Raw genomic sequence first — 57,671 nt, forward strand, 5'->3', positions numbered from 1 at the left:
AGCAATGACTGGGCGACTTTCTCGCATATCTTTCTCCTTTTGCTTTATTTCAAATCCAGTTAATTCCTTTGGTAAATAATACAAAAAAGGAACCTGCTACAGCAAGGTTCCACGAAAAATGGGTAGTCTCCACCCTTTCACCGTCTAACCTTAGCTGCCTCTCTGGACTGCTTTAAAGGTTTTTTATTATTCTATTATTTAAAGCGGTACTTGTCAAGTAAAAACAAGTAACTGAACGAATCATTTGAAACTTAGCGACTCTGTGTTGTTTGAGTCGTCTGTGTTGTTTGATCTTGATTTCCTTGCTCAGCTTGTTTTTTCTTCTCTTCTTCCTGCTTCTTCTTTTCCTCTTCTTTGGCTTTGACTCTTTCGTCATCCAGAGCCTTATCCACTAGACTATAGCTATAGATACCGACCTCCATGTCAATACCACTTGGTACGGTTAATTGAGGTTTTATCTTGCTATAATATGGTAATTTTTTACCTAGTTCTGATAATGGTACCAGTATCTCATCTGTATCGTGCATTGTGATTTTGAGGAGGTCGCTGGTGACTTTACTTGGTGCTAATTCAATCTTATCAATGGAATCCTTAATTTCGGAGCTCACTTTTGATAGCTCTGAAATCAAAGTCTTGATTTGTTCTTTGTTCGTAAAAAGAACTGATATAAAAGTTTCAGGCAGATCACTTGGACTCACAGCGGTTGATTCAATTTCACCACTGGATAAAATTGGATAATAATTCTCTCCTGATACAGAATAGGCTACAATCCCAAATTCTTTAACTTCAATTGTAAATTTTGTAGGGAATTTGTATTGAATAGAAGCTGATTCAACCCAGTAATTGGATTTGATCAATTCAGCATGCTTATCTTTATTTAGAATCAAACTAATAGTATAGTCACTCTCACGAATTCCTGAAGCCTCTTTTATCTGTTCAGCATTCGTTTTAACTGTACCTGTTACCTCAATTTGTTTAAGGGTAGCAAAAGGAGTCAGAAGGTAGATTGATAAGAACAAGATCAAAAAGCTCGGAACTAAAATAGAAACTGCACGCCAAATATGAACAGACCGAATTGGAGGTTTAGAAGTTTTGGGCTTCTTTTCTTTCTTAACTTTAGATCTTTTTTCTTTATTCTTATCTTTACTACTTGAATCTATTGAAGATATCTTTTCTGTATCAGTCTGTTCCTCTTGTTTTTCTTGAACATCACTGGTATCAGAATCTTCTTCCTTTTCAGATTCCGTATCACTTTCTGGTTCAGAATCAACATCGGCTTCCTCATCCGAATCTGTATCAGCTGTATTTTCAGCACTTTTTGCTTCCTCTTCAGCCTTTTTTTGAAGATACTCTTGGTGTTGCTTTTGCCATTCTGATAATTCTTGATCGCTCTCCTCAGAAGAAGATGATGGCATTTTTTCTTCCTCTGCGCTTGCTTCAAGTTCTTTTTGTTTAGCCTCTTCTTCAGCTTTTTTTTGAAGATACTCTTGATTTCGTTTTTGCCACTCTGACAATTCCTTGTCAGGAGTTTGCTTTTTCTTTTTTTCCTTTGACATCAATTTTCCTTATGATAAATCTTTTTTAAGTAGCTCATAAAAATCCGCTACAGATTTTAATTCATGAGAATTCCTCATCGTGTTTTGATAGATTTCTTTGTTATTTAGAAGTAGAGTTACTTTTTCTTCCAAGCTTGATAAATTCAAGTCACTTTCTTGTAACTCTTCTGCATATCCTTTTTTCACAAAGTAAGCTGCATTTTCAATCTGGTCTCCACGACTGGCTTCGCGACCAAGTGGCACAATAACATGTAATTTAGCCATAGCTAACAGCTCAAAAAGTGTATTGGCACCACCACGAGTAATGACAACATCTGCCATATTCATGAGTGGTTGATAGAGTTTAGTGACATAATCAACTCGATAGAGATTTTTGCTCAGTTCATTCAAGCTAGAATCTCCAGTTAGGTTAATGACATTATAGCGACTAGTCAGCTCATTTTTATAGTCTGTAACCAACTGATTAAAGACACGCGCTCCAGCAGACCCACCCACAAATAGAAGAGTTGGTAGTTTGCTGTCGAAACAAGTCCGGATATCGACCATAATCTCTGGCTCTTCTATAATTGGTCCAGAAACCTTGGTCACTGCTCCTACATGTTCCACCTTAGTAAGACTAGCGGGTTGTTCAAAAGTAGAGTACATCTTAGTCGCAAACTTATAGGCTATTTTATTGGCCAAGCCCATTGATAAGTCTGACTCATGAATAAAGACAGGGACTCTAGATAAACGGGCTGCAATAACGGGGGGTACAGATACAAATCCTCCTTTTGAAAAGAGGGCATGGGGACGAATCATAAGCATGATAAAGAAAGATTGGACTATTCCCCAAGCAACTTTAAAAACATCCCACATATTCTGCCAAGAGAAATAGCGACGCAATTTCCCAGTAGCAATAGAATGGAAGGTCACATCAAGACCTGACTTGAGGATTTCTTGGTGTTCGATTCCATGTTTATCACCAATATAGTGGACTTCCCAGCCATCTTCGATGAACTTGGGCATCAATAATAGGTTGAGGGTAACGTGTCCTACCGTCCCCCCGCCTGTAAAGACTATTTTTTTCATATTATCCTTTTAACTCCGCAACTGTAGCAAGGAAAAGATCTCCACGAACTTCAAAATTGGAATACATATCCCAGCTTGCATTGGCTGGACTGAGAAGAACTACATCTCCTGCTTCTGCAAGTTCATAAGCCTTGCGGGTTGCATCTGCAATATCCGTCGCGTCGACATAAGCCACACCAGCCTTATCCGCTGCACGTTTGACACGCTCTGCAGACTGACCGAGGATGACCATTTTCTTAAGTCCAGTAATGTCTGGTACCAATTCGTCAAACTCATTACCACGGTCTAAACCACCCGCAATCAAGATAACCTTGCTATTATCAAATCCTGACAAGGCTTTTTGAGTTGCTAAGATATTGGTTGACTTACTATCGTTGTAGAATTTTACACCCTTAATTTCATCTACATATTGGAGACGGTGCTTGACGCCACCAAAAGTTGACAAGGTTTCCTTGATGATTTCATTATCAACGCCACGCAGTTTAGCAACGGCAATGGTTGCAAGAGCATTTTCCACATTGTGGCTACCTGGCACACCAATCTCATCAGCTACCATAACCTTTTCACCACGGAAATAGAGTTGACCATCTTCTAGGTAAGCTCCGTCAACCTTTTCAATAGTTGAAAAAGGTACAACTTTTGCTTGAGATTTTGTTGCCAACTCTTTGGCTAATTCTTGATTAAAATTTAAAACTAGGTAATCTGAATCCGTCATATTATTTTGGATATTCCACTTGGCTGCTACATAGTCCTCAAACGAACCGTGATAGTCAATATGAGATGGAATCAAATTGGTAATAACAGCAATCTCAGGATGAAAGGCTTGAATACCCATCAATTGGAAAGATGATAGCTCCATGACAAGGGTATCCTTATCTGTTGCCGTCTGAGCCACCTGACTAGCAGGAAAACCGATATTCCCAGAAAGAAGACCATTTAGTCCAGCTGCAGTTAGAACTTCACCAACCATAGTTGTCGTTGTTGTCTTACCATTTGAACCAGTAATTCCAACGATTGGTGCTTCTGAAACCAAATAAGCTAACTCAACTTCCGTTAAGACTGGAATACCTTTTTCTAGAGATTTTTCAATCATAGGATTACTATATGGTATCCCTGGGTTTTTCACCATGAGAGCAAAATCTTCATCCAACAATTCCAAAGGATGTCCACCAGTGACAACCTTGATGCCCTCTTCTAAAAGGCTCTGAGCTGCTGGATTTTCCTCAAAAGGTTTACCATCATTAACCGTTACGATGGCACCTAGCTTGTCTAAGAGACGAGCTGCAGATTCACCAGATTTAGCCAAACCTAGGACTAATACTTTCTTATTTTTAAATTGATCAATTCGTTTCATAGCTAGAACTCCATTTCTACTCTTACTATTTTACCATTTTTATGAAAATAAAAAAGCCACAAAGGGCTTTCTTATTTGTTTTTTTGTTATAAAAAACCTATTCTACCGACTTGAGGGCTTCTAGCATATCGACCTTTCGGAGATAGTGATTGACAAAAAAACCGAGTATGGTCAAGATGACACCAACAGCTAAAACTGGGATTAAGTACACTTCCCAACCGACCTGTGGTTGAAAACGGAAGGTTCCTGGTGCTATCATTTGAATTAAAAATTGATGGAGATAATAACCAGATATTAGGCCTAAAATCATTCCAACCAGTGACAGTATGATGGTCTCTCGATAGATATAAAGGGTCACTTCTTTATTGTGAAAACCAAGGACCTTTATGGTTGAGAGTTCACGAATTCTTTCAGCAACATTGATATTGGTCAAATTATAGAGGATCACAATAGCTAATAGCACTGATACCAGCACCAAAATTGCCATGGTTTGGTTAAGGGAACTGGCAAAACTTTCAAAGAGTTGGATAGTAGAAGCATTTTGAACGACACCATTGACAGCTGCCTGCTCCATAAATTCTCCTGCAACTCTTTCAGTATTGCCTTCACTTTTATCCTTGAGTTGGACAAGATAGGTATTCATCTTAGGAGTTTGACCATAAATTTTCTCATAGGTTGCTTGGTTCATATAAACAAAGTGCCCTACATAATGCTCGGTAATAGCTCCTACTTTAAAAGTTTTTCCATCGATTGTAAAGTTGTCTCCAACGGAAACTCCTGCCAACTGGGCTAATTTCTCTGTCAGAACAACTCCTCTAGATAAATCAAGTTTTTCCCCATTATTTTCTAAAAGTACAAATGGGGACAGGTCATCCTTATCTGTCGCCAAGATGGTCACTGTCTGAATTACAGCCTTGACGGAATACTTTTCCTCCACCTGCTTAGAGTATATCAAACGATAATTCTCTACGTCATCACTTTTCAATTTTTGTTCTAACTTGCTCTTATCAGAATCAGAGGCCCGAGTATTAACAGAAAGAACCATCTGATATTGTTGCAGGTCATTAAACTGCCTACTAGCTACTCCAACCACAGAAGATTGAATACCAAGCCCTGCAAAGAGGAGAGCCACTGAACCTGCAACCCCAAAAATTGTCATTAACATACGCTGCTTATAGCGAAAGATATTACGAGCCGTAACCTTTTGAGTAAAGCTCAAGCGTGACCAGATAAATGTGATGCGTTCTAAGAGAATTTTAGAACCCTTGACTGGAGGCTTAGGTAATAATAATTTCGCTGCTTCTTCATGCAACTCTCTACGAGATACAAGGTAGGCTGGTAGGACACTAGCTAGCAAGCTTAAGCCTATAGCCAAGCAACTATAGGTCCAGTAGAAATACTGCTGACTCTCACCAACAATCATTCGCTCAGTGATGATATGGGAGATTGTAGGTGCTAGGATATAATGGCCAATCAGAATTCCTAGAAGGGTTCCAAATGTTCCAGCTACTAGACCATATATCACAAACTTGGCGATAATATCTCTGCTACGGTAGCCTAGAGCTTTAAAGATACCAGCATTGGTTCTTTCCTCGTCTACAAAACGAGTCATGGTAGTAAAGGTCACCATGGCTGCAACAACATAGAGAACGACTGGAAAAATATTGCCAACTGCCCGAATGCTCATGGCTGAATTACTATACATGAGATAGCCTTGGCCGGTAGGAGAGCTTTTTCGATTGTATACATGATAGGTTGGCTCTGTCAGAGCATTCAACTCATCCTGACTGGTCTGCCATTTAGCCTTTTCCTCAGTAAAATCCTTTTCAGCTTGGCTTAGTTTTTCCTTTTCTTGTTTCAATTGTTCTTTGGCTTCTTCTATCTGACTAGATGCTTGACTTTTGTAGGGTTCTGGTAGTTGGCTTAACTGGGCCTCTTGACCTTTAAGCCTACTTTCGATTTCTTGTAAACGTTTCTTGCCAGCTGTTAAGTTACTCTCCGCCTCATCCAGTTTTTTCTTCCCGTCGTCTAGTTTTTCTTGAGATTCCTCTTTGATTTTCTTTAAACGGGCTTGACCATTATCAGCAACTAGTTCCTTTAGAGTCTCCTCTTCTTCCTCTAGCTTCTTTTCGTAATCACTGGAAAAAGGATTGATATCTGTCAAACTAGTAAAATGAAGGCGGGCAATCGTGTAAACAGAGCTCTTAAAGATATCTTTTGTTACAACTCCATAGGCTGATAAGTTCCCATTACCACTGGCTGAACTCCCCATATCCGTCTTTGAAAAAATATCTGGAGAGTGGATAAAGCCTGTAATGGTATAACTTTCCCGCTTCAACTGAGAATTGCTAGCATTCTTTTGGCTCAGATGAATGACTTGACCAATCTGATAGCGATCTTTCCAAAAGTCCGCCAAGGCCAATTCATCCTCTTGCTCAGGCAATCTACCTTGAGTCACCTCAAATTTTGAAATATTTTCGGTTTTAGAAAAAATCCGTATGGCTTCTTGACTACCTTCTAGAGTCAAATCCGTCATATAACCAAATTCGACATCTACTCCTGATAGAGTTTGCAATTCTTCCTGATCTGCCTGATCTAGACCATAATCTGCTATGACAGTAATATCAGCCAGATTGGCTTTTTGAATATAATCCCATGCTGTTCGCTCCATATTTGGACTGGCTACCTTGAGACCGACCAAAGCCAAGGAACCCAACATCATCAAGGTCAGTATAGAGAGAAAGCGTCCCTTTGAACCTTTGAAAGACTGGAGCAGATCTTTCCAATATGTCTTTCTTTTCATCTCAGTACTCCAAATCATCAATATCCTGTGGTTGAGGATTGATAACAACACTCTTGACACCAGCATCGTGCATCTGAATCACGCGATCAGCTATAGGAGCTAGGGAAGCATTATGCGTTACGATGATAACGGTGGCCCCTTTTTTACGTGACATATCTTGAAGAATCTTTAGAACCTGCTTACCAGTCTGGTAGTCCAAAGCTCCCGTTGGTTCATCACAGAGGAGAATTTTAGGATTTTTAGCCACCGCTCGAGCAATGGAGACCCGTTGTTGTTCACCACCTGACAGCTGGGCTGGAAAATTATTGAGACGGTGTCCTAAGCCAACATCCTTTAGAACCTGTTCTGGATTCAAGGCATCAGCAACAATTTCTGAAGCTAGCTCAACATTTTCCTTAGCAGTCAAGTTAGAAACCAAGTTGTAAAATTGAAAGATAAAGCCAACGTCATCTCTACGATAGTTAGTTCTCTGATGAGAAGTGAAATTCGAAATATTGGTTCCATCAACCCAGACTTGTCCCTCATCATTGGTATCCATTCCACCAAGAATATTCAAAACTGTTGACTTCCCTGCTCCAGATGCCCCGAGAATAATGACTAGTTCTCCCTTTTCAATCTCGAAGTTGACATCTCGATTAGCTACGATTTCTGTATCTCCAGTATGATACCTCTTATAGCTGTTTTTCATTTCAATATAAGCCATCCTATCTCCTCCTCTTCCCCTATTTTCATCTTTATTATAACTCTTCTGAGAATAAAAGCAAATATAAGATAGAAAAGAGAGAACACTTTGGTTCTCTCTACTTTGATTTACACTATATTTTAACAATCACTTGTCACCTTAAAGTGTAGACGGTATTCCCCTAGAATATCTCCGTTTTCAGCCTTAACGACAACTCGAACTGGATCCCCTTCACGAACACTTGGAATCACTGTAGCAATACCATTATCTGATACACTTGCTGTTACAGTTGGTGCTTGGTCTTCTTTAGCTTCTAGATAATAGTCAGTCAAGCCAGGGTTAAAGTTTGTCAAATCTTTTCCATCTACTTGGATTTGAGCTTGAGCTTTCTTAGCTGCAGCTACTTGTTTAGAGAAGATTTGAATTTCTGTAATGGAAGTCCCCCATTTACCATCTGGTCTAACCATACGGATACGAACCGCATAGGTATTGACTTTATCAAAGCTAAAGTGAGTCATTTCTCCAGCTCTCACTTGATCTGGAGCTTTAAGATTTGTCACTTGTTTCCAGTTATTGTCATCGTTAAAGACGTGTTCTTCACTAGCTACAAAGCTTTGATTCTTAGGAACTGTTGGAACATCTGTTCCTACATAGTATTCGATGACATAAGACTTAGGTGCACCAACACCGTGGTCTTCGTGGAAGGCAACATTGAGGTTGTCAACCGAACGTTTAGACAGGATACCAGAATCACCAAAGAGGATTCCCACTGATGCTTCACTTGTACGTTTCCAGTTTGTCCAGCGGTTTGCCGGTTGATCATTAAATGAGATTAGTTTGTCATTGACATTGGCTACCGAGTCACTTGGATTTGAATCTGATGCAAAGGCAAGTGGCAATTCTGAACCTGTCCATTGGTCAGAAATGTTTGCACCAGTTTCTGTCTGAGCAGACACACGAACATGAAGCTTGGTTGGTAACAGAGTACCTTCCACATGCCCTGTCACTGTATAGCTGCCTTCATTTGCATTTTGGCTTGGGTCAATTGCGTCCCAAGTTACCTTAGCTGAAGATACTTGGCCATTTGAGTGGTAAGTACGGACGCTTTCTGGTAGTTGAGGTGCTTCTGCAACTGGAGTTGTTGTAGTCACTTCTTCGACTGCAATGATACCTTCTACAGAAACTTTAGCATGAGCTTCATCTGCAATTCCTTCTACTTTACCTAGAACATCAAAGCTATGGTATTTAGCAAGGTCTTCCATAGCAACTGCTTGCCAAGTCACCTTGTGAACTTTTGGAAATCCTTTATCGTACTCTACCGTTACTGTATCAGGTAGACTTGGTTCTTGGTTCAAACCTGTCACGACGCTAACTGGACGAATGGCTTTGACAACCTTATTTTCAGTATTTGCCTGAATGTTCAAGTCAATCTGACCTTCAGCTCCTTCAAATTGAGCTTTCAAAGTTACTTGACCAGGTTTGTGCAATTCAAGCATGCCTTTACGAACGGCTACGTCTCCCTCACCTGATGTAGAGAAGGTTACCTTGTCGGCTTTCAAGACTGCCTGAGTACCATCTTGATAGTGAGCAAATACCTTGATGCCTACTGTTTGGTCTTCTTTCAGTGCATCTGCATTTTCTACTTCTAGGCTCAAACCTTCAATCTGCGGAGCTTCTTGTAAGAATCGGATAGCATACGTTTGAAGTGCTCCACCATCATTTGGTTGAACATAAATGCTTGCACGCATACCATTTGCTTCGTTAGCTTGAATAACTGTTACTTGAGCATTTTCAGCTAAAGCTTTGACTTCAGGTAAAGCAGTTCCATAAGCAAGTTTATGGTATAGAACTGGATGGTCAGTTGAGAGACCTTCTACTGTTTGGTCTGCTACTGTTACAGTCGGTACTACTGGACCATCAGCTTGACCTTCGGCAACTACGAATGTAGCAGCGATTTCATCATCACCTGAAATTCCTTTAACGAGAATGCGAGAACCTGGGATAGCTAGTTTAGCTTGATCTTCAGCTGCAACTTCCCACTTATCAAGGTCATAACTTCCTACAGTACCGTCTGATAATACATAGGTAACAGATGGATCAACCGTACTCAGATCTGTACTCGGTGCAATTCTCTTAACTACAGGCAATTCTGCTTCGAGTGCCAAGACTTCAACACGCGCTTCTACATCGCGACCATCTGCCACACCTTTCACAGTCACAATACCTGGTTGGTTGACATCAACTGCTGACCATTCTACTGGAAGTTTTGCACGACTGCTATCACTGTAGATAAATCCTACTTTTGAAGGCATTTTCGCTGCTTGACCAATAACTGTACGAACTTTAGGAACCTCTGTACCTAAAACAGTCTTTTCCTCTTGGTCTTTCTTACCTGTGAAAATGGTTGTTTGACCAGATTTCAAGAAATCAGAGTGAGCAGTCAAGGTGAATTTACCTGCTTGCTCAGTTGATTTAACAATCACAACACCCTTACCATTAAAGGCCTTGCGAATCCATGAACCGTCTGCTTGTTCTTTGTAACGTTCACGACTGGCTTGTTCTCCGTTGTCTACACCGACAATCTGACCTTGTCCATGCAACTGGAAGCGAACAAGGTTATTGGCAGTAGGAACTACGTTACCCTTACTGTCAATAATTTCGTAATAGATATAAGTGAGGTCTTTTCCGTCAGCTGCGATAGCATTTTCTTCTTTGACCAAACGAACCCCTGCAGGTTCGCCAGCAGTCACAATCTTATCACGAGCAATAATATTTCCAGCTTCATCACGAGCTACTGCTTCCAAAGTACCAGCTTCAAAAGCAACCTTCCATTCAAGGTAAAGTTCATTCGGTTTAGCACCTTCTTGGTAAGTACGTCCATCACTTGTTTGTTTTTTAGTAAATGTCTTCTTGCCTAGAGTATTACCATTCAAGAATAGTTCTACACTTTCAGCGTTAGAATAGGCACGGACTGGAATATTACCATCTGCATCCGCTACATTTTCTTTTAGGGTAGGATTTTCCCAGTTCCAGTGAGGAAGCAAATGAACCATTGGTTTCTTCTCAGCAGAAACCCATTGGCTTTGATACAAGAAGTAGTCATGTTTTGGAATACCAGCTGTATCTACGATACCAAAGTACGAGCTTTTAACTGGTGTGTGGTTTTGGTTATGCCATGGAGTAGGTTCACCGATATAGTCCGTACCTGTCCAGATGAACTGACCTGCATAACCAGCATTGTCACGGTCAAAAGTCCAAGATGCTGTAGCTGTTTTACCCCAACCAACACGGTCATTACCGTAGTCTGATTGCTCGTAATGACGGTAAGCCTGATTGCTGTGTACTAATTCACGTTCTGGGCGGAAATAACTTCCACGTGTACGAGTAGCTGAGGAAGTTTCAGATCCGTAAATCAACCAATTTGGATGTTTCGCACGAAGTTTCTTGTAGTTGTCTTCTGAATAGTTAAATCCAACGGCATCAAGTTCATTGGCAATCTTTTCATGGTCACCACTACCATCACCAAAACGGAACTTATCTGCTCCCATAGTGACATAGCGTGTCTTATCAACAGCCTTAATAACTTGAACCAAGCGTTTAACAGTTGCTAGAGAACGAGGTTTTCCGTCTGCTTCACCGATTTCATTACCGATAGACCACATAACGATAGCAGGGTTGTTCTTTCCTCGTTCAACCATGGTACGAAGGTCAAAATCAGACCATTTTTCACCTTTTTTAGCGTCTGGGTGAGTAGCATCTTTGTCAAAGAAGCGACCGTAGTCATACTGTTTCTTACCACCATACCAAGTATCGAAAGCTTCTTCTTGGACCAACAAACCAAGCTCAGCAGCGATTTGTAAAGTTTGCTCACTAGCTGGGTTGTGAGTTGTACGGATAGAGTTTACACCCATATCCTTCATTTGTTTCAGACGACGGTATTCTGCCTTATAGTTTTCTTCAGCTCCAAGAGCTCCATGGTCATGGTGAAGAGAAACCCCATGGAATTTAATGCGTTCACCATTCAAAGAGAAGCCTTCATTTGGTGTCCAGTTATAGTAACGGTAACCAAACAAGTCCTTCTTAGCATCGACCAATTGACCATCACGATAGACACGTGTCACCAATTCGTAAAGGGCAGGCTTGTCGCTATTAACTGTCCAAAGTTTTGGTTTGTCAACTTGTAAAATAGCATTCAAGCTAGCTGTTTGATGAGCTTTCAAGACTTGACTAGCTGTACGAACTAGGTCAGTTACTGCTTGACCATTACGTTCAATGATTTGATACTCAGCAAGAATTTCATGATCTTTATCATCAGTATTGACGATCTTACTTGTTACATGAGTATCTACCTTACCATTTTGTTGTTTTTCAAGGTCTGGAGTTAAGATAGTTGTTCCATTTTTCTCAGTATGGACCTTATCTGTGACTTGAAGGGTAACATCACGGTAAATCCCGCTTCCTGAGTACCAACGGCTACTTGGTTGTTTGTTGATGGCATGCACTGCTACGACATTCTCGCGACCGTCTTTATGGAGATAGTCAGTGATGTCATATGAGAATTGGTTGTAACCATTTGGATAGTGACCAACTAGCTGTCCATTTACATAAACCTGAGAATCCATGTAAACCCCATCAAATGTGATACGAACATTCTTATTGAGGTCTTCTTCATCGAGTTTAAAGGTCTTACGATACCAAGCATCACCACCATTAAGTTGCCCACCTTCGTTTTGGGCAGGTGAGTTATGGTCAAAGTCATTGTAGATACTCCAGTCATGAGGAAGGTCTAATTTCTTCCAACTAGAAACATCGGCATCTGGCTTGACTGCATCTTTAGCATTGGCGTTGAGCTTGAAATGCCAGTTTTGGTTGAATTCTCTTTCTCGATGATCAATCAATAGGTTTACCCCTCCTTGCTCTTTTTTCTTCTTTTGTCCTAATCTTTACTCATATTTTATACAAATAAAATAGATACATCAATAGTTTCTTGTAAAAAGCATACTTGAGACTATGATTCCTAAAATTAGTAGAAAATTATGAATACAAATAACTGTCTTAAGGTATTGTTTGACAGAATTGCTAAATCATATACAAAATAAAAGGTTGTTTATCTGTGTAAAACAACCTTTTAAAATATTCATTACTAATATATTTTAAGAGCCAAGACGAACATGCTACTCCGAAATATAAATGACAAACCCATCTTTCAAGATGACATACTGTCCATCCTCCATCTGGCAATAACTCGCTAAATCAACTGAATCTCTATCTATAATATAATTCTCAGGAGACTGGTTGAAGATGGCTTGAACTTCTTTTCCTTCGTAGTTCCACGTTAATGCTAGAACATCTGGCTTCACTTCTTCTAGCTTATAAGTTCCATGCTGAATAATACTGGCAACTTCTTTACGGAGCTGTATCAATTGCTTCATGAAGTTTAGCATGTCATTATCCTCAGACACACGGTCCCAAGGCATGACTCGGCGGCAATCAGGGTCTGGCCCGCCAATCAGCTCCAACTCCGTTCCGTAATAGATACAAGGAGTCCCTTTTTGAAGATAGAGGAAGGTTAAAGCCGCCTTAACATGCTGCACATTTCCTTTGGCAGTCGTGAGGATACGCTCTGTATCATGAGAATCTAAAAGGTTAAACATCACCTCTAAGATTTGCTGCTTGTAGTACATTGACTGGCTGTTGATTTCTGAAATGAACCGCTCCGTCTTTTTAGTCTGACGCAAGAAATAGTCCTTGATACTTTCAGAGAGTGGATAGTTCATAACTGCATGGAACTCATCCCCTTGTAACCAAGGCTGAGACGTATGCCAGATTTCACCCAAGATGTACAAATCAGGCTTTTTAGCGAGAACTGCCTTTCTGAAATCTCTCCAGAACTCATGATCAATTTCATTGGCAACGTCCAAACGCCACGCATCGATATCAAAATTCTCAATCCAGTAGATCGCAACACTTAAAAGAAACTCTTTGACTTCAGGATTGGCTGTATTTAACTTAGGCATATAGCTGGCAAAGGCAAAGGTATGGTATGGCAATTCTCTTGGATTCTGAAGTTTATCCTCTGTAACTGGAAATTCTTGAATATGGAACCAATCTTTATAAGGAGAATTTTCTCCATTTTTTAGAACATCCTGCCATTGGACAGATTGATAACCGATATGATTAAACACAGCATCTAACATGATCTTGATGCCACGTTTGTGAGCTTCTTCGACTAGATTACGAAAGACTTCCTTATCTCCAAAGTGACGGTCAATTTCAAAATAATCCGTCGTATCATACTTGTGATTGGTCGTTGCTTCAAAAATCGGACATAGATAAAGTCCAGTGATTCCCAAATCTTTAAGATAGTCTAAATGGTCAATAATCCCTTGTAAATCTCCACCAAAAAAGTCATCCCTATTAGGTGCAATGGCAGCATCCCACTCTCGAGCTCCATCTGGAGTTAGATTAGAATTTCCATTCGCAAAGCGTTCTGGGAAAATCTGGTACCAAACGGTATTTGAAACCCAGCTAGGAACCTGACATCCGTCGATTTCGTGAATATAAGGAAGCTTAAAGCCATTTCCTTCCGAATCCAAGTTTTCTTGAGTATGTTCCACACAACCCTTATCACCATAGAAGACACCCTGACCTTCCTTATCAAGAAGTTCAAAGAGGTACTGAATGCGTGCAAAATTAACTGATACTGTAACCTGCCAATAATCAAATAAAGCGTCTGATGTCACTTTAGTCATTTCTTTCTTGGCTTCATACTTATCCTCAATAAAAATAAAGGGATCCCCATAGTGCAAAATAACTCGCTGGACATCATCTTTCTTGGTTCTAATTCGGATATGCAACTGATCTTCTTTATACAGATAAGCATACTCTGATTCTGGTCTATGATAAATGGCTGTTAATTCCATGTCTTGTCTCCTAAAATCAATAAAACGCAAACGTTTTCATGAATAATAGAACTAGTATACTATTTTAAGACTTAAATTGCAATACTTTAATAAAGTCGACAATAAAACACCCCAAAAGTTAAGCTTTTAATTTAACTTTCGAGGTGTGACTAAGAGTTTACTTATAATTAAAAGTTTCCCCAGCCAACTTATCGGCTAACTTGGGAAAGAGGCTATAAAATTTATGAGCTAAATGGAGCAAGATTGGAAGATTTAGTTCCCGTTTGTTTTTTCCTATGGTTTTGACAATCTTTCTAGCTACTGCATCTGGCTCGAGTAGGAAACGGTCAACCGATTTGAGGTAGCTCCCATCTGGGTCTGCCTGGTCAAAAAATCCTGTACGGATAGGACCGGGATTAACCGTCGTCACATAGACACCATAGGGCATGAGCTCAAGGCGAAGAGCATTTGAAAAACCGATAGCCGCAAACTTAGTCGCTGAATAGAGACTAGACTTGCCAGTCGCTATCAATCCTGCCATGCTGACGATATTGATGATATGTCCTTTTCGGATTTCCTTCATACGAGAAGCAACCAACCGAGACAGATTCATTAAAGCAAAGGTGTTGACTTCAAACATTTGATGAATGTCTTGATCAGAAATTTTGTCAAAATCTTCAAAAATTCCGTATCCAGCGTTGTTAATCAAGACATCAATCTTGCCATAACGCTGATAGAGTTCAGCAACTAGTTCTTCTATGGCTTGAACGTCGGTAATATCAATTTCAATCAATTCTGCCTGAGGATGATTTCCGTATAACTGAACTAGTTTTTCCTTATTTCTACCTAGCAAAATGAGTTGGTCTTGAGGCAAGAGTTTGACCATTTCTTGGGCTAGACCACCGCTAGCACCTGTAATGAGAATAGTAGACATACTTTTCCTTTCTCAATCTTCTAGATTTCCACTTCTTCCAAGTCTTTAACCACATGGACATTTTCAAAAATCGTTGCAGCATCTTTCTTAAGCCGGCTGATATCTTTTGAAAGAAAACGGGCGCTGATATGGTTGAGCAAGAGTCGTTTGGCTCCCGCTTCTGTTGCCACCTGAGCAGCCTGCATATTGGTTGAGTGGCCATGATTGCGGGCAATTTTCTCATCACCTTTGCCATAAGTGGATTCATGTACAAGGACATCTGCATTGACAGCCAAACGTACACTGGCATTGGTTTTTCGAGTATCACCCAGGATAGTGATAATCTTACCTGGACGTGGCGCTGAGATATAGTCTGAAGCCTTGATCTCGGTGCCGTCTTCTAGGACTACATCCTGCCCGTTTTTGATTTTACCAAAAAGCGGTCCAAATGGTACGCCGGCAGCTTTGAGTTTTTCAGCATCCAAGGTCCCTTCTAGGTCCTTTTGCATAACACGATAACCAACGCAGAAAATAGTGTGATCCAACTCTTCTGCATACACAGTGAATTTATCTGTTTCGAGAATTTTCCCTAGAGAATCTTGGTCAAACTCATGAAAATGAATGCGATAAGGCAAACGAGAACCAGAGACACGCAAACTAGTCAAGACAAATGACTTAATGCCTTGGGGACCATAGATTTCCAAATCCGTCTGCTCTTCATTGGCTTGAAAGGCACGACTAGAGAGAAATCCTGGCAAACCAAAGATATGGTCTCCATGCAAGTGTGTGATAAAGATTTTGCTGACCTTCCGTGGTCGAATCGTGGTTTCCAGAATGCGATTTTGCGTTCCTTCTCCACAATCAAAGAGCCAAACTTCGTTAATCTCGTCCAAGAGTTTCAGGGCGAGACTTGAAACGTTGCGGGCTTTAGAGGGCTGACCAGCCCCCGTTCCTAAAAATTGAATATCCATTCGATACTTTCTAATTAATCAATATATAACATAGCGGTGCGGTTTTCCGAGCGGTAATAAAGTTTACCGCTAAAAGATTTAGCTTCTTGTTGCAAATCCTCTTGACTATAGCCTTTGAGACGCTTGCGACCATCTGCCAAGCTTTCCAAATCTGTCAAGGCTGTGAGTTTTTCCACGTTAACAACTTCCTCTTCTCCGATTGCCTTCATGTAAATCTTTCCAGACTCCTCAAAGACTAGTTGATGAGGGAAGATTTGCGCAATCTCAAAGAGTAATTCATCTGTAATTAGCTCCTCAGCTTCTGAGAAAATCCGACCTAGTCCTTCTCTCTCATAGCAGAAACCAAATGATTTGCCTGATAGATTAAGGCGAATAAAGGGCTTGGTTTCTAGAGTGAAACTTGGATCAGCATTGTAGAGATTCAGTTCCTGACTGACTTCTGCAAAATAATCTGTTGCAGCCTGAGGACTCTTTTTCTGGTAAAGCTCTGCAAAGTAGGCATTAACCACGCTTGGTGGAGGTGTGATGAGAGCTAGCTGCTCCTCTTCAGACCTACCGGCTAAAATCTGGTCCAGATAGACCTTGTCTAGACTTGTATAGCCACCATACTTGAGTGCCAAAGTTTTTATATCAGTCATAAAATTCTTCTAATCTCCATTTATTTTTCTCAGAAATGTATCCTCTAATGACTTCGCCGTCATCTTGATAGTCCCGTTCTTCAAGAATCGCGACACTTTCTAAGTCGTGAATCTTGTAGGACTTAGAAAAAGGCACGCGTAGCGTAAAGGGTTCAAAAATATCCTTAATCTTATCCAGCAATAAAGCCTGCAACTGTTCTCGACTATCCTTAGATTTAGCAGAAATCAGAGCGTAAGGCGTTTGAGTAGGAGTAAAGTCCTCCACCAAATCTGCTTTATTATAAAGGGTCAAGTGAGGAATATCCTCCATGTCCAAATCTTTCATGATGGAGAGGACCGTTTTTTCATGTTCCTCATGGTAAGGATTGCTAGCATCGATGACATGGACCAGGAGATCTACATGCTTGCTTTCTTCCAAGGTCGACTTGAAACTGGACACCAACTCTGTCGGTAGGTCTTGGATAAATCCAACAGTATCTGTCAAGGTTACCTGTAGATTGCCCCCCAGATGGATGCTTTTAGTTGTTGCATCTAGAGTTGCAAAAAGCTCATCCGCTTCATACTGAGTCTTGCTGGTCAAAGTATTCATAATAGTTGACTTCCCAGCATTGGTGTAACCAATCAAACCAATCTTAAAGGTACTTGACTCCAAACGTTTTTCTCGAACTGTCGCTCGATTTTTCTCAACCACCTTGAGTTGACGTTCGATATCTGTAATCTGGTTGCGAACACTACGACGATTAAGCTCCAGCTGACTTTCACCTGGACCACGTGAACCAATTCCCCCTGCCTGACGGCTGAGCATAATCCCCTGACCAACCAAACGAGGCAAGAGATACTTGAGTTGTGCAAGATGAACTTGGAGTTTCCCTTCATGGCTTCGAGCTCTCATAGCAAAGATATCTAAAATCAACTGCATACGGTCAATGACCTTGACACCTAAGACTTCCTCTAAATTGACATTTTGTCGAGGTGTCAGACGGTTATTGACGATGACAGTCGTGATTTCTTCTGCTTCCACCATTTGAGCAATTTCTTCCAACTTACCAGACCCAACAAAGGTCTTAGAATCGTATTTTTCTCGTTTTTGTCTGTAGCTATCCACTACAACTGCTCCAGCTGTCTTGGCTAAACTAGCCAGCTCTTCCATGGAGAGGTCAAAATTATCCATACCCTGGAGTTCAACTCCAATCAGCAGGACTCGCTCCTCTTTTTTCTCCGTTTCAATCATTTAAAAACTCCTCAATCTGGCTTAAAATGCGGTCTTTTACACCAGATTCTCCTATCTGATAAAAGGTCACCTGCATGCGATTGCGGAACCAGGTTAGCTGGCGCTTGGCAAATCGACGAGTCGCCTGCTTGAGACTCTCGCTAGACTCCTCCAAACTTTGCTCCCCCCGAAAATAGGGAAATAGTTCCTTGTAGCCAATGCCTTTAGCAGCCTGTACATCTGGATAATGGTCAAACAGCCACTTGGCTTCATCCAATAGTCCAGCCTCAAACATCAGGTCCACTCGGTGATTGATACGCTCATAGAGTTGACTACGCTCATCATCCAAGCAAATAATCAGTGCTTCATAAGGGCTATCCTGATTTTTCAAGTCTTGACCAAAATGGTCTATTTCCAAGGCACGCATGGCACGACGACGATTAAACTGGGGAACTTCAAGACCTGCTTGCTCTAGGAGTTGGGCTAACTCCTCATCTGAAAAAGGCTCTAGACTAGCACGATAAGCTAAAATGTCCTCATGTGGTGTCTCTCCACCTAAATGATATCCTTCTAGCAGACTTTGGATATAAAGTCCTGTCCCACCAGCAATAATAGCAAGTTTACCACGACTTTGAATATCCTCGATGGCTGCCTTGGCTTCTGAAACAAAATCAAAAGCCGAGTAAGACTCGGTTACATCTCTCACATCAATCAAATGATGAGGGACAGTTGCCTGCTCCTCCGGACTAGCCTTGGCAGTCCCAATATCTAGGCCTCGGTAGACTTGTTGGCTATCTCCACTAACTACTTCTCCATTAAATCGCTGAGCAACTTCAATGGCAAGTGCAGTCTTTCCAACAGCTGTTGGACCAACAATCACAATTATTTTTGTTTTCATCGTTTTTCCTTGAAAAATTCCCATTTTTTCGTTACTATTATTATATCACAAAATGTACAGGCAGAAAAATGCTATTTCTTGAGCTATTTCCGTCTGATTTATAAATAAAAGGAGGAAGACTCATGGCTAAAGGATTTGCTAAAGGTCTCGTAACAGGTGTTGCAGGAACTGTTGCTGCTGTTGCAGGTGCAGTATACGCATTTAAAAAACAAGTGATTGAACCAGAAGAACAAAAAGCAGCTTTCATCGAAGAAAACCGTAAAAAAGCAGCTCGCCGTCGCGTATCACGTTAATAAACAAAAAAGAAGTTGGAAATTCCAACTTCTTTTTATGTTCTTAAATTGCCAAGTCAAACTTCAACTGTGGCTTGACTGGATCATAATCAACCAGCTCAAAATCCTCTGCTTTAATATCAAAGAAGTTGGTCTTGTCTGGTACATTCAAGACCAAACGTGGTTGGCAATTTGAAGGTTCACGACGGAGCAATTCCTGAGCTTGCTCAAATTGATTGTCGTAGATGTGAAGATTGTTGATAAAGTAGAAGAACTTCCCAACCTTCCAGCCAAAATGTTTAGCAATCATCATCTGAAGCGCCACATACTGCATAGCATTAATGTGGTGAGCTACAAGCATATCGTTAGAACGCTGGGTCAAGGTCGCATCCAGATAGATGTCCCCATCTACACGACGGACATCAAACATGGTCTGGAAGGCACATGGAAGAAGGCCGTCTGTTTCCTCAAAAGCTTGGTAATCCCAGAGAGAGATGATATTGCGACGATTCCAAGGATTGGCTTCTAACTGTTTGAGAATCTTGTTAATAATGTCGTGCTTTTTAACAACAGCCCCGTAACGCTCACCGATTGTCCCTGTATCTCCCACTTCCCAGTCATTCCAGTAGTGAACATTGTACTTGTCATTGAGAATTTCTAGGCTATTGGACTGGTCTTGATAGATCCAAAGCACTTCTTTGATAGCTGATTTGATAGCAATTGGACGCAAGGTCGTGATTGGAAATTCACCCTTGGACAAATCATACTCCGCAAAAGCACCTGTAATGTACTTGGAGTTAGCTACTGTTCCATCCTTATACTTGGGACGAGCTTGTTCTGAAAAGACACCTTCATTGAGAATTCGCTCAATATTTTCTTTAAAAATCTTATCTGCTTTTGTCATTTACTCTCTCCTCAACGTTTTTTCTTAACTAGTATAGCATAAAAAAAGAAAGGAGGAAAATCACTCGCTTCAAGATAGTGATTTTCTCCTTCTTTTGTTTCTTATTGCAAGACAAGTGATGCTGCTCCAATCACTCCAGCGTCATTTCCTAGAGTTGCAAGAGCTAATTTCGTTGTTGTACGAACTTGTGGGAAGGTATTTTCATCATAAACTTTTTGCACGCCTTGGAGAAGGAATTCCCCCGCAGCTGAAACTCCACCACCGATTACAATCGTTGATGGATTTAGGATAGAACCGATGTTGGCACATGCAATACCCAAGTAACGTGAGAAGTTACGATAAACAATCAAGGCAAGGTCGTCTCCTTCTTTTGCAAGGTCAAAGACAGTTTTGGCTGTTACTTCTTCACCGTCGTCGATCAAGCGTTTCAAGGCCGCATCGCCTTCGTATTCATCTGCATAACGACGAGTCAAGTTGACAATCCCTGTTGCAGAAGCAACTGTCTCAAGACAGCCTTTTTTACCACAGGTACATGCGATTGGTTGGTCAAAGTCAACAGTGATGTGACCAAGCTCACCAGCAGCACCAGCAACACCGTGGAGCAATTTGCCTTCTGCCACGATACCGCCACCAACACCTGTACCAAGTGTCATAAAGACAACGTCTGGTTGGTTTTCACCAGCCCCCATCCAACGCTCACCAAGAGCCGCTACGTTGGCATCATTATCGATGAAGAATGGAATACCCAAGGCTTTTTCAATCTTTTCTTTGATTGGTTGAAGAGTTTTCCAGTTGAGGTTGTAGGCTCCGATAACAGTTCCATTTTCACGGTCAACTACACCAGGTGAACCCATACCAATCCCTTGGAAATCCGTAGCTGACAATCCAAGCAAGTTCAAACGATGTTGAATTGATTCAATCATATCGTCTACGATATGGCTTCCTTCATCCAAAATGTTAGTCTTAATAGACCATTTTTCTTGGATTTCTCCTTCTTGAGTTAAAATTGCAAACTTGACAGAAGTTCCACCAAGGTCAATCCCAATAATCTTTTGACTCATCTTTTTCTCCTTTATATTTATTAATGGAAATGCTTACAGACATAGTATAACAAAATCGTTAGATTTGTGCAAAGCTTTGCATTACCTTTCCAGATTATTTCTACTCTATGGTTTCCACAAACCAGAAGCATCTACATAATAGCGTCCACCATCCACTCGCTCATTCTTAGCCATTTTACCATCCGATTTCAAATAGTAATTTCCTTGCCATGCATTGCGAGCATAAGATCCATCTGATTTCAAGTAATACCAGGCTTGGTAAGAAGAATCATAGACCCACTCACTCTGAGCCATTTTCCCATTTGACTTGAGGTAATATGAACCTTGCCAAGTATTATGCGCATAAGCTCCATCTGATTTGAGGTAATACCAAGCTTTGTAGTAAGAATCATAAATCCATTCACCCTGAGCCATCTTACCATCTGATTTGAGATAGTAACTTCCCTGCCAAGCATTACGTGCATAAGATCCATCTGATTTAAGGTAATACCAGGCTTGGTAATAGTTATCGTATACCCACTCATTCTCAGCCATTCTTCCATCTGACTTGAGATAGTAAGCACCCTGCCAAGTATTTGTTACTGGTTTCCCATTTTCAGAAAAATAGTACCAAGATCCATTCTGACGAACCCAGCCACTTTCAGCTGCTACACTTGAGGTAGGTGCTGCACTATTTGGTGCTACATTGGTGTTAGCTTGTGATGTACTCGACTTTTTCTCTTTTAAAACACCCTTAGGCGCATTCTTCGATTCACAGGCAATCCCATCATGATCCTTATCTAGAGTAGTAGAATACCCTGGTTCTCCCTTATGAATATCTGCATAACCATTCTCCCAAGCTTCCTTACAGCTTGAAAAATGGATACTTTCATCTGCCACAACTGGATGTAAAAACAAAGCTAGAGCAGGTAAAGAAGCTAGACCAAGTTTTAATAAATGAAGTTTGTTCATGATTTCCTCCTAAAATTATAATATTAATCTCGATATTATTTTATCAAACTTATTTCAGCAATTCAAGAAAACTTCTAGTTATTTCTGCAAACTCTTTTAGTTTTGCCCTATTCAAGATATGAGGGCCGTCAGGGATAATCTGAAATTAAGAATCTGGCAACAGTTGTTGAATACCTTCCATAACCTTTAGATTAGGCTTATCCATGTAAAAATATTAGTTTCATTTAGTTCTCCTTCATTGACAACTCATACAAGCCCCTAACTGCATTACAGCCATAAATAACTTCTGCTTCTTTCAAATCTGATAAAATCAAGACCTTCTCTTCTACCTGCCCACTTTCAAGTAAATGCTGGCGATAAATCCCTGATAAAATGCCAAGAGTACTAGGTGGGGTATAGAGCTTACCATCCATTTTTAAGATTAGATTCCCAATGGAGGTCTCAAGCAATTTTCCATCAGCAGTGTGATAGATGATTTCCTGCTCTCCCACTGTCAAATGTGGTCGGTGTGTCGTCTTAAAGTAGGTAAAGGCCTGCTCCAAATCCGCTTCCTGTAGACAAAGTTTGGCCTGACAAAAGTTAGAGCTAAGTGGTGTCAATACTTGTCGTTCAATTTCAATCTCTCCAGATTTGCTGAGACTGATTCGTATCCGATAATCTTGACAGATGTCACAAGACTGGTACTCCTTCTCTATTTTTTGTCTCAAAACTTCTTGGTCAAATGGAAAGGCAAAATAACGACTAGCCTTTTGCAATCTTTCTAGATGTTGCTTTTCAAAGAGCAATTTTTTCTGGTTGATTTTCCCTGTCGTAATCAGCTGAAAACAAGGCTGTTTTCGATAAAGAACCGCTGCTTTTTGCTGGACTTCACGGTATTCTGACTCCCAAGTACTATCCCAAGTGATGCCACCTCCGACACCATAGATGGCTTGCCCTCCATGCAGTTGAATGGTTCGAATGGCTACGTTGAAAATCCGTCTACCATTGGGAAGTAAGAGTCCAAATGTCCCACAGTAAACTCCTCTGGGTTGGGGTTCCAAGTCCTTGATAATTTCCATGGTCGCTATCTTGGGAGCTCCTGTGATGGAGCCACATGGAAAAAGCGAACGGAAGATTTCTACTAGATCAACATCCGGTCGTAACTGACTCTTGATAGTCGAAGTCATCTGCCACACCGTAGAATACTGCTCCACTTGGCATAAACGCTCCACATGCTCACTACCAACCTCAGAAATACGATTCATGTCATTGCGCAAGAGATCCACTATCATCATGTTTTCTGAACGATTTTTGGGATCCTGTTCCAACCAAGCCGCCTCTTTCAAGTCGTCATCGTTATTCAAACCACGTTTAGTCGTCCCCTTCATAGGACGAGTCGTCAACTCACGACCATTTTGCTCAAAAAAGAGTTCAGGACTCATGGAAATCACTGCCATATCATCATGCTCTACGTAGGCATTATATCCCGCTTCCTGCTCAACCACCATACGATTGTAAATGGCAAAAGGATTAGCACTTAAATTCTGCTTGAGTTGGACAGTATAATTGACCTGATAGGTATCTCCTTGTCTTAAATGATGGTGAATTTGGGCAATCGCCTTTTCATAGTCCTCAGCAGATGTTACTTCCTGCCAATTTGATGGCAAATCCACCTCCTCATAAGTCAGAGGGATACTGGATTTTTCTACACTATCATGAATAGTGAAATAGAGGAGATACTCTCCTAACAAGGGACCTGAGTGTACTGCTAATTTTTCCTCAAAAGCTGGTGCAGCCTCATAGCTGACATAGCCCACCACATAGTAGCCTTGCTCTTGGTAGCTTTCCACTTGTGCTAATAAGTCCGCCACTTGTGCTAAATCTCTGGTTTTTAACTCTTTGATAGGCTGGGTAAAGGTGTATCTCTCGCCCAAAGCCCTAAAATCAATCACTGTTTTTCTATGCATATCCTAAGTATACCATAAATAAGAAGGTCCCTAGAATTTATCTAGTCAGTATTTTTTATCAGATTATCAGGAAATGTTTTAGAATTCTTTATATAATTTAACAAAATAAAAAGGTTCAGCTTATGCTGAACCACTTTTTAATCTGGCACATATTCCAATATATCACCAGGTTGGCACCCAAGTTCTTTACAAATGGCTTCTAGCGTTGAAAAACGTATAGCTTTGGCCTTACCTGTTTTCAGTATTGAAAGATTTGCGGGAGTAATACCTACACGTTCTGCTAAATCTCCTGAACGCATTTTTTTCTTTGCTAATTCGACATCTAGATTAATAACAATCATGTGATAGTCTCCTTTCTCTAAATTGTAAACTCATTTTCTTCTGCAATTTCGTTTGCTTTTTCAAGGACTTTACCAATTGTCCAAACAACGAGAGCAGTAACCATGAAAGTTATATTTAGAAATGAATAACCATTGAGTGTCAAAATACCATCTCCTAGAAATGAGGCAATAAAGAGAGAAAGAGAAATACGATTAGCAAGTTTGACATTATAACTTGTAAAAATCTGTTCATGAATAATATTTTGGAAGAACTGTCTAACACAGAATAGTACAAACAGAATGATAAAGCTATTGATAAAGGACAAAGCACTCACTAGTATTGAAGTATTCACCATATCAGGTTTTAAGGAAATAGTCCCAAGGTTAAATAGGCTAATCTCAGTTACATTGAAAACTGTTAAAAGGATGGATATAACTAAAGATACTCCCAAGATAAAAAGTAGGATATTAATAAAACCTAAAGCAAATGGTAAGTAGGAATTTTTCTTAGACATTAATTTCAAAACCTCGTTTCTAATCTCTACTATATTATACAATATTAGTAAGTATTACGTACATGTATTATGCTACTTTATCTGAAAATTGGTTTTTGATAGAGGTAAGCACCAAGCTAGCAAGAAACAAAAATGCTGCAATCGAGAAGTTAAAAATAATATGAGCTGGGTTAAGAATAAGTTCTGTAATACCTTGGATTGCTCCTACTAGTGTCATTAAAACTGCACCTTTTTTCAAGAATGAAATGGTTGTATCTTCAAAAAAATCGCTTTCCTTAAAGTCCTTAGCAAACTGTTTTAATTTGATAAGGCCATAAGTCAGAAGTGTATTACCAGCAACAAAGGTTAGAACAAAGGCATTAACCCCTCCCCACGCTTCGTAGCCTGACCTTGTTACCTCTCCACCTTCAGGCATTAGTTGGCTGATATCAAATTGACCAAGTAGAAGAACTAAGGAAGCGATACTAAAGAAACTGAGGGTAAAGATTCCGAAATTAGAGCCTAGTGTAACAAGTGATTTAGTAAAGTTTACGATTTTAGTTGATGTAGTTTTTTTCATGATGATTTCCTCTTTTATAAAATATTTTTAGTTTTAGCAACAAATGAGCTCTTTTTGTTACTACTCGAAAACTTATTATTGTTTATCGATATGTCTAGTATAGCATAATTTTTTTGAAATGCAACACTTTTTTATCGTTTTTTGATAATTTTTTTCTTTTATTTAAAAATATCTTTATTTAAGAGCAATTAGACTCCAAATATTAAAGTCAACACTTCTAAAAAAATCAAATATGAATCCAAAACATTTTTAGTAAACTCTTTTTAAGAATATCACGTTCACTCAACATAATCTAACAAATAACCATAACCCTTTTCTTTCATTTGATCCTTTGGAATAAAACGGATAGACAGGCTGTTAATACAATAGCGAAGTCCCCCCTTGTCCTGAGGTCCGTCTGTAAAGACATGTCCTAAGTGGGAATCACCAGTTCGGCTTCTGACTTCTGTTCTGACCATATTATAAGACTTGTCTTCCTTGTAGGTCGCAACATCTGGACTGATAGGCTGGGTAAAGCTTGGCCAACCACAGCCCGATTCAAATTTATCTTTCGAAGAAAAGAGTGGTTCGCCAGTTGCTACATCTACATAAATTCCTGATTCAAATTTATCCCAGTAACGATTTGAAAAGGCCCGTTCTGTTTGACTATTTTGAGTCACTGCATACTCCTCTGGAGATAGGAGTTTTTTTAATTCATCGTCACTCGGTTTTGGATATTTACTCGCATCAATAACAGGATAGGATGCTTGATTGACATTGATATGGCAATATCCATTGGGATTTTTCTGGAGATAATCTTGGTGATAGTCCTCAGCCACGATAAAATTTCTTAAGGCTTCCTTTTCAACCGCTAGAGGCTGCTCATACTTTTGAGCAACTTGCTCAAAGACTTGATTGATGACTTCTAGGTCCTGCTCGTCCTTATAGTAGACTCCCGTTCTGTACTGAGTCCCCACATCATTTCCTTGCTTATTCTTACTAATTGGATTGATAATGCGGAAATAATGGAGCAAGATCTCTTTTAGAGTAATTTGATTGGTATCGTAGGTCACATGAACAGTCTCAGCATGCCCAGTTTGGCCGATCAATTCATACTGGGTTGTTTCTCCACTGCCATTCGCATAGCCAGAAACAGCATCTGTCACACCTGCTACTCTTGAAAAATACTCTTCAACTCCCCAGAAACAGCCTCCAGCTAGATAGATTTCATGTAGGTCAGCATCTTTACTTGGCTCAGTTTTTTTCGTGACTTTTTGCCCTTGACTAACTGCTGCCTTCTCGATTTGAGTGGTATCTGTGTAGCTTGCGCTCCTTCTTTCCAAAAGAAACAAAATTCCGATGATGATGCAAATGATCACTCCAATTAAGAGTATTGTTTTTAATTTATCATTCATGAGTAGCCTCTAATCTATGCTTTTCAGAGTTTCTAAAATACTTGCCTTATCCATAAAGCCTGGTTGAGTCTTGACTAGTTTTCCTTCTTTATCGATAAAGGCCTGAGTCGGATAAGAACGAACTCCGTAACTTGCTAGAAGTTTTCCCGAAGGGTCTAGAAGGACAGGGAGATTTTTATAGTCCAATCCTTGATACCATTTTTTGAAGGCTTCTTCTGCTTGTTCCCCTTTTTGACCAGGAGAAACAACTGTCAAGATTACAAAGTCATCGCCAGCTTCTTTTGCCAGTTCATCGGTATCAGGGAGGCTGGCTAGACAAATAGAGCACCAAGATGCCCAAAATTTGAGATAGACTTTTTTGCCTTTGTAATCTGATAGACGATAAGTTTTTCCATCAACTCCCGTGAGTTCAAAGTTTGGAACTTCTTCTCCTTTTTTTGCTACCTGAGAACTAACTTGTACATTTTTGTCTCCATTTTGCTTATCAGCTTGGTTCTCCATCTGATTGTTACAAGCCGATAGACAGACCAGACTAGCGCAGACCAATACAGTTGCTTGCCATTTTTTCATTTTCATCACCTTTCTCGCTCATCATATGAATATAGATATTGTATTATAGCTCTATTATATACCTATCACCCTAAAAATACTTGAAATCTGTTTGGAAAATAAGGCATCTTTTGGGACACAAAAAACTCCCACCTGCTTAGCAGGTGGGAGTCAATTGATTATTTAAAGATAGAAGTTTTAAAGCTATCTGTTTGTTGAAGAAGTTTCTTAAAGAGTTTTTCTTTAAGTGATACGGTGTTATCAAATTTGACAGATCCGTTACTTAGAGTGGTCTTATCTTTATCAACTGCTTCAGCAAATGCACGTTTCAAGTCTTCATAACTATAGTATGTTTTACCATCGATTTCAATAGATTGAATTCCTTTTTTAGCCTTATTCACTACTTCTTCAAAGTAAGCTTTCTTCCAATCTTCAAGATTGTTGAATTTTCCTTCAGAAATCTTGTTAATGATGAAGTCATCACCTAGAGTATCTTTACCAGCTTTTTTAGATTCAGCTTTTAGCATGTTAGAAGCATAGTTTAGGAAGCCTTTTTCGTAGCCATAGTAACCCCAGATTCTAAAAGTATTATGTTTGAATGACATAGCTCCAGGAGCACCTTCACTGGTATTTCCACCATAGATACCAGTCATCATTGGAACATTCACATAAGCAGAATCAAAGTCAGATGGATTATAAACTCTATTACCTGGACCACGGTTGGTCATGAAGTTGTTCGTAATTAAGTCATCCACTGTGCGTAAAGGAATAGCCTTTTCCTCATCACTTAAAGGTCGAACCTTATCGAATTGATTCTTTGTATTGTTTCCGCGGTATTGCTTATCGACCTTCTTGAACCAAGCATTGTTTAAATCTCGATTTGCTTTATTGAGGACAGCTTCTCCTTCAAGATAATCTAGAAGCATGAGGGTGTCATTATAGCCCTTCATGTAACGATCAATTTCGTCACGTGATTTAAGGTCATTTGGATTAGTGTTATACCATTGATTTCCATCGTTTGGACGTTCATAAGCCATGTTGAGACCTAGGGCTTTGTACTCACCATTTGGATTTGATACTGACGGAGTTTGTAACATCCCTTGAGCAAATGCTTCAAGATCTGTTCCTTCACGGTGTCTTGAGCCACCTAGGTAAACCATTCGGTCATTTACGTGAGTCGTTTCGTGAGTAAAGGCAGATACCCCAAAATCACTAATCATATCCGTCACCATAAAGAAGACAGAATCATCCTTATATGGATTCGCATAAACGCGAGCCACAGCTCCCATACGCCAATCAGTCGCATGGTAACGGTCTGTAGGTCCATACAATTCACGGATAGGCGCCACATCTTTACCACTGTTTGTATAGCCATAACGATCAGTACTAATGCCTTTATAATTCTGGTTGTCCAGTACAGGTGTTGGAACCATATTATTGCTCTTCAAGAGCTGATTACGTACTTTATCTAGAGATAGACGTGACCAGAAATCTAGGTAATTCTGTTGTCCTTTAGCAACCTTATCAATTTCAGCTTTGAAGGCATTACGCTCTGCTTCAGTGTTCTTACCATATTTTTCAAATGAACTGTAGGCCATGGTATTATATGTTGAAATCAAGAACATATGGGCATCTTTTAAGTTCAAGAGTGGTAGAATCATCTTGCCATGCATATCGTTATTTAAGCCTTCGTAAGCTCTATGTTTCTTATCAGCAAAATCAGGATTTGTTGTTTTTGGTTCCACGATATAGACATTATCTTTAGTTGCTTTTATAAACCAATCATTCAAGTCTGTATCTTTTGTGAAGAGTTCCATGTTATATTTCAGGAAGTCATTTAGGTTGCCAGAAAGAGTATTTTTAGCAACTACTTCACGGAAGGCATCGTGTGTACGAGTTCCTTTGACATAATCTTCTTTTGAACCAATTTCAATCAAACGGTCTAATACACTTACATTCTTACCATAGAAGTCTGGCTTAAACAACATGAGTTGCTTGATATTGAAATCATCAAACTTCACTCCGTAATAACGGTTAAGGTAAGATAGGCCAAGGAGAATCGCTGCCTTGTTATCATCAATTTTCTTGATTAAAGCACGTTTAGCAGCCTCATCTGTGTTTAATTGATGATCCTCATTTTCAACCAACTGTTTCACAAATTTAGTAAGATTATCCTTAACTTCTTTGAAGGTTTCTTCAAGATAAAGGTTCTTAATAGCATTAACTTTGTTTGGACCAGTTCTACCAAGGTGCGTGTAGATTGGGTCAGATTGTAATTCCACAGGACTCAATTTTTCAACAATAGCATTGATGAGATCACTACGGTCCTTGTCAACCATGTTCGGAGTATAAACAACTTCACCAAGTTCTGCAATACCGTACTCTTTCACTTGTTTCACTTTTGAATCTTTAGGCGAAATGGTAAAGATATCTTTTGTCTTATCTGCATAGTGGATCATAATATGATCAGCATCAGCTAATTCCGTCACAAAGGTATTGCCCTTCATGGCAGTGACAGACAATACTTCTTTAGTTAGGAGAGGACTTCCTGCAGCAAGTTTATTCCCTTGGTCGACAATCCACTCTTTATTATAGAAAGGTTGAAGTTTTGCGATATTACGGTAAGCTAGCTCACGATTCACATCATAACTATCAATTGCTTTGTATTGATCGTCTTTATTAAGACTATTATTAAGCTTGTCTTCAATAGGTTTGCTGCTGGTAAATTTATCAGCAGTGATTCCCATCGCTTCAATTTTCTTCTCGGCTTCTGCTAGTGAGATACTTGGAATTTTACGTGAATTGTTAAAGGACTTCTTGCCTTCACTCACGCCATCAACACTATAATTACGTTTGGTTCTTGAATAGGTGAAGTAGTCGTCAGCATCAATATCTGAGTGACCAAATACCATTTCACCTGTTTTGACTTTCATCATAGTGATGTTGTCTTCAATAGTACCCAAGGCCCAGTTGGTTCCCAGCAATCCACCAGATTGAACAGCTTCTTTCAGTTCGATAGAACCTTTAGCAACTGAATTTCTAAGGACCCCTTCTTTACCAACCGTGTAGTTATTAGCACCATTTTGAGATGAATAGACTAGACCTGCAGCTTTTGCTTTGTTACCAGTGATTTCAGCATCAACATAGGCTTTCTCAACGACACCCTTCCAGTTTTCACCAAGTACACCAGCTAAATAGCCTCCTCTATTACCAGCAGCGTGAAGTTTGCCGATAAAGGCAACATTACTTACTTTTCCACTACCATCAATTTTATTGATAATACCAGCTACATCATTATTACCAACAACACTTCCTGTTACTTTGACATTCTCGATAGTTGCATTATTTTTGATGACATTAGCAATTGGAGCTACTCGATCAACTCCAGGCATATCAATATTGACATTTTCTAGTAAGAGATCCTTGACAGATCCACCTTCAATGTTTCCAAATAATGGTCTAGTGATATTATGAATAGCAAATTTATTACCATCAGTACTTCCCAATGAACCTTTAAAGGCATTGGTTACATAAGATTTACCAGCAGCTGGTACATTATTAGCATTCATATTGCTACCAAGTTTAAATGTACCAGTAGGATTGGCTTGCATAGCTTTTACAAGTTCATTAAAGTCGTAGTAAACATCACCTTCGTGAGCTTTTGGCTTAGGTAAATAGTGTACATACTCTTCAGTGAAACGATTCTCTGCAGTACGTTGAATCAAATCTGGTGCTTTAGCAGTTACTTTGTATAGTTTATTTCCATCTACAGTAACTTCTTCGATTTTATCAACCGCTAGTTTTGTAACCTTGTTATCGTAATTCGTAACCTTTAAGTAGTATGGCTTAACATTCGATGGTTTTTCAGACAAGAGACTACTGTCGGTCTCATTACCTTGGTCATCCACACTGATTAAGCTTGTTTCCTTAATATTTTTGACTTCGACTTTTTTAAGGTCGATTCTCAGTGGTTCTTCCTTAAGAACTTCTTCTTCATCACCATTACCACGATCATACACCATAGTCGTCGCAAGTGTATAATCCTTGTAGTAATCTAGATCAGCTAAAGCTGTCGCAAGATTAGACTCTGAAATAGCAAATGTCTTAATAACTTGATCGCCTTTTTTCAACACTGCTTGAATAGACTTAATAGTCACTCCATCTGGTTTCTTAAGGCTATAAGTTGCTTTTGCACTTCGATTCAATTCTTCTGTATCAACTTTTGTTAATGTCAGAGTAGGCTTTTCTAATTCCTTAGTACCTATTTTGATAATGTGGTCTTGTACCTGTTCAACAATTTCCTCTGAAACAGTAGGGGCATCTGCAGTTTTCACACCCTTGATAGTCTTGTAGACTTTGGTAATTTTCTTCTTACCATTCTTACCTACTTGTGCGACTGTTTCAGTATCCTTGAGAAGACTAGAATCTTGCTCAGTTATCGTTTTAAAAGGAACTTCTTCAAAAGAAACTTCTTCCGCTTGACCTTCAATTGCTTTTGTGCCTCGACTAATTTTTTCTGAGACAGGTTCTTTAACAATCTCTGTATTTGTACTTATGGGCTCACCGATTTTTTCACCATTAACCGTTTTGTAGACACGATGAATGAGTTGACTACCAGTTTCACCCTTTTGAACAACACTTTCTTCATCTGTATAGCGATTAGAATCCGATAGGTATTCTGTAGAATATGGAATAGTAACAGTCTCTGTTTCAGTCACAGTCGACTCTGTCACATTGTATTCTGGCAAGCTCGGTTGAATGAGGGGTTCACCTTCGTGTCCTTCTTCCTGAGTCCCTTTAGCTGTTACTTCTCCTGTAAATTCTGGAAGATCTGCCTGGACAAGAGATTCACCCACATGACCTTCCTCTTGAGTGCCCTTAGCTGCCACTTCTCCTGTATATTCTGGGAGTTCTGGCTGGACAAGAGATTCACCTACATGACCTTCTTCTTGGGTACCCTTGGCTGTTACTTCTCCTGTATAGGCTGGAAGTTCCGGTTGGATTGGAGATTCACCTACATGACCTTCTTCCTGGGTGCCCTTGGCTGTAGTTTCCTCTGTTTGGGCTGGAGGCTCTGGTTGGACAGGTGGTTCTTCTACAGGGGCTTCTTCTTGGATGCTCTCTGTTGTTTCTTCACTTGTATGAACAGGTGGTTCTGGTTGAACGAGAGATTCGCTTCCTTGAGTTTCTCCCTGTGTTGCTGTAGTTGTAGTCTCTTCTCTGTAGGTTGGAAGCTCTGGTTGAACAAGTGATTCGCCTTCACGAGCTTCTTGTGTCACTTTATCTGTAATCAAGTTATTGTCTTGATTATTTTCAGGCATTGAAACCTTCAAATCAGCTTCTTTGAAGTAACCAACATAGTCATATCCATCAATTTGAATGACTCCGTTGGCTAAATCTTCTTGACTACAAGCAGAAATTGTTTGGTTATAAGATAAAAGAATTTGATTTTCAAAAGCTTGAATCGTCTGAGGAACAAAGTAACTACCTCCAAGTGCACCAATAAAAAGAACACCTGCTATCTTATTAGGTCGCTTCTTAGAGAACACTAGTACAGCTAATGTAGCTGTCGCAAAGCCAAAACCAACGAAACCTAGCTCTTTACTTCCAGTATTTGGTAGATATTGTGTATGAACTTCTTTTTTTCTATAGACAAGATAAACAACATCATCTTGTTTTAAGTCAGAAGGGAGTTCCTTATGAATAAGGCCTTTTTCAGCTTCTGTCAGCTCTTGCTCTGCTAAATAGCGATAGTGTACCTGATTTGGCTCACAAACTTCATTAGCTGCTACTTGATCAAGCAAGAGGTTGTTAGCACCGAAAAGTACGGCTCCGATAACAGCAGAACCGACTCCAACAGAGAACTTTCTAATAGAATATTTTATAACCTTTTCAATATGTTTCTTTTCCATTTTACAATTTCCTAATATAATCTTGTGGGTATTGGGCACGCGCTCCTCCAATAAGCTTGGGACGGCTAGCAAGTGCAGTTACATGGGCTTGACCAATCTCTTTCAAAATTGGTCGAATAGGCACCTGAACATGTTTGACATGCATTCCTATAGAAGTGTCACCAATATCTAGACCTGCATCTGCTTTTATAAATTCGACTTCAACTGGATCTTTCATATACCGAAAGGCCGCCAATTGACCAGAACCTCCAGCATGTAATGTAGGTAGTACACTGACTATTTCCAAATGGTATTTGATGGCAACTTCTCTCTCTACTACAAGGGCTCGATTCACATGTTCACATCCTTGAACAGCAAGATGGATACCTTTAGATGATAGGATGTCTAAAATCTTTTCGACAATTAGTTCTCCAATTTCTTGACTGGAGGCTTTTCCAATATGTCCTCCTATCACTTCACTAGAAGAAAGCCCTAAAACGAAGATAGATCCTTCATGAAGACAAGCTTTAGCTAGTACATCCTCAAGGATTTCCTCTACCTCTCTTTTTATCCTTACTTGGTCCATAGTTCACCTCACTTACATCATTCTATCATACCGTTTTTTCAGCATTATAGCAAGATATGTGATGCAAATAAGATAACTTTCTAAACCCTATAATGTCTGCGTATTCTGACGACAATTTTTATCTCATTTCAGCTTAATTCTTAAGGAATTTTCAGCTCTAATTATATCTAAAATATATGAGAAAATTAAAAAGCAGAGATCGGTCATTCTCTGCTTCTTTATTCTTATTATATCTTTTGTAGTCCTTGCACGGCATCATGGTTAATTAAGACTTGGCCATACTCCTGCAATACTGAACGACTTAAATCACTGTCATCAGCATACTCTCTCATTCGGGCTAATAGCCAGGCAGGGTATGGTTTAGGATGATTTTCAATATCTACTAAGATCGTTAAGTAATACTGATTATTCATCTTATAGAGTTCCGATGTTTCCATCTCAAAATTTACTGTCTTTGAGAAAGAGACTAAGCTTGTTAAATTGTCAAATTGAAGGATATAGTAGATGTAGGGTTCTTTAGTAGACTCTTCTTGGATATCCGAAACCTCTTCAACATCTTCCTCGCTTTCTTCCTCTTCTTCTTTTTCAACCTGTTCCAAAGACTGAATAGCTTCGATATCATCTTTAGTTTTCTCTGCAAGAGTTTTTTCCAAAGTTTTCAAAAACTCATCTGGAGACATTTTTGATAATTCTTCCATATCCGGAAGATCTGCCAAATCCTCAAAATCCAAATTTTGGTCAATCCTAGACTTGGTCACAAAGACATCTACTTTGTCAGGTTTAGGAGTCACTCGAAAACTGAGCATTCCTGTATCCAAAAAACTGTCTGGCATCTCTAACTCATCCAAGATAGCATAAAAGAATTCTTCCGTTTTTTCTTGTGGAACAAGAAAATCCGCAATTTCCATTCCCCTGTCCATCAAATCTTCTAAAGACATGGTAATTTTTAGTGTGGTATCACTGATTTGTTTCATTTTCATATCTAGTAACCTCATACTTTCAGTTCTATCTATTATACTAGATTTTAAAGATATTTTCAAAAGAATGACGTTGGAATGTGATATAATACTAGTATCTATTTTAGTATGTAAGAAAGAAAATTTCATGAAAAATATAAAAATTAATGCGTTGGCTAGCTTACTGGTCAATATTCTAAACATCGTCTTTCCCCTGATTACAAATCCTTATCTGACGCGGATTCTTAGCAAATCGAATTACGGTTATTTCAACACTGCCAATACTTGGGCCAGTTTTATCATTCCCCTGGCTGCATTTGGAATCTACAATTACGGTATTCGAGCGATCAGTAAAGTCAAGGATGATAAAAATCAGATTAACTACGTCTTTTCTAAGTTATTCTATATTTCCCTAATTACTTCTATTCTGACAACTGCAATTTACTTCCTCTTCATTCATTTTGACACCAGTATTGTCAATCTAAAAATCCTATACTATATTCTTGGAATCCAAGCCCTCTTCCAATTTTTGAATATCGAGTGGATGAATGAAGCCTATGAGAATTATTCTTTTATCCTTTATAAGACACTGGTTATTCGTATAGGAATGTTAGTTGCAATCTTTGCCTTCGTTAAGTCACCTGATGATATTGTTCCTTATGCCACAATCATGAGTGCAACAACCATTATCAACTACCTGCTCAGTTTCCTCTGGATCAAGCGAGAAGTTTCCTTTGTGAAAATTGAGTTCATAGACCTGCTCAAATCATCAAAACCTCTTCTCACTATGCTCCTTCTAGCAAATGCCAATATGCTCTATACTTTGCTAGATCGTATGTTCATCACTAAAGGACCTGATGAGAATTATATTTCTTACTACACCATTGCTTCAAGTATTGTTATGCTAATTGCCAGCGTCCTAAGCGGAGCTATTAACGTTAGTATCCCTAGACTTGGTTATTATCTAGGAAAGAAAGATTATCAATCATATAAATATCTTGTTAACCAAGGAGCTTCTCTATTCTACTTCCTCATGATACCAACTAGTATTGGAATTATGATTCTGGGAACTTATGCTGCAGTAATCTACTCTTCAGAAAAATATATAGAAGCTGGTATCGTAACAAGTGTATTTGCGTTTCGAACAATCATCTGGGCTATTGAATTAATCCTTGGAAAACAAATTATTTTTATCAATGACCACGAAAATCGTTTAACAGCCTTTTACTTTATTGGAGGTGGAGCCAATGTGATTCTTAACTCTCTCCTCCTTCTCAATAACATTTTTAATCCAGAATACTACATTGGTACAACAATTATTGCCGAAGCAATTGTAGTTCTACTTGAAATTTATTTTATTCAGAGACACAAATTATTAGAACTAAAAGAAATTTTTACAACTCTGGCTCGATATACAATCGTGTCACTAGGTTTCATTCCTATTTATTATATCTTTAAAAACATCTTCCAAGTTCATAGTTACACAGTCAATGTGAATATGCTCAGTATGGTTTTATGCACAGTAATAACATGTGGCATTTATTACGGGTTCACACTCTTTGTTTTAAAAGACAAAACACTTCATTATGCACTCGATTTAGTGCGTGCCAAACTTAAAAGATCATAAAGAAAAACACCATTAAAGGTGTTTTTCTTTATTTTTAAATCAGATAATATCTAATTTTTTTCTTCAGTTGTTTCTGATACTGGTTCTGAAGCCTGGTCTTTTTCATTTACGACAGAAGAGTTTTTCTCGATATTGATCTCTTTCGTAACAGCCTGAGTTGTTTCAGTGACTTTGTCCTGTTTGTGTTCATTCTTCGTCTCTTTAGTCGTTTCATCAGATTTACTTGTTGTCCAAACTCCTTCTGCATTAACCTTGTAGCCATCAGGTGTTGTGCCATTTCTTAGAAGTGAACCATCTGCTTGGAAGTAATACCATTTACCATCAAGTTGTTTCCAGCCAGTCTGCATCACCCCATTAGCATCAAAATAGTAAGTTTCATCATTTACTTTATGGATTCCTGTAGCCATCTGACCAGTTTCAGTATCAAGGTAGTACCAAAGGCCATTTTCTTTGAGCCAACCTGTCTTCATTGCTCCACTATTTGTAAAGTATCTGTATGAGTCATCGAACCATTTCCAGCCCGTTTGCATGGCTCCACTTGCATTTAGATAGTAGCGAGTACCTTCGATTTCTTGTAGACCAGTTAGCATGATACCTTCTTTATCTAAATAGTACCAAAGGCCATTATCTTTGAACCAACCTGTCTTCATCGCTCCACTATTTGTAAAGTATCTGTATGAGTCATCGAACCATTTCCAGCCCGTTTGCATGGCTCCACTTGCATTTAGATAATAGCGACTACCTTCGATTTCTTGGAGGCCTGTTTGCATGATACCTTCTTTATCTAGATAGTACCAAAGTCCATTTTCTTTGAGCCAACCTGTCTTCATCGCTCCACTGCTTGTGAAGTAGCTATAATGATTATCAAACCATTTCCAACCTGTTTGCATGGCTCCACTTGCATTTAGATAATAACGAGTACCTTCGATCTCTTGAAGGCCAGTTAGCATGATTCCTTCTTTATCCAAGTAATACCAAGTATCTTTATCCTTGATCCAGCCTGTTTTCATTGCACCAGAATTTGCAAAATAGTTCCAATGTCCTTCAATCAAGGCCCAACCTGTTTGCATAACTCCCTTATTATCAAAGTAGTAGGTTACTCCATTAATTTCTTTTTTACCAACTATTTGTTTTCCTTCTTCATCAAAGTAGTACCAGTTTGATTCATTTTTTTTCCAACCAGATCCTGTCTCATCTGTCTCTAAAGCTCCACTACTTGCAAAGAACATTTTCTTACCATTAACGACTTGTGAGCCAGTAAGCATTTTACCATCTTTATCGAATAGGTACTTTTTACCACCTATTTCAGCTAGCTGATCATAACGTCTTGCACCATCTGATTGGATATAATACCATGCATCATCATGTTTAAACCATCCACCTGTCTGCATTTTACCATCATCGTTCAGATAGTACCAATTTCCTTCGAGATTTACACTACTATCTTTTAAATGCAGCCAACGGCTAGTTTGTTTTTGTCCTTTTCCGTTAAAGAAATAAGTTGCTCCATCAATTTCTTGCCAACCAATCGCCATTTGTCCATCTGAAAGACGATATTTCCAATATCCACCTTCCTGATACCAATTCGCATCAACTTTAGGAATATCAGGGAAAGAATTTGAGACATTAGTAAATCCTTGATTACTAATATCAAATACTGTTGCATCTTGAGTTTTGCTGGAAGCCCGGATAACCTGGATATTTTTCTCTTGAAGATAATTTTTTGTCGAAGCAAGGTTGATATCTCCTCCAGTAGTTTGGATAATCATGCTTGGAGAAAGATTGTCGATAAAAGCTTTAGTATTTGATATTTTGGCATCATAGTGGTGATTCCATTTCATCATGTCCACTTTTCCAATAACTGGACCTAACTTATCCTCTGCACCTTCAGCATTATCTAGGTCTCCTCCTAGGTAAATTTTCTTCCCTGCGACTGTGACAACTGCAACGATTGAATTGGAGTTATCGTCAAGAACTTTTTTAAGTTTCCCGTCTGGTCCATACTCATTTTTATAATTATAGAGTTGGATATCCATGTTTCCTAACTTGAAATGGCTATCCTCATCCCTAATATCTTGAATAAGAGTTACACCTTTATTTTGTGCTGCACGGAGGGCATTATCGTAATTAAATAAATTATCCCACAATCCCCAACTACTTGTAATTCGTTCATCAGCATATTTTTTCAGATAGAATCTATCCACCTGATAGCGACTAAGAACTTCATCAGCCGCCCCAATATGGTCGCTATGGACATGAGTTCCTAGGATGAAATCTAATTTTTTAACTCCAACTTGGTTCAAGTGACGAATTAAACGATCTTCTAATACTTGATAATTTCTCATGGAAATTCCCCAGCGATTTGGATATCGTGTATCAGTTCCGTCAGGGAAATCATAATCTTCTCCCATATCAATTAGAGCGTAATGGCCATTACTTTCTAGTAATATAGCATCACTTCCTGATTTAGCCTTTGTATTGATAAAGTGAATCCGGTCCCCTGAACCAGTTGAAATAGTATCAGCATTAACCGATATAGACTGACTTGCTAATACGGTTAACAGTAGAGAACTACATAAAAGTGTCTTTTTGATCTTTTTCATAGCACACACATCTTTCTTAATAATTATTAAAATACTTTATTTGTCAATCCAATAATTGTTTTCATTCCCTGGTGTCTGTTGGTCAGCAGGGGGTGGAGTCATGTAATCTTCCCCAAACTCATAGACAAGAACCTCATGATAACTTCTAGGTACTTTTAAGATTAGATTTTCATAGGGCATATCAATTGTATCATACAACCATTCTTTTTTTATACCGGCTGGATAGTATGAATCATAAGTTGAACAAACTAAGTCTGTAGAGTTTTCAACACTGTATTTTAAGGCAAGTTGTTCTAGCTTTTGATTCCAGAATTGAGGAGATGTAAATCTGAATATTGCTGACGCAATATATCGAGGAAGATTTTTAATCCCTCCGTTTTTGTATTTGATTCCCTTAAAGTTTAAAGACGATAGACGAATTAGTTGTTTATAGAGTTTCATTTTCTTACGATCTTGTTCATCTGTAACAAGACCATCGTACGGGAAGACATCTACACAAGTCCCAAGAACAACACTTGAATCTAAAAGATTCGAATCTCTCCGTGTTCGAATATCGTAAACACGCATATAACTATATGGATAACCTTTAGTTTCTCTGAAAGAAATCAGCTTATAGTATGGGTGATCATCGTTTTTTAGAACAGCATATAACTTTTCAAATTCATCTCTAGCTAACGAAATGTCTGTATCATCATCCCAAGGAATAAAACCTTTGTGACGAACTGCTCCTAATAAAGTTCCAAAATCGATAAAATATTTGATATCATATTTTTCACAAACTTGGTGTAAGTATTCTAGAATTCCAAGCTCAATTTGCTTGATTTCTTCGAGGCTTAAGATTCTTTCTGACATTATTTGTCACTCCTAATCTTTACTTCTTTTTTATTTTAACAAAAATCTATTACTTCCCTATAATCTTCCACAATTTGAAATCATGGTGAGATACTCTCTGCTCAACTGGAGGTAACTGCATGTAATCTCCATAATCTGAAGTTAGAATTTCATGATAATGTTTTGGAATCATAAATTCCTTACCTTCAAAGCTACCACTTTCAACTTGTTCTAACCATTCACGTTTCCAAACGGGTTTATTCATATCTTTATAGACAACATAGTCCACCAATTCATAATCTTCTACTTTTCTAGATTTAGCTAATTCATCAATCTGAGAAACATACTTATTTGTGTTAGTGAAATAAAAGATAATTACAGAAATATAGCGGATAATTGAATTTACTACACTTTTAGTATTCGTAATTCCTTTGAAAGTGTAGCAACTTAATTGACGCTTTTTAATGATCTTAGTCATCTTATCTTTAAATGCCTGATCATCTTCATACCCGTCAACAGGGAAAATATCAACATAAATTCCCATGTCTGAATCAATTCGAACATCTTCTTCTACTAAATAGGTATGATTATCTTGAACTTTCATGAATGGATAGACATAGTTGACATTATTTTTATAAGACATTAATTCGTAGCGCTCGTCTGGATGTGCAATCATATAAGCTTGCAGCTTTTCATAATCATCACGAAGCATACAAATATCCATATCATCGTCCCAAGGAATAAAACCTTTATGACGAACAGCCCCAATTAAACTACCATAGGACAAAAAGTATTGGACACCAATTTTATGACACACTTCATGGATATACTCCATGATTCCTAACTCCATTTGTTGAATTTCAGAAACATCTGTTACTTCCTCGTAACGGACATTTTTTTCTTTCTCACAGATCATTAGACCATATCCCACAACTAACCAGAAAATGATGTTGATGAAGTTAGTCGAATACATAATTTGACTTTCAAACAGCTGACCAAATAAAATTCCAAAGAATAGAATCATAATCAGTTTTTCACTATTTTTCTTTGATTTAACCAAATAAGAAACAAATCGGAAACCAACATAAGCAACGATAAGTACGAAAGAAATTAGACCCAAGAATCCAGAACTCACAAAAATAGTAACAAAGATATTGTGGAAATTACCGCCAATAAGCGAGTTTTCAATTTCAAATTTACTAAAATACTTTGTATAATAATCTGAAACGTTTCGAACACCATAACCAAATAGAGGTTTAGCACTTCCCATTTTGATTGCGTTTTTCCAAATGTAAGTTCGCCCACTTGGAGTCGTTTCAATCAAGTGAAGTTCTCCATTTTTCTTAGCAACATCCGAATCAGTTTCAGAATAAGATTCACCTTTTTCTAAATCTATCACAGTAGCTTTGGCAGCCGAAATATAAACAGAAGTGACATAACTTATTCCAATGTTTGCACCCGTGAATAGTAAGGCAGCCACTAGAAAAGTGACCCACTTTTTAACAAGATTTCCTCTGGTTACAAAAAGACAATACATACCAAGCATCAGTATAACAGATAAGAGAGCTCCTCTACTCTGCATAGTTGCAAAATAAACTAACTGAATGACATTATTAATTTTAAGATAAACAGAGTATTTGCTTCCCTTATGAATTAAATACATAGCAAAAACGATACTAATGTATGAGAAAATTGCACTAGCATTTGGGTTGACAAATCCCCATAATCGACCATTCATTACTCCGTAATAATAAGAATTATCTCCAATTTGAAATAAAATTAAGACTCTTGAAAGTAATAAAATAAAAGCAAATATAGCCGAAGTAAAAGAGACAATCTGTATGGTTCCTGCAATCATACCTAGTAACTTCCTTAGCTGATCAGGTTTTACCATGGTAAATAATAAAACATAAGCCAGCATAAAGAAAATTTCAACCATATTTCCAAGCAGGTGTCCAGAACGATTAATGAGCGCTGATAAAAAGTGGCTACCTACTAAAAGACCAAATAGGGTAAGAAACTTTTTATCTATCTCTATTCGTTTCCAATTAAAAAATAAAGTTAAACAAATTGACAGAACAACGATTGCTGAAAGTCCCTTATAGACAGGGTTGGTTACTTTATAAATTAACGAACTCATACTTAAAATCGAAATGAAAACAAAAAGATACGATATCCATAGTTTTGATTTTTCAAAGCATTCATTCATTTTTGAAAAATTCATTTTCAACTCCTTTAATGACATTATTTATTCAAGCCTACAATTTGTCTATAAATCCATGGAGAAATTCTTAGTGACAAAATGGCTATTTTCCGAAAACTAGTAAAATAAGGATCTCTCAATATTTCTGAGATATGACTAAGTATCCACTTTCTCAATTGAGTTTTCTCTTTTTTATATTCTGTCGAATCTGTGAAGATTATTTTATCGTAGACTGTAATATAAGACCAAGATTCTCTATTTACTAATTCGGGTTTCAATTGAGGGAAACATTGATAAACTTTAGGAATAATAATTTTATATACTTCTATAGTATCAAAAACATGACTATTCACAGATGTAGTTGCGCTTCCCTCTCTATGGTCATAATAGTATATTGGTTTATCTATAAAAACACTATTACATTTTGTTTCAAGTAAAACTTCTGTTAAGAATAGAGCATCTTCTGCTAAATGATAATCTGTACTGAATCTAAAATTTTCGATCAATTGCTTATTAAATAATTTTGCAACAGGGAAAAAAGAAGTTCGAGTAGTCATCAATAATTCTTTCATGGTTTGCTCAGCAGACCATATTGACTCTTGACCTGAAAATTCAGGCAAATCTGTTATCTGACCATTTTTTACATGATGCACACGAGCAACTGAGAAACCAACAGAAATATCTGATCTTACTGCGCTTATTAAAGTTTCCAAGTAATCATTGGCAATGAAATCATCACTATCTATAAAAGTCAGCCATTCTCCTGAAGATTGCTCAATTCCTAAATTCCTAGCGTTTGAAACACCCCTATTTTCAATATGGAATACTCTAATATTCTCATTTTTAGAAGCAAGCTGATCACACAAGTATCCACTAGTATCTGTCGAACCATCATTTATAAGGAGCAATTCAAAATTGGTATAAGTCTGTGTTAGAATTGACTCTACACAGCGTTCCAAATAAGCTTCTACATTATAAACTGGAACAATGATACTAATTTTTTCTTGCATTATATTCTCCCATATATTCTCTATAACTCTTATCCATATCAGCGATTACAGCATCATGATGAGGTACTTGCTTGTCAGCTGGTGGCGGTGTCATGTAGTCACCAAAAGCAATGCTAAGATAAGCATCATAACCAACAGGAATAGGCATTTCTGTTCCTTCGAATGGTAGGAATATGTTGTCTTTAAAGGCCTGAATTGGATATTTGTTTTTCATATAGCCAGGGCCTGAACATAATTCTGTAATGCCATCACTTTCAGCTGGTCCATACTTGGTCATTTCTTTCTCAGCCTTTTTCCAGATACGATAGCGAAGTGATTTAGGAGTCAACCCTAGTAAAATGGTACTACCCCACTTCATGAGAGCTCCATGCTTTTCTGGAATGGTTTGTGCACAAAATAGCGAATAAATTAAAGCCCAGCGCACTTGATTTTTACGCTCTGCTGGATTTTTAGGATAATAATCCAAGGGAAGAACATCTAAAGCTAAACCATGAGGCAAATCCAAATCTTGCTGATAAGGTTTGATGCAAGTCGTTTCCTTATCTCGAATGGTAATGAAAAGGTTGCGGTCAACATAGTCTTTAGAACTCTTTGATAGAAAGTAACGTTCATCCGCATATCGAGGCCATAACTCTACCAACTTTTCATAATCTTTGCGGGGCATAAAAAAGTCTAAATCATCATCCCAAGGAATGAATCCCTTATGACGCAAAGCACCGATAGCACCTCCGCCACATAAATAACAGAGCAAGTTATGCTCCTTACAAAAGGCGACAAAATATTCAGCCATTTCTAAACTACGAGCCTGAATAGCCTTTAAATCACTCATCTCTTTCTCGTCCTCTTCTATAGAATGGTATCATTCTATTATACCATAAAAAGAGCCTATTATTCTATCCATCCATAAGAAAAATCAAAGCCCAATCACCAATCTTAATCGATGCATTAGCTTTGATTTCTTTAACATTTTATCTCAATCCCATTTGGGCAAGTTTATTCTTATAAGCGTTTTGATCTACACGAAGGGCTTGACCACCGTATACGTCAAAGTCGTCTACCCAATCTCCAAGTTCTGGTACTGTTACTCTCTCAATACCATTTTGAGCTCCATCTAAAACAGACAAGCCATTCGTTAGTAAGAAAGTATACGGAAGGTTTGTTGACGTCATAGAAAATACTTTCCCAAGAGCTTCTGAACCAGTGAATAGTTTTGTCGGGTCCTTAATTTGTTGCAAGATTGCTGACATAACCTGTTGCTGTCTCCGTGTTCTACCGTAATCACCTTCATCATCATCACGGAAACGAGCATAGTTAAGTAATGTAGAACCATTCATTTGTTGCTTACCAGCTCGAATAGTTTGGGTTGGAGATTCAGTTGCAGTCGCATGTAGATCATCACCTACAGTAGCTTCTGTGGCTGGGACACCATTTAAGGTTGAGAATTGCGCATCGATGGTAACTCCATCTGGGAAAAGAGTATCAATTGCTGTGGCGAAGGCTTGGAAATCTACAAGAGCGTAATATTTGATATCCAAGTCAAAATTATCCTTGAGGACTTTACGTACTCTCTCAGCTCCTTGTTTCCCTTCCTGCTCTCCCAATTCATATGCCAGATTCAATTTATGATCGGCTTGTCTCTGACCACCAATAACTTGGCTATAACCATCGATATAGACTAAGTTATCTCGCATAAAACTAACAAGCTTAATTTTTTTGTCCTTACCACTGACATTCAAAACCATAATTGAGTCTGTCCGTGTTTCTGAACTATCCTGTCCGATGCGTCCATCAGTACCTAGAATAAGGATATTGACTCCATCACGAGTGTCCTGCCCATTGAAGACTTCAACCTGAGCAGCTTTGGCATCTTTGGGCCCATTTGAACTATTAGGGTTCGCCGATTGGAAGCCTTTTAAGAACATGACGATCATTCCTACTGCTACACAAAGCAATATCATCCCTAACCAAGCAAATAAGCGTTTAAAACGAAAACCTCTTTTTTTCTTTTGCTTCTTAGCTTTTGGAATCTTCGTTTCCAGTTGATCTCCACTACTACGGCGACTAGAACGACTACGATTAGCATAGGTTGGTAGGTCGATACCAGAATCTGAAAGAAGTTGTTCTTTGGCTTCTGGATTGAAAACTTCTGATGAATCTTTTTGACCTTCTAACTTGGCTTGTAAAAAGGCAAATTCTCTCTTTTCTTTCTCATTCAAATAATGAATATTTTTTAAGAGATAATCATAGCGTAGTTTTTCGTGATGAGATAGAGGATTTTCTCTAGTCATAGATTCTCCTTCCCTTTATCGTGTATAGTATAAATAGGGTAAGCTCCCAAAATTTTATATTGGATTCCAATAGCTTCTAATTCTTCTCTTGCAAAATGAACTAAATCTTTATCTCTATAATCAACATCAATAATAAAGAAGTATTCACCAAGAGCCGTTTTAAGGGGGCGACTCTCAATCTTTGTCAAGTCAATTCCTCGCCAAGCAAAGGTAGAGAGTGCCTTGTAAAGAGCGCCAGGTAAATTATCTGGCAAGGTAACTGCCAGACTCATCTTTTCAGTTGAGAACTGCAAAGCTAGCTCCGGTAATTTTGCACCTAAGACCCAAAAACGAGTGAAATTAGCTTCCATCTCTTGGATATCTTCAGCAATCAATTCTAAACCATATTCATCAGCAGAATTTCTCGGGGCAATAGCAGCAAAAGGTTGATCTGGATGTTCTGCGACAAATCTAGCTGCATAAGCTGTACTAGCTGTTACTTCTAGTTCAGCATTTGGAAAATGCTGGTCAATATATTTTTTACCTTGTGCAAGTGCCTGGGGATGAGAAAAGATTTTTTCAATGTTAGACTGCCCAGCAACAGCCATTAACTGTTGTTGAATCGGTTGTACTATCTCTGCAACAGTCTGAATCTTCGCTTGATGATAGAGATAATCTAAGGTCTCATGAACACTTCCTTCAATGGAATTTTCTACTGGGACAACAGAAAAATCAACCAATCCCTGTTCATAAGCCTTGATAACATCTGTGATATTTGAAAAAGGCTCTAGTTCCTCATGAGGAAAAGCCGTTTGCACAACATGGTGCGAAAAAGATCCCTTGGGACCTAGATAGGCAATTTTCATTTCAGTTCCTCTATAATTTCCTCTGGGCTTAATCTTGCCACATCTACAACTCGACTAGCTACTTCCTCATACCAAGCTTGTCTTTCTTTAAAAATCGCAGCCAAATCTTCCTTGCTATTCTTTAAAAATAGTGGGCGTTGGTTTTCCTTATCCGCCGCGATACGTTGGTAAAGAGTTTCAAAATCTGCTTTTAGGTAGATGTTGTCTGGATTTTCCTTCAGCAAATCACGATTTCTAGAAGAAACAACTACTCCACCACCAGTTGAAATGACTAGGTCTGTTTTTAGCAAATCAGCTAAAACTTCTGATTCCACCTGACGAAAGGCTGCTTCCCCCTTTGCTTCAAAAAAATCAGCTATAGGCATTTCAATACGTTGCTCAATCACAGCATCCATATCCACAAAATCAGGATCTAATCCTCTAGCGATGGTAGTTTTTCCTGCACCCATAAAACCTAGTAAAACCTTAGCCATGAATCAGAGTCTCCAAATCATTGAAAAACCTTGGGTAACTAGTATTGATGGCTTCTGCACGGTCAAGTTCTACTTCTCCATCTGTTACTAAGAGGGCTGCAATAGCCGTCATCATCCCAATACGATGATCCCCAAAAGTATTGATCCTAGCTCCATGAAGAGCAGACTGCCCCTTGATAATCATTCCATCCTCTGTAGGTGTGATGTCAGCCCCCATGCTATTTAAGGCATCTGCAACAACCTGAATACGGTCTGTCTCTTTGACTTTAAGTTCTTCAGCATCTTTGATAACCGTCACTCCCTCTGCTTGAGTTGCAAGAAGGGCAATAATTGGTAATTCATCTATCAGGCGTGGAATCAAGGCTCCGCCAATCACTGTTCCATTCAAATCTGAAGTTTCAACAGTCAAGGTAGCAGATTTGGCAATTGGATCAGTATCAGTAATCTCTAATTTTCCACCCATAGCCCGAATAACGTCAAGAATCCCTGTTCGTGTTTCATTGATACCAACGTTCTTAAGTTCCACTCGAGAATTTGGTACAATCAAACCTGCTACCAACCAAAAGGCTGCACTAGAAATATCTCCTGGCACCACTACAGTTTGACCTGTTAATATTTGTGGGCCATTAATTGTTATTTCCTTGCCATCTACAGTCAAGTCCCCACCAAATTGACGCAGCATATCTTCTGTGTGGTTACGAGTGCACTCCTTCTCGATAATGACTGACTGACCTTGAGCCTGCAAAGCTGCAAAAATCAAGGCAGACTTAACTTGTGCAGATGCAATTGGCAATTCATAATGAATAGGTCTTAGGTTTTTCGTTCCTTTTAAGTGCAACGGTGACAAGTCTCGCTCTGTTTGACCTGAAATAGTAACACCCATTTTTTTCAAAGGAAAAGTCACTCGGTCCATAGGGCGTTTGGAAAGACTGTCATCCCCAAACATCTCTACTTCAAAGTCTGTACCAGCAAGTATGCCTGAAATTAAACGAATAGATGTCCCAGAATTCCCCATATCCAGAGCATTCTGAGGGGCTTTCAATCCATCCATCCCAACACCTTGAATGGTAACGACACCGTCTTTGTCCTCAATATCAACGCCGAGGTCACGAAATACCTGCATGGTTGACAAGACATCTTCACCACGCAAGATATCATAAACTTTAGTCTCACCCTCAGCCAAGCTTCCAAAAATGATTGAGCGATGACTGATGGACTTATCCCCTGGTACGCGAATACTACCATTTAAGTGCTTAATGTTTGTTTTTAATTTCATACCGGCCCTCATACTGACAATACTTTTTCTTATTTTATCATAAAAAGTCAGAAATTTCTTAAAAATTCCTGACTTTATGATAGTTAATAATATTTTTTCAATACACTTTTACCTTTTTGATTTATTTCAACCTGAAGCTTTTTAATAGCAATTCTTTTTCACTTTCAATTTACCAGCTATCTGAAGAGCCACCACCATCAAATCCTCCGCCATCCCAATCATCGGAAGACCAAGATGAACTAGAACTACCAGTATCATATCTAGATGTAGAAGAATCTAATCTACCATAAGAACTTGACTGTACCCTTTGTGAAGCATAGTAGCTTTTTTTGAGCTCGGAAGTCCAAGAAGCATTCTTCACAAAATCTTTATCGTTTGGATAGAGTTTTCCCTTCCCATTATAAGAGTATTGAGAGCGGTTCAGCCTATCTAGTTGCTTTCTTTTTACTTCTGCATAGTAAGCTTCTATCAGTAATGTAGTCCAAGTATCATTAGGCAGAAAATCTTTTGAGTCGGGATAGAGTTTGTTATATCCTGCGTAGTTATATTGAGACCTAATTAAACGCTTATTTTTTTTATAGTAAGATTTACGTTCTTCAGTCCACGTATCGTTAGGTACAAAGTCAGGAAAATCTGGATACAGCTTCCCCTTTCCCTCATACTCATACTTGGAAAAGCGACATCTTTTTAAGTACCTGAACCACGTTACTATACTTAGTAAAAGAAAGAACATTAGATAGAACAATATCGGAAACGGAATGTAATCGAAATATTTACTAAGCCCTTCATTATTTTTTAATAATTTTTCATCGATTTTTGGAAGCCAACTATTCTTATTCTCTTTCTTGTTTATGATTTCAGCTTTTCCAGATTCGGCTTTAGAAATACCTACTAGAATTCTATTAAGAGCATCAGTATATTTCCCTTCTTTCATGTAAGGCTTCGAATCATTTAGTAAAGAACTAGCCTTCGAGTCAGTAAGCCAAATTGCTGCTTCGTTGGATGTTTCAATACGAAACTTCCTATCCTTTATAGCAATAGCGATTAAAATTCCACTGTTGGAATCTTGTTTCCCAATTTTCCATTTGCGTGCAACTTCATTAGCTACCTCTTCGATACTGGAACCGTCCAGGGTATCTACAATGTAAATACCTACTTGGGTTTCACTTCCAGCATTCATACTCTCTAACGTTTCTGCAACACTAGTGGTTAAATAACCATTAGGATCGTATATACCATTTAAAGGCCGATCTGGAACAGCTATATTAGCCGCCACTAGTGGCATAAAAAAGAATAAAGGGATAATTAAGAGTAAAATTAACTTTTTCATAGGAGATCCCCCACAAGACTAATCAGTTAAATTGATTTTTAGGGACAAACTTTGCATCTTTCTCTGTTCCAATTAACTCAGCTCTATAGTTAGAAACCTTCAAATTTGTTTTTAATTTTGATTATTAGTAAAGACAATCATTCCCACAGTCATTATTAAACAGACTAGGCTAATAATTCTAGCTTATACAGTAGTTATCGATAATAAAAATACGATTGAGAAAATACTGATAAATCATAAACAAAATAAATTTTTTATTTTAGCAATTCTGAAATCGGTTCAAAAACAATTCGCTCAATATCAGATAGATATACAGACAATTGTTGTTGTTTGTTAAAAAAACTTGAAACTAGGTCGTTCCCTTCAATTTGCTTACCAATAGAATCCATTTTTTCTTGGAAAGATCCATCTGGCATCTGTCCAGTTTGTGCCATGAATTGGATTTCTTGTTGGAAAGCAATGTAATCTTCGAAGATTTTATTAGCTTCTGCATCTGCATGGATAGCATCTTTTGCTTCTTTAACAGCCTTGTATTCAGGCAATTCGCGGAGTCCACGACTTAGTTCGTTTGCACTATCATAAATATTTGACATGATTTTCTCCTTATTTGATGACTACTGTGTAGTCAGTATTTTCTGTAATGACTTGCTCAGCTCTTTCCAAGTCCTGAGCATTTTTAAATGAAATTTGTAGAATCCCATGAACATCTTCACGGTTTTCTTCGTTGATGTGGATGTTAACCAAGGAAGTTCCTCTTAGTAATTCCAAGATGCGCAAAATCACATCTTCCTCATCGGGAACATCTACATAAAGGTCAAATGAGCTATCTACACCACCACGTTTATGGATTTCCATAGCCTGCCGTTGCTCACGCGCTTGGTTGAAGAAATTCCAAATCTGGCCCTCGTCTTCATCCTTGATCGCCTGACCTATCTCATCCAAACGCCCCTTGAAATCCTCGATGCGTTCAATAATGGTCTCTCGATTGGACAATAGGATAGAAGTCCATATACCTGGTTCACTCTCAGCAATCCGAGTCATATCTCGAAAACCACCCGCAGCAAAGCGTCCAGCCAGCTCATGTTCTCGGGCATAAAGGGCCGTTTGCTCCATTAAACCAGAAGCCAAAATATGAGGAAAATGGCTGACTTGAGAGGTTACCTTATCATGCTCAGCCGCATCGATTTCAATGAAACGAGCATGGAGACCTGAGAGTAGATTTTTCATTTCTTCGAGCGTATCCGAAGTTGTCAGACTAGAAGGAGTAAAGATGTAGTAGGCATTTTCAAAAAGATTGACATCAGCAGAGGCAGCACCTGTCTTGTGACTCCCTGCCATAGGATGTCCACCGACAAACCGAACAGACTTCCCTACAAAATTCTCCTCCGCTGCGTTCACAATAGCCGACTTGGTCGAACCTGCATCCGAGATAAGAACCCCTTCTTTCAAGTTCAAGCTTGCCAACTCCTGAATAAAAGCAACGGTTTGCTTGATGGGCAGGGTCAGTATGATGATATCAGCTAGGGGAGCGAAACTGGCAAAGTCATCCGTCGCACGGTCAATCATTCCGCGCTCCAAAGCAATTTCTCTTGAAGGCTTACTTCGATTATATCCTAAAATTTCATATTCGGGATGATCTCGTTTGATCCCCAAAGCCATCGAGGCTCCTATCAAGCCAAGACCTGCAATATAGATGGTTTTTGACATAGGAACTCCTTAAAAGTTCTTGCTGTATTCACGGTGTTTAGCCACTGCCTCTTTTAATTCTTCTAGATTATCAGATGAGAATTTTTCTAAAATTTCCTGAGCTAAGACAGTTGCAACTACTGCTTCCATTACTACCCCAGCAGCAGGAAGAGCAGTTGGATCACTTCTCTCCACAGTTGCCTTATAGGGTTCATGGGTCTCAATATCCACGCTCATCAATGGTTTATAGAGAGTGGGAATTGGTTTCATGACGCCACGAACAACAATTGGTTGTCCATTAGTCATACCACCTTCAAAACCACCGAGATTATTGGTCCGTCGTGTATAGCCATCTTCTTTAGACCATAGGATTTCATCCATGACTTGGCTACCCTTGAGATAACCTGCTTTAAAACCAATACCAAACTCCACACCTTTAAAGGCATTGATAGAGACAACAGCTTGTGCCAATCTAGCATCTAGCTTTCTATCCCATTGGACATAGGAACCCAGACCAACTGGTACCCCTCCTACAACTGTTTCGACAATACCACCTATGGTATCACCATCGCGTTTGATTTGGTCAATATAGTCCTTGATTTCTTGCTCACGTTCTTGGTTAACGATAGAAACTTCTGACTGGGCAGCTAGTTTCTTAATCTCTGCCACTGTCAAGTTTTCTGGAACATCGATTTCTTTTCCACCAAAAACCACAACATGGTTAGCAATTTCGATATCAAGCTCAGCCAATAGGCGTTTAGCCACAGCCCCAACTGCTACCCGCATAGTCGTTTCACGGGCAGATGAACGTTCCAGTGAATTTCGCAAATCATCAAAGCGATATTTAATCCCTCCTACCAAGTCGGCATGACCTGGGCGAGGATGAGTGATTTTTCGTTTGCTTTTAAGTTTATCCTCAATATCCTCGGCAGACATGATATCCAGCCATTTTTGGTGGTCTTTGTTAATGACATCCATGGTGATAGGAGCCCCTGTCGTCTTTCCGTGACGAACACCAGAAGTAAAGACAACCTGGTCAGTCTCAATCTTCATACGACCACCACGACCGTAGCCACCTTGACGTCGCTTAAGATCCTCATTGATGTTGTCTGCAGTCAAAGGAAGGCCAGCGGGAACTCCTTCGATAATAGCCGTCAGACGCGGTCCGTGTGATTCTCCTGCAGTTAAATATCTCATACCTTCTCCTTATTTTACCAAGTAGTCTGTCATTTCTTCGAGAGAAACTGGGTGAATGGTCGCTGAACCAAGTTCTGGCACCAAAACTAATTTCATGGTATTACCACGCGCTTTTTTATCATGAATCAAAGCCTGATAAAGCTTATCAACATCCCAGTTTTCATAATCAACAGGAAGGCCAAATTTCTGACACATTTCTCGGATGGACTGGGTGATTCCTTCTGGTATAAGACCTTTTTTCTCTGCTACTTTAGACACCTGAACCATTCCCATGGCTACAGCTTCTCCATGCATGACACGTCCATAACCGGCAGTTGCTTCAATAGCATGGCCGATTGTGTGACCAAAGTTGAGATAAAGGCGAATACCATTGTCCAATTCATCTTCAACAACCATCTTGCGCTTGACCTGACAAGAGTGCTCGATCAAAATTTCGGAATTTTCCAGAATGCTCTCCACTGAACCATCCATTTCAGATAATAAGTCCCAGAGTTCTGCGTCTTCGATTAGGCCATACTTGATGACTTCACCCATTCCCTCAATCAATTCTCTTTTTCCCAAAGTTTCAAGGACAAGTGGATCAATCAAAACTCCATCTGGTTGGGCAAAAGTTCCCACCATGTTTTTTGCAAAGGAAGTGTTGACTCCTGTCTTACCACCAATAGAAGAATCAACCTGGGCAGTTAAACTAGTTGGAATTTGTACAAAATGAATTCCTCGCATATATGTAGAGGCTACAAAGCCTGCTAAGTCTCCAACAACTCCACCACCGAGGGCAACGATGCCATCACTACGAGTTAAGCCTTGTTTGACTAAAAATTCATAGACTTTCTGAACAGTTGTTAGGTTCTTTCGTTCCTCACCTTCTAAAAAGTCAAAAACTGCTACTTGAAAACCAGCATCCTCAAGACTGAGTTTTACTTTTTCTGCATAGAGAGAAGCCACACGGTTATCTGTTATAAGTACAACTTTTTGCGGCTCCCATAAGTCTTTCAACCATTTACCGGCCTGAGATAGAATCCCCTTTTCAATCTGAATATCATAAGGATGGTGTGGAATGTCAATTCTGATTTTCATACTAGTGGCTCCTATTCTTTATTGATATTTTTCTGTTAAGGCCTGCCAAATTTCATCTGTTGGCAAATCCTTACCTGTCCATAGTTTAAAAGCCTCTGCTGCTTGATATAGAAGCATTCCGAGTCCGTTAATAGTCACATTTCCCTGGCTTCTAGCCCATTGTAAAAATGGTGTTTCAAAAGGCTGATAAATAATATCTGCCACCAAGACTTGTGGAGGCAAATTCAGTTTTATAGGGACTGGTGATGATTTTCCGTCCATCCCTAAACTAGTAGCATTAACCAGTAAGTCAGACTTAGCGATTATTTCTTGTAAGATTTGAACATTTTCTAAATCATATAAGTCAACTTTAAAACCTGTTTCCACCCGTAATTTTTCAAGATATATTCTTGTTTTTTCCATAGAAGACGAGCGAACAAAAACAGAAATCTGACTAGCACCGTCTAAAATTGCCTGAGCTAAAATAGATTTAGCAGCTCCACCAGCTCCCAACAAGGTCATTCTTTTTCTAGAAATTTCAAAAGAAGGCAAGCTCTTAAAGAATCCCTTGCCATCTGTATTATATCCAACTAAAGTCCCAGCTTGATTCACCACTGTATTCACAGCACCAATCAGACGGGCCTCCTCACTTAACTGATCCAAATAAGGAATCACTTGCTCCTTGTAGGGCATGGATAGATTGATTCCAAACATCTGGTAGCGGCGAATATTGGCAACTGTTTCATATAAATCAGTCGCTTCAACTTCCCACGCTAGATAGACACCATTGGTCTCTGTTGCCTGAAAAGCACTATTATGAATGAAAGGAGAAATAGAATGTTTGATAGGATTTGCAACGACAGCAGCTAGACGCGTGTAGCCATCAATCTTCATTCAAAATCTCCCGAATTTTTTTCATATTAGACAAAGAAATCTGTCCTGGAGCACTAGCTACATCTAAACTTGCAAAAGACCAGCTAGAACCCGTAACATCCGAAGTAATACGAGAAACCTTACCTACTTTCCCCATAGATATAGTCACATATTCTTGTTCAGGATTAAGAGTTTTGAAACCTCTAGTAAAGTTCATCAGGTCTAATACATCTTGTTCAGTATGGGCCATAACTGATACTTTCACTACTTTTGGATTCAGGCTAGTTAGTTCAGACAAGATTTCCATCATATTTTCAGGTGTTTCTTGGAAATTATGATAACTCAAGACTAAATTTGGGAAATCCAACATCTGATCAAAAACATCCTTATTCCCAAAATACTCAAAATCTACATATTCAGGTTGATAGAGCTGGGTGACATCTTTAATAACTTGAACATATTCTTGAGCTGATAAGTCAATCTCCCCACCCTCACTACGAGTACGCAGGGTAAAAAGTATTTCTCGTCCTGCAAATTTCTCGAAAATAGCTGGTGCAACTTGTAAGATTTCATCTTTTGGTAGAAAATCAGCACGCCATTCGATGATGTCTGCATCTTCATAACGATTTGCATCAATTGCTTGCGCTTCCTCTAAACTCTTTGGCATAACAGAAACGACTAATTTCATTTAGTTACCTTCATACTAATCACCTTGAGGTAATTACTACTTTCATCTTTTTTGTTATAAACAAAGTCTGCTGGAAGTCCATATTTATCTAGTACCTGATAAGTTCTTCCTGCAAATCCTTTATCAATTTGTTCTGTAAATTTCTGGCGGGAAACATTGGCAGCATTGGTACTTGCAATGATGATTCCTCCCGGATTTAAAATATCAAGACTTTGGGAAATCAACTTGTGATAGTCCTTTGCTACTGAGAAGGTTTGTTTTTTATTGCGAGCAAAGCTTGGTGGATCTAGTACAATCACATCATAGCTTAAACCTTTACGTTTAGCATATTTGAAATACTCAAAAACATCCATAACGATAAAACGGTGGTTATCCAGACTCAATCTATTTGCATTAAAATGGGCCTCCGATAACTCTCTAGATCGTTTGGCCAGGTCAACAGAGGTTGTTTCACTAGCACCTCCCATGGCTGCTGCAACTGAAAAAGCTGCTGTATAGGAAAACATATTCAGTAGTGATTTCCCCATAGCTAAGCCATCCACTAAACTACCACGAACATCATGTTGGTCTAAGAAAATACCTGTCATCAACCCGTCATTCATAAAGACCTGGTAAAGGACTCCATTTTCTAGAACTGTAAAATTCTCCGGTGCTTCTTCCCCATAAATATGAGCCGACTCATAGTCCAATCCCTTAAATCGAATCTTCTCATAAGCACCCAAAACTTCTGGGAAAACTTGAGAAAATGCAGCAACTATCTGCTGACGGAGTTGATAAACATAAGAGTTATACCATGAAAAGACAAGGTAATCCCCATAAAGATCCAATGTCAAGCCACCGAATCCATCACCTTCTTGGTTAAATAAACGAAAGGCAGTCGTCAAATCATTCTGATAATAAGACTCACGTTTATCCTTAGCTTTTTTAAAGAGTGTTTCAAAAAAAGATTGATCAAAGGAAATATTTTGATCGGTTACAAACCAACCAATTCCTTTATTTTGGGGTGATAGATAAGCCTTTCCTAAAAATTGCTTTCCTTGGTTATATAGCTCAACTTCTATATCCGTTTCAGATAGTTCTGGAAAATCTTCTTTCTCCAAAACAACCTGCCCCTTTTGTATTTTTTTTTCAACACTTCGGCTGACCAACAATTTTTTCATAAACACTATTATACCAAATTTTGTGACAATTCACAAAATAGAAAGTGATTTCTCCATTGATGTCATAGGAGCTATCCAAGCTTTTCGTTTCTGCTTGATTGATTTCTAAATGAGAATGGTCATTTGTGTTGAGAAATTTCATTCTATTAGCATAAAAATAGACATTCACATCCTAAGGAATATTTTTATAGCGCAAACGTTTGCGCATTTGCTTGCTTTGTGGTAAAATGATTCTCAAATTGTTAAGTATGAGGACTATCTATGAAAAATCAAACCCTAATGCAGTATTTTGAGTGGTACCTTCCCCACGATGGACAACACTGGACGCGACTTACCGATGATGCTGAGCACCTTGCAAATCTAGGAATTAGCCACGTCTGGATGCCACCTGCCTTTAAAGCTACCAACGAAAAAGATGTCGGTTATGGTGTCTATGATCTTTTTGACCTCGGTGAATTTGACCAAAAAGGAACTGTGCGTACCAAGTACGGTTTCAAAGAAGACTATCTTCAAGCCATTCAAACACTTAAATCACATGGGATTCAACCTATGGCCGACGTCGTCTTAAACCACAAGGCAGCTGCAGACCGTTTAGAATCCTTCCAGGTTATTGAAGTCGATCCAGAAGATCGCACAATTGAACTTGGAGAACCGTTTACCATCAATGGCTGGACAGGTTTTACCTTTGATGGCAGACAAAACACTTATAATGACTTCCACTGGCACTGGTATCACTTTACAGGGACTGACTACGATGCCAAAAGACGTAAGTCTGGTATCTACCTGATACAAGGTGATAATAAAGGCTGGGCTAACGAGGAATTAGTTGATAACGAGAATGGTAACTATGACTATCTCATGTATGCGGACCTAGATTTCAAGCATCCAGAAGTCATACAGAATATCTATGATTGGGCTGATTGGTTCATCCAAACAACTGGTGTAACAGGTTTTCGCTTAGACGCTGTCAAGCATATTGACTCTTTCTTTATGGGTAACTTTATCCGTGACATGAAGGAAAAATACGGACAAGATTTCTATGTCTTTGGGGAATTTTGGAATCCTGACAAAGAAGCTAACCTTGATTACCTAGAGAAGGTTGGAGAACGGTTTGACCTTGTCGACGTCCGCCTTCATATGAATCTTTTTGAAGCCAGTCAGGCTGGTTCTGACTATGATTTACGAAATATCTTAAATGATAGTCTGGTTCAAGTCCATCCAGACAAAGCCGTAACATTTGTAGATAATCATGACACACAGCGAGGACAGGCCTTGGAATCTACTGTTGAAGAATGGTTTAAACCTGCAGCTTACGCCCTCATTCTTTTGCGAGAGCACGGCCTACCATGTGTCTTTTACGGTGATTACTACGGTATTTCTGGCCAATATGCCCAAGAAGATTTCAAAGAAGTACTCGATAATCTTCTAACAATTAGAAAAGATTTGTCATATGGAGAGCAAACTGACTACTTCGACGATCCTAATTGCATTGGTTGGGTTCGCTCAGGAGCTGAAAATCTGTCTCCACTTGCCATTCTAATCTCTAATGCCCAAGAAAATGTTAAAACCATGTTTGTAGGCCAAGAATGGGCTGACCAAACCTTTGTTGATTTACTCGGTAATCAT

44 protein-coding genes and 2 pseudogenes (2 of these 46 only partly in view) are annotated in these 57,671 nt (G+C 38.9%); 3 read left to right on the forward strand and 43 right to left on the reverse strand.

All coding sequences use genetic code 11. From position 1 onward, the window contains the following. From pyrF to miaA, 13 genes and pseudogenes are all read right to left on the reverse strand, one after another. Positions 1–27: the 5' end (the start) of an orotidine-5'-phosphate decarboxylase gene (pyrF, locus tag PAN07_RS05480; protein ID WP_269797419.1), read on the reverse strand. It extends 675 nt beyond the left edge of the window; only the first 27 of its 702 coding nucleotides appear in the window; the start codon lies at positions 25–27; the stop codon falls past the left edge of the window. 224 nt (positions 28–251) lie between these two features. Then, positions 252–1,556, reverse strand: a complete 1,305-nt coding sequence (locus PAN07_RS05485) for an FtsQ-type POTRA domain-containing protein (protein WP_269797420.1) — start codon at positions 1,554–1,556, stop codon at positions 252–254. Between the two features lie 9 nt (positions 1,557–1,565). After that, the gene (locus PAN07_RS05490) at positions 1,566–2,624 is read right to left on the reverse strand and encodes a UDP-N-acetylglucosamine--N-acetylmuramyl-(pentapeptide) pyrophosphoryl-undecaprenol N-acetylglucosamine transferase (RefSeq protein WP_269797421.1); all 1,059 of its coding nucleotides are present in this window, start codon (positions 2,622–2,624) and stop codon (positions 1,566–1,568) included. Position 2,625: 1 nt separating this feature from the next. Then, positions 2,626–3,978 (reverse strand): UDP-N-acetylmuramoyl-L-alanine--D-glutamate ligase, encoded by a 1,353-nt coding sequence (gene murD, locus PAN07_RS05495; protein ID WP_269797422.1) that lies wholly within the window; start codon positions 3,976–3,978, stop codon positions 2,626–2,628. Positions 3,979–4,075: 97 nt separating this feature from the next. Beyond that, positions 4,076–6,781, reverse strand: coding sequence for an FtsX-like permease family protein (locus PAN07_RS05500; RefSeq protein WP_269797423.1), 2,706 nt, complete (start codon positions 6,779–6,781; stop codon positions 4,076–4,078). 1 nt (position 6,782) lies between these two features. Further along, complete coding sequence (locus PAN07_RS05505; protein ID WP_269797424.1) at positions 6,783–7,484, reverse strand: ABC transporter ATP-binding protein; 702 nt, start codon at positions 7,482–7,484, stop codon at positions 6,783–6,785. Between the two features lie 140 nt (positions 7,485–7,624). Next, a pseudogene (locus PAN07_RS05510) lies at positions 7,625–12,370 on the reverse strand (Ig-like domain-containing protein); the annotation flags it as partial. A gap of 267 nt (positions 12,371–12,637) precedes the next feature. Then, a complete protein-coding gene (locus PAN07_RS05515) occupies positions 12,638–14,386 on the reverse strand; it encodes a glycoside hydrolase family 13 protein (RefSeq protein ID WP_269797425.1) in 1,749 nt (582 codons plus the stop codon). 157 nt (positions 14,387–14,543) lie between these two features. Beyond that, positions 14,544–15,299: an SDR family oxidoreductase gene (locus PAN07_RS05520; RefSeq protein WP_269797426.1), complete on the reverse strand. Its 756-nt coding sequence runs from the start codon at positions 15,297–15,299 to the stop codon at positions 14,544–14,546. Positions 15,300–15,319: 20 nt separating this feature from the next. Beyond that, positions 15,320–16,249, reverse strand: a complete 930-nt coding sequence (rnz, locus tag PAN07_RS05525; RefSeq protein WP_269797427.1) for a ribonuclease Z — start codon at positions 16,247–16,249, stop codon at positions 15,320–15,322. 14 nt (positions 16,250–16,263) lie between these two features. After that, complete coding sequence (locus PAN07_RS05530; RefSeq protein WP_269797428.1) at positions 16,264–16,887, reverse strand: cystathionine beta-lyase; 624 nt, start codon at positions 16,885–16,887, stop codon at positions 16,264–16,266. After that, on the reverse strand, positions 16,880–18,118 hold the full coding sequence (gene hflX / locus PAN07_RS05535) for a GTPase HflX (protein ID WP_269797429.1): 1,239 nt from the start codon (positions 18,116–18,118) through the stop codon (positions 16,880–16,882). Before hflX ends, PAN07_RS05530 begins: the two co-directional genes overlap by 8 nt. After that, positions 18,111–18,995, reverse strand: a complete 885-nt coding sequence (miaA, locus tag PAN07_RS05540) for a tRNA (adenosine(37)-N6)-dimethylallyltransferase MiaA (protein ID WP_269797430.1) — start codon at positions 18,993–18,995, stop codon at positions 18,111–18,113. Before miaA ends, hflX begins: the two co-directional genes overlap by 8 nt. Before the next feature lie 122 nt (positions 18,996–19,117). Here miaA and PAN07_RS05545 point away from each other — a divergent pair, with 122 nt between their 5' ends. Continuing rightward, a complete protein-coding gene (locus PAN07_RS05545) occupies positions 19,118–19,288 on the forward strand; it encodes a DUF3042 family protein (RefSeq protein WP_269797431.1) in 171 nt (56 codons plus the stop codon). 43 nt (positions 19,289–19,331) lie between these two features. On the opposite strand, the gene PAN07_RS05550 is transcribed toward PAN07_RS05545, so the two are convergent. The 13 genes and pseudogenes from PAN07_RS05550 to mecA form a co-directional block, all read right to left on the reverse strand. After that, positions 19,332–20,171: a thymidylate synthase gene (locus tag PAN07_RS05550; protein ID WP_269797432.1), complete on the reverse strand. Its 840-nt coding sequence runs from the start codon at positions 20,169–20,171 to the stop codon at positions 19,332–19,334. A 101-nt stretch (positions 20,172–20,272) separates the two neighbouring features. Then, entirely contained in the window at positions 20,273–21,232 is a 960-nt protein-coding gene (locus tag PAN07_RS05555; protein ID WP_074324662.1) for an ROK family glucokinase, read from the reverse strand. Between the two features lie 105 nt (positions 21,233–21,337). Next, the gene (locus PAN07_RS05560) at positions 21,338–22,183 is read right to left on the reverse strand and encodes an excalibur calcium-binding domain-containing protein (protein WP_269797433.1); all 846 of its coding nucleotides are present in this window, start codon (positions 22,181–22,183) and stop codon (positions 21,338–21,340) included. A 49-nt stretch (positions 22,184–22,232) separates the two neighbouring features. Continuing rightward, positions 22,233–22,385 (reverse strand): annotated as a pseudogene (locus PAN07_RS05565) (alpha/beta hydrolase); the annotation flags it as partial. A gap of 22 nt (positions 22,386–22,407) precedes the next feature. Further along, on the reverse strand, positions 22,408–24,129 hold the full coding sequence (gene pabB / locus PAN07_RS05570) for an aminodeoxychorismate synthase component I (RefSeq protein WP_269797434.1): 1,722 nt from the start codon (positions 24,127–24,129) through the stop codon (positions 22,408–22,410). Between the two features lie 137 nt (positions 24,130–24,266). Beyond that, positions 24,267–24,470 (reverse strand): helix-turn-helix transcriptional regulator, encoded by a 204-nt coding sequence (locus PAN07_RS05575; protein ID WP_004252288.1) that lies wholly within the window; start codon positions 24,468–24,470, stop codon positions 24,267–24,269. Between the two features lie 17 nt (positions 24,471–24,487). Further along, positions 24,488–24,964, reverse strand: coding sequence for a DUF2975 domain-containing protein (locus tag PAN07_RS05580; protein WP_070458987.1), 477 nt, complete (start codon positions 24,962–24,964; stop codon positions 24,488–24,490). Between the two features lie 67 nt (positions 24,965–25,031). Then, positions 25,032–25,523 (reverse strand): hypothetical protein, encoded by a 492-nt coding sequence (locus PAN07_RS05585; RefSeq protein ID WP_269797435.1) that lies wholly within the window; start codon positions 25,521–25,523, stop codon positions 25,032–25,034. 278 nt (positions 25,524–25,801) lie between these two features. Then, on the reverse strand, positions 25,802–26,917 hold the full coding sequence (gene msrB / locus PAN07_RS05590; protein WP_269797436.1) for a peptide-methionine (R)-S-oxide reductase MsrB: 1,116 nt from the start codon (positions 26,915–26,917) through the stop codon (positions 25,802–25,804). 9 nt (positions 26,918–26,926) lie between these two features. Then, entirely contained in the window at positions 26,927–27,487 is a 561-nt protein-coding gene (locus PAN07_RS05595) for a redoxin family protein (RefSeq protein WP_269797437.1), read from the reverse strand. A 158-nt stretch (positions 27,488–27,645) separates the two neighbouring features. After that, positions 27,646–33,378: a ZmpA/ZmpB/ZmpC family metallo-endopeptidase gene (locus tag PAN07_RS05600; RefSeq protein WP_269797438.1), complete on the reverse strand. Its 5,733-nt coding sequence runs from the start codon at positions 33,376–33,378 to the stop codon at positions 27,646–27,648. A 1-nt stretch (position 33,379) separates the two neighbouring features. Then, positions 33,380–33,943, reverse strand: a complete 564-nt coding sequence (locus PAN07_RS05605; protein ID WP_269797439.1) for a TIGR01440 family protein — start codon at positions 33,941–33,943, stop codon at positions 33,380–33,382. Between the two features lie 227 nt (positions 33,944–34,170). Continuing rightward, positions 34,171–34,923, reverse strand: a complete 753-nt coding sequence (mecA, locus tag PAN07_RS05610; RefSeq protein WP_269797440.1) for an adaptor protein MecA — start codon at positions 34,921–34,923, stop codon at positions 34,171–34,173. 124 nt (positions 34,924–35,047) lie between these two features. Here mecA and PAN07_RS05615 point away from each other — a divergent pair, with 124 nt between their 5' ends. Continuing rightward, positions 35,048–36,526 carry an oligosaccharide flippase family protein gene (locus PAN07_RS05615; RefSeq protein ID WP_269797441.1) on the forward strand — a complete coding sequence of 493 codons (1,479 nt, stop codon included), beginning with the start codon at positions 35,048–35,050 and terminating at the stop codon, positions 36,524–36,526. Between the two features lie 50 nt (positions 36,527–36,576). Here the strand turns inward: PAN07_RS05615 and PAN07_RS05620 are convergent, their stop codons facing one another. From PAN07_RS05620 to PAN07_RS05700, 17 genes are all read right to left on the reverse strand, one after another. Continuing rightward, on the reverse strand, positions 36,577–39,129 hold the full coding sequence (locus PAN07_RS05620; RefSeq protein ID WP_269797442.1) for an MBL fold metallo-hydrolase: 2,553 nt from the start codon (positions 39,127–39,129) through the stop codon (positions 36,577–36,579). 36 nt (positions 39,130–39,165) lie between these two features. Next, a complete protein-coding gene (locus PAN07_RS05625; protein WP_269797443.1) occupies positions 39,166–39,981 on the reverse strand; it encodes a LicD family protein in 816 nt (271 codons plus the stop codon). 49 nt (positions 39,982–40,030) lie between these two features. Then, positions 40,031–42,184, reverse strand: coding sequence for a LicD family protein (locus tag PAN07_RS05630; RefSeq protein ID WP_269797444.1), 2,154 nt, complete (start codon positions 42,182–42,184; stop codon positions 40,031–40,033). A gap of 20 nt (positions 42,185–42,204) precedes the next feature. Then, positions 42,205–43,176 carry a glycosyltransferase family 2 protein gene (locus tag PAN07_RS05635; protein ID WP_269797480.1) on the reverse strand — a complete coding sequence of 324 codons (972 nt, stop codon included), beginning with the start codon at positions 43,174–43,176 and terminating at the stop codon, positions 42,205–42,207. Beyond that, the gene (locus PAN07_RS05640; protein ID WP_269797445.1) at positions 43,157–44,002 is read right to left on the reverse strand and encodes a phosphorylcholine transferase LicD; all 846 of its coding nucleotides are present in this window, start codon (positions 44,000–44,002) and stop codon (positions 43,157–43,159) included. The genes PAN07_RS05635 and PAN07_RS05640 overlap by 20 nt, the downstream gene beginning before the upstream one ends. Before the next feature lie 139 nt (positions 44,003–44,141). Then, a complete protein-coding gene (locus tag PAN07_RS05645) occupies positions 44,142–45,461 on the reverse strand; it encodes an LCP family protein (RefSeq protein WP_269797446.1) in 1,320 nt (439 codons plus the stop codon). After that, entirely contained in the window at positions 45,458–46,306 is an 849-nt protein-coding gene (pheA, locus tag PAN07_RS05650; protein ID WP_269797447.1) for a prephenate dehydratase, read from the reverse strand. The genes PAN07_RS05645 and pheA overlap by 4 nt, the downstream gene beginning before the upstream one ends. After that, positions 46,303–46,779: a shikimate kinase gene (locus PAN07_RS05655; RefSeq protein ID WP_269797448.1), complete on the reverse strand. Its 477-nt coding sequence runs from the start codon at positions 46,777–46,779 to the stop codon at positions 46,303–46,305. Before PAN07_RS05655 ends, pheA begins: the two co-directional genes overlap by 4 nt. Then, a complete protein-coding gene (aroA, locus tag PAN07_RS05660) occupies positions 46,772–48,055 on the reverse strand; it encodes a 3-phosphoshikimate 1-carboxyvinyltransferase (protein WP_269797449.1) in 1,284 nt (427 codons plus the stop codon). The genes PAN07_RS05655 and aroA overlap by 8 nt, the downstream gene beginning before the upstream one ends. Positions 48,056–48,224: 169 nt before the next feature. Then, complete coding sequence (locus tag PAN07_RS05665) at positions 48,225–49,385, reverse strand: TPM domain-containing protein (RefSeq protein ID WP_269797450.1); 1,161 nt, start codon at positions 49,383–49,385, stop codon at positions 48,225–48,227. Positions 49,386–49,639: 254 nt separating this feature from the next. Further along, positions 49,640–49,978 carry a YlbF/YmcA family competence regulator gene (locus PAN07_RS05670; RefSeq protein WP_269797451.1) on the reverse strand — a complete coding sequence of 113 codons (339 nt, stop codon included), beginning with the start codon at positions 49,976–49,978 and terminating at the stop codon, positions 49,640–49,642. Between the two features lie 10 nt (positions 49,979–49,988). Beyond that, positions 49,989–51,092, reverse strand: a complete 1,104-nt coding sequence (locus PAN07_RS05675) for a prephenate dehydrogenase (RefSeq protein WP_269797452.1) — start codon at positions 51,090–51,092, stop codon at positions 49,989–49,991. A gap of 9 nt (positions 51,093–51,101) precedes the next feature. After that, the gene (gene aroC / locus PAN07_RS05680) at positions 51,102–52,268 is read right to left on the reverse strand and encodes a chorismate synthase (protein WP_269797453.1); all 1,167 of its coding nucleotides are present in this window, start codon (positions 52,266–52,268) and stop codon (positions 51,102–51,104) included. Between the two features lie 9 nt (positions 52,269–52,277). Beyond that, positions 52,278–53,345 (reverse strand): 3-dehydroquinate synthase, encoded by a 1,068-nt coding sequence (gene aroB, locus PAN07_RS05685; RefSeq protein WP_269797454.1) that lies wholly within the window; start codon positions 53,343–53,345, stop codon positions 52,278–52,280. A gap of 18 nt (positions 53,346–53,363) precedes the next feature. Then, on the reverse strand, positions 53,364–54,218 hold the full coding sequence (locus PAN07_RS05690; RefSeq protein WP_269797455.1) for a shikimate dehydrogenase: 855 nt from the start codon (positions 54,216–54,218) through the stop codon (positions 53,364–53,366). Then, a complete protein-coding gene (gene aroD, locus PAN07_RS05695) occupies positions 54,208–54,885 on the reverse strand; it encodes a type I 3-dehydroquinate dehydratase (protein WP_269797456.1) in 678 nt (225 codons plus the stop codon). Before aroD ends, PAN07_RS05690 begins: the two co-directional genes overlap by 11 nt. Continuing rightward, on the reverse strand, positions 54,882–56,045 hold the full coding sequence (locus tag PAN07_RS05700) for a class I SAM-dependent rRNA methyltransferase (RefSeq protein WP_269797457.1): 1,164 nt from the start codon (positions 56,043–56,045) through the stop codon (positions 54,882–54,884). The genes aroD and PAN07_RS05700 overlap by 4 nt, the downstream gene beginning before the upstream one ends. 261 nt (positions 56,046–56,306) lie before the next feature. Between PAN07_RS05700 and PAN07_RS05705 the strand changes: the two genes are divergently transcribed. After that, on the forward strand, positions 56,307–57,671 hold the 5' portion of the coding sequence (locus tag PAN07_RS05705; protein ID WP_269797458.1) for an alpha-amylase. Its footprint extends 87 nt past the window's final position; 1,365 of the gene's 1,452 nt are visible here — the first part of the coding sequence; its start codon is at positions 56,307–56,309; its stop codon lies off the right edge, out of view.

The sequence above is a fragment of the Streptococcus sp. SM5 genome (assembly GCF_027497975.1).

Coding starts and splice junctions, on each gene's coding strand:
- PAN07_RS05485 (WP_269797420.1), bottom strand. CDS start 1,556: ATGTCAAAGGAAAAAAAGAAAAAGCAAACTCCTGACAAGGAATTGTCA.
- PAN07_RS05490 (WP_269797421.1), bottom strand. CDS start 2,624: ATGAAAAAAATAGTCTTTACAGGCGGGGGGACGGTAGGACACGTTACC.
- murD (WP_269797422.1), bottom strand. CDS start 3,978: ATGAAACGAATTGATCAATTTAAAAATAAGAAAGTATTAGTCCTAGGT.
- PAN07_RS05500 (WP_269797423.1), bottom strand. CDS start 6,781: ATGAAAAGAAAGACATATTGGAAAGATCTGCTCCAGTCTTTCAAAGGT.
- PAN07_RS05505 (WP_269797424.1), bottom strand. CDS start 7,484: ATGGCTTATATTGAAATGAAAAACAGCTATAAGAGGTATCATACTGGA.
- PAN07_RS05515 (WP_269797425.1), bottom strand. CDS start 14,386: ATGGAATTAACAGCCATTTATCATAGACCAGAATCAGAGTATGCTTAT.
- PAN07_RS05520 (WP_269797426.1), bottom strand. CDS start 15,299: ATGTCTACTATTCTCATTACAGGTGCTAGCGGTGGTCTAGCCCAAGAA.
- rnz (WP_269797427.1), bottom strand. CDS start 16,249: ATGGATATTCAATTTTTAGGAACGGGGGCTGGTCAGCCCTCTAAAGCC.
- PAN07_RS05530 (WP_269797428.1), bottom strand. CDS start 16,887: ATGACTGATATAAAAACTTTGGCACTCAAGTATGGTGGCTATACAAGT.
- hflX (WP_269797429.1), bottom strand. CDS start 18,118: ATGATTGAAACGGAGAAAAAAGAGGAGCGAGTCCTGCTGATTGGAGTT.
- miaA (WP_269797430.1), bottom strand. CDS start 18,995: ATGAAAACAAAAATAATTGTGATTGTTGGTCCAACAGCTGTTGGAAAG.
- PAN07_RS05545 (WP_269797431.1), top strand. CDS start 19,118: ATGGCTAAAGGATTTGCTAAAGGTCTCGTAACAGGTGTTGCAGGAACT.
- PAN07_RS05550 (WP_269797432.1), bottom strand. CDS start 20,171: ATGACAAAAGCAGATAAGATTTTTAAAGAAAATATTGAGCGAATTCTC.
- PAN07_RS05555 (WP_074324662.1), bottom strand. CDS start 21,232: ATGAGTCAAAAGATTATTGGGATTGACCTTGGTGGAACTTCTGTCAAG.
- PAN07_RS05560 (WP_269797433.1), bottom strand. CDS start 22,183: ATGAACAAACTTCATTTATTAAAACTTGGTCTAGCTTCTTTACCTGCT.
- pabB (WP_269797434.1), bottom strand. CDS start 24,129: ATGCATAGAAAAACAGTGATTGATTTTAGGGCTTTGGGCGAGAGATAC.
- PAN07_RS05575 (WP_004252288.1), bottom strand. CDS start 24,470: ATGATTGTTATTAATCTAGATGTCGAATTAGCAAAGAAAAAAATGCGT.
- PAN07_RS05580 (WP_070458987.1), bottom strand. CDS start 24,964: ATGTCTAAGAAAAATTCCTACTTACCATTTGCTTTAGGTTTTATTAAT.
- PAN07_RS05585 (WP_269797435.1), bottom strand. CDS start 25,523: ATGAAAAAAACTACATCAACTAAAATCGTAAACTTTACTAAATCACTT.
- msrB (WP_269797436.1), bottom strand. CDS start 26,917: ATGAATGATAAATTAAAAACAATACTCTTAATTGGAGTGATCATTTGC.
- PAN07_RS05595 (WP_269797437.1), bottom strand. CDS start 27,487: ATGAAAAAATGGCAAGCAACTGTATTGGTCTGCGCTAGTCTGGTCTGT.
- PAN07_RS05600 (WP_269797438.1), bottom strand. CDS start 33,378: ATGGAAAAGAAACATATTGAAAAGGTTATAAAATATTCTATTAGAAAG.
- PAN07_RS05605 (WP_269797439.1), bottom strand. CDS start 33,943: ATGGACCAAGTAAGGATAAAAAGAGAGGTAGAGGAAATCCTTGAGGAT.
- mecA (WP_269797440.1), bottom strand. CDS start 34,923: ATGAAAATGAAACAAATCAGTGATACCACACTAAAAATTACCATGTCT.
- PAN07_RS05615 (WP_269797441.1), top strand. CDS start 35,048: ATGAAAAATATAAAAATTAATGCGTTGGCTAGCTTACTGGTCAATATT.
- PAN07_RS05620 (WP_269797442.1), bottom strand. CDS start 39,129: ATGAAAAAGATCAAAAAGACACTTTTATGTAGTTCTCTACTGTTAACC.
- PAN07_RS05625 (WP_269797443.1), bottom strand. CDS start 39,981: ATGTCAGAAAGAATCTTAAGCCTCGAAGAAATCAAGCAAATTGAGCTT.
- PAN07_RS05630 (WP_269797444.1), bottom strand. CDS start 42,184: ATGAATTTTTCAAAAATGAATGAATGCTTTGAAAAATCAAAACTATGG.
- PAN07_RS05640 (WP_269797445.1), bottom strand. CDS start 44,002: ATGAGTGATTTAAAGGCTATTCAGGCTCGTAGTTTAGAAATGGCTGAA.
- PAN07_RS05645 (WP_269797446.1), bottom strand. CDS start 45,461: ATGACTAGAGAAAATCCTCTATCTCATCACGAAAAACTACGCTATGAT.
- pheA (WP_269797447.1), bottom strand. CDS start 46,306: ATGAAAATTGCCTATCTAGGTCCCAAGGGATCTTTTTCGCACCATGTT.
- PAN07_RS05655 (WP_269797448.1), bottom strand. CDS start 46,779: ATGGCTAAGGTTTTACTAGGTTTTATGGGTGCAGGAAAAACTACCATC.
- aroA (WP_269797449.1), bottom strand. CDS start 48,055: ATGAAATTAAAAACAAACATTAAGCACTTAAATGGTAGTATTCGCGTA.
- PAN07_RS05665 (WP_269797450.1), bottom strand. CDS start 49,385: ATGAAAAAGTTAATTTTACTCTTAATTATCCCTTTATTCTTTTTTATG.
- PAN07_RS05670 (WP_269797451.1), bottom strand. CDS start 49,978: ATGTCAAATATTTATGATAGTGCAAACGAACTAAGTCGTGGACTCCGC.
- PAN07_RS05675 (WP_269797452.1), bottom strand. CDS start 51,092: ATGTCAAAAACCATCTATATTGCAGGTCTTGGCTTGATAGGAGCCTCG.
- aroC (WP_269797453.1), bottom strand. CDS start 52,268: ATGAGATATTTAACTGCAGGAGAATCACACGGACCGCGTCTGACGGCT.
- aroB (WP_269797454.1), bottom strand. CDS start 53,345: ATGAAAATCAGAATTGACATTCCACACCATCCTTATGATATTCAGATT.
- PAN07_RS05690 (WP_269797455.1), bottom strand. CDS start 54,218: ATGAAGATTGATGGCTACACGCGTCTAGCTGCTGTCGTTGCAAATCCT.
- aroD (WP_269797456.1), bottom strand. CDS start 54,885: ATGAAATTAGTCGTTTCTGTTATGCCAAAGAGTTTAGAGGAAGCGCAA.
- PAN07_RS05700 (WP_269797457.1), bottom strand. CDS start 56,045: ATGAAAAAATTGTTGGTCAGCCGAAGTGTTGAAAAAAAAATACAAAAG.